The organism is Cupriavidus sp. 22TCCZM01-5 (genome assembly GCF_057798915.1).
Genome location: NZ_JBYOJR010000023.1, coordinates 1 through 55,964 on the forward strand (window position 1 = coordinate 1; position 55,964 = coordinate 55,964).

At 65.4% G+C, this 55,964-nt stretch carries 53 protein-coding genes and 1 tRNA gene (1 of these 54 running past the window's edge); 16 read left to right on the top strand and 38 right to left on the bottom strand.

The features are described from left to right. Positions 1-359: 359 nt before the first annotated feature. Both AC3FNH_RS20450 and AC3FNH_RS20455 read left to right on the top strand, forming a co-directional pair. Positions 360-866: a winged helix-turn-helix transcriptional regulator gene (locus AC3FNH_RS20450; RefSeq protein ID WP_276098706.1), complete on the top strand. Its 507-nt coding sequence runs from the start codon at positions 360-362 to the stop codon at positions 864-866. Beyond that, complete coding sequence (locus AC3FNH_RS20455; RefSeq protein ID WP_488721389.1) at positions 859-2,232, top strand: MATE family efflux transporter; 1,374 nt, start codon at positions 859-861, stop codon at positions 2,230-2,232. The genes AC3FNH_RS20450 and AC3FNH_RS20455 overlap by 8 nt, the downstream gene beginning before the upstream one ends. Here the strand turns inward: AC3FNH_RS20455 and AC3FNH_RS20460 are convergent. The 4 genes from AC3FNH_RS20460 to AC3FNH_RS20475 all read right to left on the bottom strand — a co-directional run bounded on the left by AC3FNH_RS20460 (position 2,221) and on the right by AC3FNH_RS20475 (position 10,636). Beyond that, entirely contained in the window at positions 2,221-3,669 is a 1,449-nt protein-coding gene (locus AC3FNH_RS20460; protein ID WP_488721390.1) for an efflux transporter outer membrane subunit, read from the bottom strand. The two genes, AC3FNH_RS20455 and AC3FNH_RS20460, sit on opposite strands and share 12 nt — an antisense overlap. Beyond that, on the bottom strand, positions 3,666-6,839 hold the full coding sequence (locus AC3FNH_RS20465; RefSeq protein ID WP_276098709.1) for an efflux RND transporter permease subunit: 3,174 nt from the start codon (positions 6,837-6,839) through the stop codon (positions 3,666-3,668). The genes AC3FNH_RS20460 and AC3FNH_RS20465 overlap by 4 nt, the downstream gene beginning before the upstream one ends. Next, positions 6,836-8,044 carry an efflux RND transporter periplasmic adaptor subunit gene (locus tag AC3FNH_RS20470; RefSeq protein ID WP_488721436.1) on the bottom strand — a complete coding sequence of 403 codons (1,209 nt, stop codon included), beginning with the start codon at positions 8,042-8,044 and terminating at the stop codon, positions 6,836-6,838. Before AC3FNH_RS20470 ends, AC3FNH_RS20465 begins: the two co-directional genes overlap by 4 nt. A 210-nt stretch (positions 8,045-8,254) precedes the next feature. After that, positions 8,255-10,636 (bottom strand): carbohydrate-binding family V/XII, encoded by a 2,382-nt coding sequence (locus AC3FNH_RS20475; protein WP_488721391.1) that lies wholly within the window; start codon positions 10,634-10,636, stop codon positions 8,255-8,257. 347 nt (positions 10,637-10,983) lie between these two features. Here AC3FNH_RS20475 and AC3FNH_RS20480 point away from each other — a divergent pair, with 347 nt between their 5' ends. Further along, entirely contained in the window at positions 10,984-12,120 is a 1,137-nt protein-coding gene (locus tag AC3FNH_RS20480) for a metallophosphoesterase (RefSeq protein WP_488721392.1), read from the top strand. A gap of 85 nt (positions 12,121-12,205) precedes the next feature. Here AC3FNH_RS20480 and ettA read toward each other — a convergent pair whose 3' ends face one another. Continuing rightward, positions 12,206-13,873 carry an energy-dependent translational throttle protein EttA gene (ettA, locus tag AC3FNH_RS20485; RefSeq protein ID WP_488721393.1) on the bottom strand — a complete coding sequence of 556 codons (1,668 nt, stop codon included), beginning with the start codon at positions 13,871-13,873 and terminating at the stop codon, positions 12,206-12,208. A 142-nt stretch (positions 13,874-14,015) separates the two neighbouring features. Here ettA and AC3FNH_RS20490 point away from each other — a divergent pair, with 142 nt between their 5' ends. Together AC3FNH_RS20490 and AC3FNH_RS20495 are read left to right on the top strand one after the other, a co-directional pair. After that, positions 14,016-14,237 carry a hypothetical protein gene (locus AC3FNH_RS20490; RefSeq protein WP_483730526.1) on the top strand — a complete coding sequence of 74 codons (222 nt, stop codon included), beginning with the start codon at positions 14,016-14,018 and terminating at the stop codon, positions 14,235-14,237. Positions 14,238-14,286: 49 nt separating this feature from the next. Continuing rightward, positions 14,287-14,802: a M48 metallopeptidase family protein gene (locus AC3FNH_RS20495; protein WP_488721437.1), complete on the top strand. Its 516-nt coding sequence runs from the start codon at positions 14,287-14,289 to the stop codon at positions 14,800-14,802. Positions 14,803-14,823: 21 nt separating this feature from the next. Here the strand turns inward: AC3FNH_RS20495 and AC3FNH_RS20500 are convergent, their stop codons facing one another. The 3 genes from AC3FNH_RS20500 to AC3FNH_RS20510 are packed head-to-tail and all read right to left on the bottom strand — an operon-like array spanning position 14,824 to position 19,237. Continuing rightward, positions 14,824-16,692, bottom strand: coding sequence for a TRAP transporter large permease (locus tag AC3FNH_RS20500; RefSeq protein ID WP_488721394.1), 1,869 nt, complete (start codon positions 16,690-16,692; stop codon positions 14,824-14,826). Positions 16,693-16,731: 39 nt separating this feature from the next. Then, positions 16,732-17,751, bottom strand: a complete 1,020-nt coding sequence (locus AC3FNH_RS20505) for a TRAP transporter substrate-binding protein (RefSeq protein WP_488721395.1) — start codon at positions 17,749-17,751, stop codon at positions 16,732-16,734. Positions 17,752-17,785: 34 nt separating this feature from the next. Further along, positions 17,786-19,237 (bottom strand): mannitol dehydrogenase family protein, encoded by a 1,452-nt coding sequence (locus AC3FNH_RS20510; RefSeq protein ID WP_276100830.1) that lies wholly within the window; start codon positions 19,235-19,237, stop codon positions 17,786-17,788. A gap of 243 nt (positions 19,238-19,480) precedes the next feature. Here AC3FNH_RS20510 and manD point away from each other — a divergent pair, with 243 nt between their 5' ends. The 3 genes from manD (at position 19,481) to AC3FNH_RS20525 (ending at position 22,271) form a co-directional block, all read left to right on the top strand. Beyond that, the gene (gene manD, locus AC3FNH_RS20515) at positions 19,481-20,689 is read left to right on the top strand and encodes a D-mannonate dehydratase ManD (RefSeq protein WP_488721396.1); all 1,209 of its coding nucleotides are present in this window, start codon (positions 19,481-19,483) and stop codon (positions 20,687-20,689) included. 32 nt (positions 20,690-20,721) lie between these two features. After that, the gene (locus AC3FNH_RS20520; RefSeq protein ID WP_488721397.1) at positions 20,722-21,756 is read left to right on the top strand and encodes a Zn-dependent oxidoreductase; all 1,035 of its coding nucleotides are present in this window, start codon (positions 20,722-20,724) and stop codon (positions 21,754-21,756) included. A gap of 323 nt (positions 21,757-22,079) precedes the next feature. After that, on the top strand, positions 22,080-22,271 hold the full coding sequence (locus AC3FNH_RS20525) for a DUF1484 family protein (protein WP_276098719.1): 192 nt from the start codon (positions 22,080-22,082) through the stop codon (positions 22,269-22,271). 213 nt (positions 22,272-22,484) lie between these two features. Here AC3FNH_RS20525 and sorB read toward each other — a convergent pair whose 3' ends face one another. Continuing rightward, positions 22,485-23,105, bottom strand: coding sequence for a SorB family sulfite dehydrogenase c-type cytochrome subunit (sorB, locus tag AC3FNH_RS20530; protein ID WP_488721398.1), 621 nt, complete (start codon positions 23,103-23,105; stop codon positions 22,485-22,487). Positions 23,106-23,119: 14 nt separating this feature from the next. Beyond that, on the bottom strand, positions 23,120-24,376 hold the full coding sequence (gene sorA / locus AC3FNH_RS20535; RefSeq protein WP_488721399.1) for a SorA family sulfite dehydrogenase catalytic subunit: 1,257 nt from the start codon (positions 24,374-24,376) through the stop codon (positions 23,120-23,122). 191 nt (positions 24,377-24,567) lie between these two features. On the opposite strand from sorA, the gene AC3FNH_RS20540 reads away from it, so the two are divergent. Further along, positions 24,568-25,620 (top strand): phytoene/squalene synthase family protein, encoded by a 1,053-nt coding sequence (locus AC3FNH_RS20540; protein WP_488721400.1) that lies wholly within the window; start codon positions 24,568-24,570, stop codon positions 25,618-25,620. A 31-nt stretch (positions 25,621-25,651) separates the two neighbouring features. Here the strand turns inward: AC3FNH_RS20540 and AC3FNH_RS20545 are convergent, their stop codons facing one another. Continuing rightward, positions 25,652-26,620, bottom strand: coding sequence for a LysR family transcriptional regulator (locus AC3FNH_RS20545; protein ID WP_488721401.1), 969 nt, complete (start codon positions 26,618-26,620; stop codon positions 25,652-25,654). A gap of 149 nt (positions 26,621-26,769) precedes the next feature. Between AC3FNH_RS20545 and AC3FNH_RS20550 the strand changes: the two genes are divergently transcribed. The 5 genes from AC3FNH_RS20550 to AC3FNH_RS20570 all read left to right on the top strand — a co-directional run bounded on the left by AC3FNH_RS20550 (position 26,770) and on the right by AC3FNH_RS20570 (position 33,327). Then, entirely contained in the window at positions 26,770-27,744 is a 975-nt protein-coding gene (locus AC3FNH_RS20550) for a Bug family tripartite tricarboxylate transporter substrate binding protein (RefSeq protein WP_276098723.1), read from the top strand. Between the two features lie 66 nt (positions 27,745-27,810). Continuing rightward, the gene (locus tag AC3FNH_RS20555; RefSeq protein WP_488721402.1) at positions 27,811-29,049 is read left to right on the top strand and encodes a CaiB/BaiF CoA transferase family protein; all 1,239 of its coding nucleotides are present in this window, start codon (positions 27,811-27,813) and stop codon (positions 29,047-29,049) included. Between the two features lie 14 nt (positions 29,050-29,063). Beyond that, entirely contained in the window at positions 29,064-29,834 is a 771-nt protein-coding gene (locus AC3FNH_RS20560; protein WP_488721403.1) for an enoyl-CoA hydratase/isomerase family protein, read from the top strand. Between the two features lie 79 nt (positions 29,835-29,913). Beyond that, positions 29,914-32,283 carry an acyl-CoA dehydrogenase family protein gene (locus AC3FNH_RS20565; RefSeq protein ID WP_488721404.1) on the top strand — a complete coding sequence of 790 codons (2,370 nt, stop codon included), beginning with the start codon at positions 29,914-29,916 and terminating at the stop codon, positions 32,281-32,283. A gap of 51 nt (positions 32,284-32,334) precedes the next feature. Continuing rightward, positions 32,335-33,327: a Bug family tripartite tricarboxylate transporter substrate binding protein gene (locus AC3FNH_RS20570; RefSeq protein ID WP_276098727.1), complete on the top strand. Its 993-nt coding sequence runs from the start codon at positions 32,335-32,337 to the stop codon at positions 33,325-33,327. Positions 33,328-33,442: 115 nt separating this feature from the next. Here the strand turns inward: AC3FNH_RS20570 and AC3FNH_RS20575 are convergent. From AC3FNH_RS20575 to petA, 6 genes are all read right to left on the bottom strand, one after another. Next, positions 33,443-33,518 (bottom strand) — tRNA-Thr (locus AC3FNH_RS20575). A gap of 61 nt (positions 33,519-33,579) precedes the next feature. Continuing rightward, positions 33,580-34,068, bottom strand: coding sequence for a ClpXP protease specificity-enhancing factor (locus AC3FNH_RS20580; protein WP_488721405.1), 489 nt, complete (start codon positions 34,066-34,068; stop codon positions 33,580-33,582). Between the two features lie 56 nt (positions 34,069-34,124). Further along, entirely contained in the window at positions 34,125-34,736 is a 612-nt protein-coding gene (locus AC3FNH_RS20585) for a glutathione S-transferase N-terminal domain-containing protein (RefSeq protein ID WP_008643086.1), read from the bottom strand. A gap of 208 nt (positions 34,737-34,944) precedes the next feature. Further along, positions 34,945-35,688, bottom strand: a complete 744-nt coding sequence (locus AC3FNH_RS20590) for a cytochrome c1 (RefSeq protein ID WP_276098729.1) — start codon at positions 35,686-35,688, stop codon at positions 34,945-34,947. Between the two features lie 38 nt (positions 35,689-35,726). Further along, a complete protein-coding gene (locus tag AC3FNH_RS20595) occupies positions 35,727-37,130 on the bottom strand; it encodes a cytochrome b (RefSeq protein ID WP_488721406.1) in 1,404 nt (467 codons plus the stop codon). Positions 37,131-37,132: 2 nt separating this feature from the next. Beyond that, entirely contained in the window at positions 37,133-37,750 is a 618-nt protein-coding gene (petA, locus tag AC3FNH_RS20600; protein ID WP_276098731.1) for a ubiquinol-cytochrome c reductase iron-sulfur subunit, read from the bottom strand. A gap of 215 nt (positions 37,751-37,965) precedes the next feature. Here petA and mscL point away from each other — a divergent pair, with 215 nt between their 5' ends. After that, a complete protein-coding gene (gene mscL / locus AC3FNH_RS20605) occupies positions 37,966-38,403 on the top strand; it encodes a large conductance mechanosensitive channel protein MscL (RefSeq protein WP_276100832.1) in 438 nt (145 codons plus the stop codon). A 64-nt stretch (positions 38,404-38,467) separates the two neighbouring features. Here the strand turns inward: mscL and AC3FNH_RS20610 are convergent, their stop codons facing one another. Continuing rightward, positions 38,468-39,214 (bottom strand): Nif3-like dinuclear metal center hexameric protein, encoded by a 747-nt coding sequence (locus AC3FNH_RS20610; protein ID WP_488721407.1) that lies wholly within the window; start codon positions 39,212-39,214, stop codon positions 38,468-38,470. A gap of 19 nt (positions 39,215-39,233) precedes the next feature. Here AC3FNH_RS20610 and AC3FNH_RS20615 point away from each other — a divergent pair, with 19 nt between their 5' ends. After that, a complete protein-coding gene (locus AC3FNH_RS20615; RefSeq protein WP_276098732.1) occupies positions 39,234-40,427 on the top strand; it encodes a Do family serine endopeptidase in 1,194 nt (397 codons plus the stop codon). A gap of 408 nt (positions 40,428-40,835) precedes the next feature. Here the strand turns inward: AC3FNH_RS20615 and AC3FNH_RS20620 are convergent, their stop codons facing one another. The 20 genes from AC3FNH_RS20620 to AC3FNH_RS20715 all read right to left on the bottom strand — a co-directional run. Then, positions 40,836-41,978, bottom strand: a complete 1,143-nt coding sequence (locus AC3FNH_RS20620) for a porin (protein WP_488721408.1) — start codon at positions 41,976-41,978, stop codon at positions 40,836-40,838. Positions 41,979-42,207: 229 nt separating this feature from the next. After that, entirely contained in the window at positions 42,208-42,996 is a 789-nt protein-coding gene (gene tatC / locus AC3FNH_RS20625) for a twin-arginine translocase subunit TatC (RefSeq protein ID WP_276098734.1), read from the bottom strand. Between the two features lie 110 nt (positions 42,997-43,106). Further along, a complete protein-coding gene (gene tatB, locus AC3FNH_RS20630; protein ID WP_276098735.1) occupies positions 43,107-43,613 on the bottom strand; it encodes a Sec-independent protein translocase protein TatB in 507 nt (168 codons plus the stop codon). A 99-nt stretch (positions 43,614-43,712) separates the two neighbouring features. After that, positions 43,713-43,937 carry a Sec-independent protein translocase subunit TatA gene (gene tatA, locus AC3FNH_RS20635; protein WP_483709574.1) on the bottom strand — a complete coding sequence of 75 codons (225 nt, stop codon included), beginning with the start codon at positions 43,935-43,937 and terminating at the stop codon, positions 43,713-43,715. A 145-nt stretch (positions 43,938-44,082) separates the two neighbouring features. Continuing rightward, positions 44,083-44,439, bottom strand: a complete 357-nt coding sequence (locus tag AC3FNH_RS20640) for a histidine triad nucleotide-binding protein (RefSeq protein WP_488721409.1) — start codon at positions 44,437-44,439, stop codon at positions 44,083-44,085. A 53-nt stretch (positions 44,440-44,492) separates the two neighbouring features. After that, a complete protein-coding gene (locus AC3FNH_RS20645) occupies positions 44,493-44,882 on the bottom strand; it encodes a DUF4870 family protein (RefSeq protein ID WP_276098737.1) in 390 nt (129 codons plus the stop codon). A gap of 44 nt (positions 44,883-44,926) precedes the next feature. Next, positions 44,927-45,304, bottom strand: coding sequence for a phosphoribosyl-ATP diphosphatase (locus AC3FNH_RS20650; RefSeq protein WP_276098738.1), 378 nt, complete (start codon positions 45,302-45,304; stop codon positions 44,927-44,929). Then, positions 45,301-45,708 (bottom strand): phosphoribosyl-AMP cyclohydrolase, encoded by a 408-nt coding sequence (hisI, locus tag AC3FNH_RS20655; protein WP_276098739.1) that lies wholly within the window; start codon positions 45,706-45,708, stop codon positions 45,301-45,303. Before hisI ends, AC3FNH_RS20650 begins: the two co-directional genes overlap by 4 nt. Before the next feature lie 2 nt (positions 45,709-45,710). Next, positions 45,711-46,481: an imidazole glycerol phosphate synthase subunit HisF gene (hisF, locus tag AC3FNH_RS20660; protein WP_488721410.1), complete on the bottom strand. Its 771-nt coding sequence runs from the start codon at positions 46,479-46,481 to the stop codon at positions 45,711-45,713. Between the two features lie 68 nt (positions 46,482-46,549). After that, entirely contained in the window at positions 46,550-47,296 is a 747-nt protein-coding gene (gene hisA / locus AC3FNH_RS20665) for a 1-(5-phosphoribosyl)-5-[(5-phosphoribosylamino)methylideneamino]imidazole-4-carboxamide isomerase (protein ID WP_276098741.1), read from the bottom strand. 115 nt (positions 47,297-47,411) lie between these two features. Then, complete coding sequence (hisH, locus tag AC3FNH_RS20670) at positions 47,412-48,065, bottom strand: imidazole glycerol phosphate synthase subunit HisH (RefSeq protein ID WP_276098742.1); 654 nt, start codon at positions 48,063-48,065, stop codon at positions 47,412-47,414. Further along, positions 48,062-48,685 (bottom strand): YchE family NAAT transporter, encoded by a 624-nt coding sequence (locus AC3FNH_RS20675; RefSeq protein ID WP_276098743.1) that lies wholly within the window; start codon positions 48,683-48,685, stop codon positions 48,062-48,064. Before AC3FNH_RS20675 ends, hisH begins: the two co-directional genes overlap by 4 nt. Before the next feature lie 102 nt (positions 48,686-48,787). Further along, positions 48,788-49,375, bottom strand: coding sequence for an imidazoleglycerol-phosphate dehydratase HisB (gene hisB / locus AC3FNH_RS20680; protein ID WP_276098744.1), 588 nt, complete (start codon positions 49,373-49,375; stop codon positions 48,788-48,790). Positions 49,376-49,379: 4 nt separating this feature from the next. Continuing rightward, entirely contained in the window at positions 49,380-50,480 is a 1,101-nt protein-coding gene (hisC, locus tag AC3FNH_RS20685; protein ID WP_276098745.1) for a histidinol-phosphate transaminase, read from the bottom strand. A 47-nt stretch (positions 50,481-50,527) separates the two neighbouring features. Continuing rightward, positions 50,528-51,865 (bottom strand): histidinol dehydrogenase, encoded by a 1,338-nt coding sequence (gene hisD, locus AC3FNH_RS20690; protein ID WP_276098746.1) that lies wholly within the window; start codon positions 51,863-51,865, stop codon positions 50,528-50,530. Positions 51,866-51,893: 28 nt separating this feature from the next. Continuing rightward, positions 51,894-52,568 carry an ATP phosphoribosyltransferase gene (gene hisG / locus AC3FNH_RS20695; RefSeq protein WP_488721411.1) on the bottom strand — a complete coding sequence of 225 codons (675 nt, stop codon included), beginning with the start codon at positions 52,566-52,568 and terminating at the stop codon, positions 51,894-51,896. Positions 52,569-52,576: 8 nt separating this feature from the next. Further along, positions 52,577-53,827, bottom strand: a complete 1,251-nt coding sequence (murA, locus tag AC3FNH_RS20700; RefSeq protein ID WP_488721412.1) for a UDP-N-acetylglucosamine 1-carboxyvinyltransferase — start codon at positions 53,825-53,827, stop codon at positions 52,577-52,579. A gap of 108 nt (positions 53,828-53,935) precedes the next feature. Further along, a complete protein-coding gene (locus AC3FNH_RS20705) occupies positions 53,936-54,184 on the bottom strand; it encodes a BolA family protein (protein ID WP_211955740.1) in 249 nt (82 codons plus the stop codon). A 33-nt stretch (positions 54,185-54,217) separates the two neighbouring features. After that, positions 54,218-55,039, bottom strand: coding sequence for an ABC transporter permease (locus AC3FNH_RS20710; RefSeq protein WP_276098749.1), 822 nt, complete (start codon positions 55,037-55,039; stop codon positions 54,218-54,220). Further along, on the bottom strand, positions 55,036-55,964 hold the 3' portion of the coding sequence (locus AC3FNH_RS20715) for an ABC transporter ATP-binding protein (RefSeq protein ID WP_488721413.1). It continues 22 nt past the right edge of the window; only the last 929 of its 951 coding nucleotides appear in the window; its start codon lies beyond the right edge, outside the window; it ends in the stop codon at positions 55,036-55,038. The genes AC3FNH_RS20710 and AC3FNH_RS20715 overlap by 4 nt, the downstream gene beginning before the upstream one ends.

The window sequence follows — 55,964 nt, forward strand, 5'->3', positions numbered from 1 at the left end:
GCCGAAGGCGATTACACGATGTCGGTAGCAGCAGGGACCACGGACAGTTTCGGGGCTCGTTCAATCATTGCCTGAAAGCCTACCGGCGGACGCGCACCACGCGGCAGGCAGCCAGGCACTCTCTGAAGCCCATCCCCGTACAACACCCGCAGCACACTACGATCAATATTCGCCCGCTAGGGCAAGTAAACGCGCTTTTTGGTTACTTTTTGTCGCTCGGACAAAAAGTGACTCGCCGGCTACGCCGGCGAAACAGCAGCACCCGCCACTCCCCCTCCCCGTGCAAACTTTCAATTTGCAAGCTATGATCTCATAAACTTGCAAATCAAAAGTAAAGCCCGCCGCAGGCACGGAGACCTATGCCCCCCACAGATTTCACCACCATGCCCTGCCCGGTGGCCCGCTCGATGGCGGTGCTCGGAGAGCGCTGGGCCATCCTGGTGCTGCGCGAAGCGTTCTACGGCAGCACGCGCTTCGATGAGTTCGAGAAAAACCTGGGCATCGCGCCCAACATTCTGAGCGCGCGGCTGAAGACGCTGGTCACGCATGGACTGCTGGCCCGCGTCACGCCTGAAGGCGGCGGGCGCCACGTCTACCAGCTTACGGAAAAGGGGCGGGACTTCTTCCCGGCCTATGTCGCGCTCAAGGCCTGGGCCGATCGCTGGATGACCGATGACAAGGGTCCGTTGACGGTGCTGCAGGACAAACGCAGCGGCACCGAAATCTCGCCGCCCTCGCTCACGCGCGCCGACGGCAGCGCCATCACGCTGGACGACCTCAGTGTCATGCCCGGCCCTGGCGCCGGCCACTTGCTGCGGCGCCGCTTCGGCGAAGCCGCCGCCGAGCCGGAGGACAACCATGCCTGAAACGCCAGCCATGACCGTATCCAGTACCGTCGCCAAATCCGGCAGCGCCGACCCCGTACCGGCAACCGAGCTGGCGCGGCGCATCGGCAGCCTGGCCGGCCCCACTGCCGTGATTGCGCTGCTGCAGGCCGGCGCGCAACTGGTGGAGACCTGGCTCGCCGCACGCCAGGGCACCGCGGCCCTGGCCGGCTGGGCCGTGGTGCTGCCGTTCGCGCTGCTGCTGCAGCAGATGTCCGCAGGCGCCATGGGCGGCGGCGTGGTGTCCGCCATCGCCCGCGCGCTGGGCGCCAACAAGCGCGAAGAAGCCTCGTCACTGGTGCTGCACGCGCTCATCATCGCAGTCACGGCCGGACTGGCGTTCGCCGTCGTGCTGGCGGGCTTCCCGCGCGGCGTGCTGGGCGCGGTGGCCGGGGTCACGGCAGCGGAGGCAGCGGCCACCTATGCCATCTGGCTGTTTGGCGCGGGCGCGGTGCCGGCCTGGCTCGCCAATACGCTCGCTTCGGTGCTGCGCGGCGGCGGACGCCACGCGCTGGCCGCGCGCGTGCTGGCGCTGATGTGGCTGGCGTTCCCGCTGCTGTCGTGGCTGCTGGCCGAGCCGCTGGGCATGGGCCTGGCCGGCATTGGCGCGGCGCTGGCCGCGGTGTCGTGGGCCGCGGCGCTGGCGATGGCCGTGGTGGTGGCGCGCGGCGGCGCAGGCTTCGTGCCGGTGCTGCGCATGCGCCCGTCGCGGGCACTGTTCGCGCGCATCCTGTCGGTCGGGCTGGTGGCGTGCGCGCTGGCCTCGGTGGCCAACCTGACCACCATCCTCGTCACCGCGCAGCTGCGACATCACGGCACGGCGGCCGTGGCTGCCTACGGCATCTCGGCACGGCTGGAATTCCTGATGATCCCGCTGGCGTTCGGCGTCGGCTCGGCGCTGACCGCGCTGGTCGGCCGCGCGGTCGGCGCGGGCGACTGGCATACCGCACGCCGCACGGCGTGGGTCGGCGCGCTGCTGGCGCTGCTCATCGCCGGGCTGGCCGGCGCGCTGGTCGGCATGATGCCGCACCGGTTCGCCATACTGTTCACGCGGGACCAGCAGGTAGCGGCCATTGCAGCGCGCGCGCTGTCCTGGGTCGGGCCGGCCTTCGGCGGCTTCGGGCTTGGCATGGCGCTGTACTTTGCGTCGATGGGCGCGGGCCGCATGCGCTGGCCGATGGCGGCCGGCCTGTGCCGGATCGGCCTGGCTGCCGGCGGCGGCTGGCTGCTGGCCAATGTCGCCGGCATGGGGCTGGACGGGCATTTCCTGGGCGTGGCGATGGGCATTACCGCCTACGGCCTGGTGACGGCGCTGGGCGTGCGCGAAGGGGAATGGTCAGCGCGCTAGGACGGGCGCATTGCCCTGCATGCCTGCGCCCCTGACCGCATCGGGCACCGCCGGCCAGCCGCCGCCCAGCGACTTGTACAGCGCCGCGGTGCCGTTGAGCACGTCGACCTGCCCCTGGATCGCCGCCAGCTGCGCGTCGAACAGCTTCTCGCGCGCGTTGGTCACTTCCAGGTAGCTCGAATAGCCGCCCTCATATCTTGCATAGGCCTGGTCGGCATAAACGGTCAGGCTTTTTTCCTGCTGGCGCAGGCTTCCCAGCCGATTACGCGTCTCGACGCCGTTGGCCAGGGCGGTGTTCACGTCGGCAAGCGCGGCCAGCACGGTGCCCTGATAGGCCAGCATGGCCTCGGTGCGCTGCGCTGACGCCGTCTGCACCTGGCCACGGATCGCTCCGCCCTGGAAGATGGGCTGGGTCAGCCCTGCACCAAACCCCCACACCCGCGACGCACTGTCCCACAAACCCGCAGGTGACGAGGCGATCGCGCCGAACAAGCCGCTCAGGTTGACGGACGGCAGATAGAGCGCCTGCGCCGCGCCCAGTTGCGCGTTGGCCGCCACCGCAGCCTGCTCGGCCTGCAGCACGTCGGGCCGGCGCGACAGCAGCAGCGCGGGCAGGTCGGCGCCCACCGGCGGCGCCTGCAGCGCATAGATGTCCTTGCCCCGCTCTATCGCCCCCGGCTGGCGCCCGAGCAGCACTGACAGCGCGTTCTCCGTCTGAGCAATGCCGGTGCGGATCTGCGGAATGGAAGCCTCGGCGACATAGAAGTCATTCTGGGCCTGGGCCAGCTCCATCTCGGAGATGACGCCGCCTTCATAGCGCTGCTTGAAGATATCGAGCCCGCTGGCGCGCGAATCCAGCGTCTGCTTGGCGACTTCGAGCTGGGCGTCGAGCCCGCGCAGCGTGGCATAGCCCTGCACCACCGACGCGGCCAGCGACAGCACCACGCCGCGACGCGCGTACTCGGCATTCCACAGGCTGGCCTCGGCGGCCTCGGCCTGGCGCCGGATGCGACCCCACAGGTCCAGCTCCCAGCTTGCGTTGGCCAGCAACTGGTACGAATTGCGCGGCGCGTCGAACGATGCGAACTGCGTGCCGTTGAACGTGCCCGCGCGCTGGCGCGTGGCCGCCGCGTTCAAGTTCACGTGCGGAAAGAAGCCCGAGCGCGCGACCATCAGCTGGCCGCGGAATTCGTCGATGCGCGCGGCGGCGATGCGCACGTCGTAGTTGTTCGCCAGCGCCTCGTCGATCAGCGCATTGAGCACCGGATCGTCGAACTGGTTCCACCAGTCGCCGTCCGCCGCGATGGCGAGCTGGCCGGTGTCCATGCGGTACTGCGCGACATCGGGCGTTTCCGGCCGCTGGTAGTTGGGCCCGATCGCGCAACCGCCCAGCGCCGCTGCTGCGCAGGCGCCCAGCATCCAGGCACGCGGTCTCATGATGGTTCTCCCGCCGCAGGCGTGGCAGGCGGCTGCGCCGCGCCGCCGGACTTGGGTTCGCCCTTCGCCTTGCCTTCGGACATGCGCTCCAGCCCCCAGAAGAACATCGGGATGAAGAACAGGGCGATCGCGGTGGCGCCCAGCATGCCGCCGATCACGCCTGTCCCGAGCGATTGCCGGCTGGCCGCCGATGCCCCGCTGGCGATGGCCAGCGGCACGCAGCCCAGGATGAAGGCCAGCGAGGTCATGATGATCGGACGCAGGCGCATCTTGGAGGCATGGATGGCCGCGTCGTAGGCGCTGAGCCCTTCCTTCTCGCGCATTTCCACCGCGAACTCGAAGATCAGGATGGCGTTCTTCGCGGCCAGCGCGATCAGCACGGTGAGGCCGATCTGGAAGTAGACGTCGTTCTCCATGCCGCGCATCAGGATGCCAAGCAGCGCACCGAACAGCGCGAACGGCACCGCCAGCAGCACGCCGAGTGGCAGCGACCACTTCTCGTATTGGGCGGCGAGGATCAGGAACACCATCAGCATGGCGAAAGCAAAGACGTAGGCCGCGGTGGAACCGGCGGACTTTTCTTCATAGGCCTGACCGCTCCAGGCGTAGGCATAGCCCTGTCCGAGCACCTCTTGCGCGGTCTCCTCCATCGCAGCGATCGCCTGCCCCGAGCTGTAGCCGGGAGCGGCATCGCCAACGATCTTGGCGGCCGGGAAGTTGTTGAAGCGCGTGACGATGTCGGGGCCGGGCACGTACTTGGTCGTGGTCACCGCCTTGATCGGAACCATATCGCCCTTGCTGTTGCGGACGTACACCTTGTCCAGGTCTTCCGGACGCGAGCGGAATTGCGGCTCGGCCTGCAGGATCACCTGGAACAGGCGGCTGTTCTTCGGGAACTGGCTCACATACAGGGAGCCGAACATCGTCTGCAGCGCAGAGTACACATTCTCGACAGGCACGCCCTGCGTTTCCGAGCGTTCGCGGTCCACCTCCACCAGGTACTGGCGCGAGCGGGAGTTGATGGTCGAATTCACGCCCGTCAGCTCGGGCCGCTGGCGCGCCTTCGCCATGAACTCGCGCACTTTCTCCTCGAGTTGCTGATACGTGCTGTCCCCGGTGCTCTGCAGCCAGAACTCGAACCCGCCGGTCGTGCCCAGGCCCGGGATCGACGGCGGATTGATCGGCAGGGCAAGCCCGTCCTGGTACTTGGAGAACTCCTGCTTGCCCTTGATGATCAGGTCATTGGCGCTTTCGCCCTTGCCGCGCTCGCCGAAGCCCTTGAGCGTGATGAACAGCGTGCCGGAATTGGCCTTGTTCTGAGAGTCGATGAGGCTGTAGCCATCCACGGTCGCCACCGACGACACACCGGGCTGCTTGGCCAGCCAGGTTTCAGCGCGCCTGGTGAGATCCCCGGTGCGGTCGAGGCTGGCAGCATCGGGCATGACCACGGCGCCGAACAGGTAGCCCTGGTCTTCCACCGGCAGGAACGAGGTCGGGATACGGATGAACATCAGGACGGTGACCGCGATCATGACCAGGATCAGGGCAATCGAGATCACGGTCCGGCGGATGACGACCTGCAGCGACTTGTCGTAGCCGCCAATCAGCTGGTCGAACTTGTTGTTGAACCAGGTGAAGAAGCGGTTCTTCTTGTGCTCTCCCGGCTTGAGCAGGATGGCCGCCAGCGCCGGCGACAGCGTCAGCGCCACCACGCCGGACAACGTCACGGACACTGCCAGCGTGATCGCGAACTGCTTGTAGAGCTGACCGGTAATGCCTGACAGGAAGGCTACGGGAATGAACACCGCCAGCAGCACCAGCACGATGGCGACCACCGGCCCGCTCACCTCGTCCATCGCCCGCTTGGCGGCCTCCTTGGGAGGCAGGTTGAACTCCGTCATGTTGCGCTCGACGTTCTCGATCACCACGATCGCGTCGTCCACCACGATACCGATTGCCAGCACCATGCCGAAAAGAGTCAGCATGTTGACCGAGAAGCCGAAGGCGCTCATCCCGACAAAGGCTCCGATGATCGACACGGGCACCGCCAGGATCGGCACCAGCGTGGCGCGGAAGCTTTGCAGGAACAGGTACACCACCAGGATCACGAGGATCACGGCATCGCGCAGCGTGTGCACCACCTCATTGATTGACTCATGCACGAACTCCGTCGTGTCCAGCGCGATTTCATACTCCAGCCCGGGCGGGAAACTCTTCTTCAGCTCGGCCAGCGTGGCGCGCACCTGCTTGGCCACGTCCAGCGCGTTCGCGCCCGGCTGCTGGTAGACCGCCAGCAGCGTGGCGGTCTTGCCCTTGTAACGGCTGCGCAGCGAATAGTCTTTGGACCCCAGCTCGGCGCGGCCGATATCCTTGAGCCGCACGATCGCGGCTTCGCCGGACTGCGCGCGCAGGATCATGTTCTCGAACTCGGCGGGCTCGGTCATGCGGCCCTTGGTGGCGATCGGGAACGTCTGCTGCACCGGCCCGGCCGTGGGCGACTGCCCGATCCGCCCCGCGGAGAACTGCTGGTTCTGGTTGGCCACAGCGTTCTTCACGTCCTCGGTGGTGATCCCGAGCGACGCCATGCGGTCCGGCCTGAGCCAGATGCGCATCGCATAGTCCGGGACGCCGAAGATGGAGGACTGGTTGGCGCCCGGGATGCGCTTGATCGCGTCCAGCACATAGATGTTGGCGTAATTGCCGACAAAGACCTGGTCGTAGCTGTTATCCGGCGAATAGATGGCGATCACCATCATGAATGCCGACGAACGCTTCTGCACCGACACGCCCTGCGACGTGACCTCGTTCGGCAGCGTGGGCAGCGCCAGGTTGACGCGGTTCTGCACGTCGACCTGCGCGAGTTCCGGGTCCGTGCCGATCTCGAAGTACGTGGTCAGCGTCAGGTCACCGGTCGAGGAACTCGTCGAGTTCATGTACATCATCCGGTCCGCGCCGTTGACCTGCTGCTCGATCGGCGCGGCCACGTTCTGGGCGACCACTTCCGCGCTGGCGCCCGGGTAACGGGTCGTGACGGTAATCGTCGGTGGTGTGATATCCGGAAACTGGGCAATCGGCAGCTTGGTCAGGGCTACCAGGCCGCCCACCGTGATGACGATGGAAATGACCGACGCAAAGATGGGCCGGTCGATACAAAAGTGGGCAAGTTTCATGACTTGCCCCCTGTCGTCGCTGCGGCACCCGACGCCGGAGCCGGAGCCGCAGGCGCTGCGCCGCTGGCTGCGGCAGGCGCGGCGCCTGGCTTGGCCTCCACGGCCTTGACGGGCGCGCCTGGCACCAACCGCAGCGTGCCGCTGACCGCCACGCGCTCCCCCGCCTTCAGCCCCGAACGTACCACCCAGTTGGCGCCGGTCCACTCACCCACGTCCACCACCCGCTGCTGGGCCTTGTTGTCAGGCCCGATCACCCAGACTGTCTGGCCTCGCGGGGTCTGCACGACAGCTTCCTGCGGTACGGCGATGGCATTCGTGCGCATGGCGCCATGCACCTTGACCCGCACGAACTGGCCCGGGCGCAGCACGCCCTCCGGATTGGCCACCTCCGCGCGAATCAGGTAAGTACCCGTTTCCGCGTTGAACGACGCATCGGCAAAGGCAATCCGCCCGTGATTCGGGAACTCCGTGCCGTCCGCCAGCACAATGACGACATCGAACTTGTCCTGGTCAGGGTACTTGACCGCGCCGGACTCGCGATCCGTGCGCGTGCGCAGCACTTCATTCTCGGACAGGCTGAAGTTGACCCGCATCGGATCCAGCTTGGCCACGTAGGTCAGCAGGCTGTTGGCGGCATCGATATAGGAGCCGGGCTGGCGCTTGGCGAAGCTCGACAGCCCATTCACCGGGGAGGTGATGGTGGTATAGCCCAGGTTCAGCCTGGCGCTGATCACATTGGCCCGCGCCCCTTCGACGGCGGCCGCGGCCGCCTGCTCCTTGCCGATGGCATCATCGAGGTCACGCTGGCTCAGGGCATTGCGCTCGGCCAGCGGCCGCACGCGCTTCAGGTCGGCCCGTGCCGTGGTCAGGCGCGCCTGCTGCTGGGCCAGCTCCGCCTCGGCCGCCTGCAGGGTTGCCTCGAAGGGCTTGCGGTCCATCACGAACATGGTCTGGCCAGCCTTGACCACGGCGCCTTCGGTATAGACCCGCTTGTCCAGGAAGCCATTCACGCGCGAGCGGATCTCGACCTGCTGCGAACTCTCGGTCTGGCCGACGAAATCGTAGACCAGTGGCACATCTCGCAACGCCACGGTCACGACGCCGACCTCGGCGGGCGGAGGTGCCACCGCTGCCGGCTTTTCCTTGCTGCATCCCGCCACCAGCAGAACCGCGAGCAGCCCCGCTGCACTGCGCCAGTTGAGCATTGTCCTCACGTGACCTCCTGTGCCAGCAACCATGGCCGCCCCCCGTTCCGGACACGGCGGCCCCACGCCGCCCGATCCGGTGCCTGTTCAGGCAGGTTACGGCGCGCCAAAGGGCGCGCCTATTCAAACTTTTTGTGTCCGTGTTTACTCATTTCGTCGCGCCGGCCGGCGGTCATGCGCGGGCGCCGGTTGGCGCCGCTGCCGCTGGCTTCAGCGCCGGAATCCGCCGTGGAACCGGCCGCCGCCATGGAAGCCGGCGCCGCCGAAGCGGCCGCCCCCCTGCCACTGCTGCGCCGCGCCCTGGAAGCGCTGCTGCCCGACCTCGCGGGCCTGGCGTTGCTGTTCCAGCCGGCCCGTGACCTCGTTGCTGGTTTGCACGGGTTCCCAGCCGCCCGGCGTGTGCTTTTGCCAGCCGTTGTCGGTGTGCTGGTACACGGAGCCGTCGTGGCCGGCATAGACATTGCCGTTGTTCCAGACCACGGCATTGCCCTTGTCCGGATTGGCGACAAAGCCACGGCTGCCCGCCGTGTACTGGCCGGTCTGGGCATTGCCGGCGATGCCGGCCCCGGCCGCGCCGACGCGGCCGGTCTGGGCGTTATAGCCGGCCACCTGGCGCCCGGCCGCGTAGTTGCCCGTGTACGCATTGCCGACGACGCCGCCACGCCCGGCGCCTTCACGGCCGGTAGACGGATTGGCGAACGACCCCTGCCGCCCCGCCGCGAAATTGCCGGAATACGGATTGAACGCCGCGCCACGGCTGCCCTGGAAATGCGCGCCCGTGGCGGGGTTGAACCCGGAAGCCGCGGTGCCGCGCCATTCGGTGCCGGTCCAGGCGTTCCAGCCCTGGGCGTGGGTGACCGTGCCCTGCCCCCAGCGGCCGTAGAAGTTGGCCTGGTTCACGTTCACGTAGTTCCAGTTATAGGGGCCGCCCCACCAGTACGGCCCCCAGTACGGCGATGCCGCGCCCCAGAACGCGCCGGCCGCGAAGCCGAACGCAAACCCCTCGGCCAGGCCGATGCCGAAGCCGGCGCCATAGCCGTAGGTGACCGGATAGCCGTAGTAGACCGCGCCCACGTACGCCGGATAGACGTAGCCGGTGCCGTACACCACGGTGCCGTCGGCGCTGACCACCACGCCCATGTAGCCCGGGGTGTAGCCCACCACGACCGTGTCCGGCGTGACAGAGTAGATGCGCACGTAGGTCACGTAGTAGACCGGGGAACTCGGCGGAATGGTGTAGATGGCCGATGGCACCTCGGTCGCCACGCGCCAGGTGCCAGCCGGCGAGGGCGCCGTGAACCAGATGCCATTGGCCACGGCGTAGTAATGGCTGCTGTCCACCTCGATCACCGGCGTGCCGGTATTGACGGCGTAGCTGAGCGACGTGCCGGTGATCGGCACGAAGCGCGGCGCGCCGTCATAGGCCACGGTTAGCGCCGCCTTGGCGCGCGATACGGTTGCCGTCTGCGGAATGGTGGCGGCGATCGCGGCTTCCTTGGCCTGCGGCGTGCCCGGTACCGAGACCAGCACATTGGCCTTGGGATCGTTGGGCGAGATCTTTGCAAAATCGGCCGGCAACTCGCTGCCTGGCACGTATTCCCACGGACCGGGCAGCATCGTCGCGCGGAACCAGCGGCCCGACACCAGCACGTAGTAGTTGTTGGAGGCCGGATCCACGAACACCGCGTGGTCGGCATTGGACATGGCCAGCAGGCCGCCACCGCCCACCGGCGTCATCTGCGGCGCGCCGGTGGTCACCACGAGCTCGGTCGGCCGCGTTGCCAGCAGGATGTCAGGCCCGCGCGCGGGGCGCTTGCCTTCCGCCGGCAGCATCGCATCAGGCTTGGAGGACGCGGCGGCCTTGGCTGCAGCGGCCTGCAAGGCCTTCGGCACGGTCGACATCACCTCCCAGGAGCCGCCAGCGGACTCGGACCGGTACCAATAGCCTGCCGCCTGCAGGTACAGCTCGCCGCCGGACTCGCGCAGCAGCATGGCCCGGCTGTTGAGCGCGCGTTCGTAGCTGGTGCCCGGCACGGCGCGCCAGGCCGGCTCGCCATCGACCAGCACCAGCAGGGTCGGCGTGGTGGCAAAGATGATTTGCGGCGCATCGTTCTTCACTGTTACCCGCGCGGCGCTGGCCAGCTGGCGCGAGACGGCGTAGCTGGCCTGGAGTTCGTCCAGTGGCACGGTCAGCCCCTGGGGCGGCAACCGGGCAAGCAGCGCGTTGCGCACCTGGTCGGCGGCATCGGGGCGCGTCGGCACCTCGACGCTTTCAATGGTGATATGGGTCAGCTGGACCAACGCCGAGGGCTTGTCGATATCGGCGATCGCGGAGAAGTGGACCACGCCATAGGTCGGGGTCCCGTCTTTCGCGCCGACCGCCACCGCAGCGCGGCCTGCGATGCGGTTGCCCTCCCACTTTTCGATCTCGGGCTGGTACAGCTCCACATGCTCGCTGGCGGCATCGAAGTTGCGCGGCCAGGTCAGCGGCGTGACTGGCTTGGGCGGCGTGGCCGCCTGCGGCGCTACAGGCGCCAGCGCGATGCAGACGGCAGTCATCAGCGCGCTGGCGCGCTTCAGGCGAAAAGACATGGCTATCTCCGGCTGGGGTGACCCCGTGCAGGCAGACTATGCGTACGTTGGGCACGATGCTGCACAACCGGGCGCCCCTGTGTGCGAATCTAGATGAGCCCGCAAAGGCGGACAATCCGTTTCAAAAACATTCAGCACGCGAACGCAAAGGGCTCAGATCACCGAGGGCGGGGGCTATAGCGCGCCGGCCGCGTCACATGCCGATGCCGGTTGGATCACCGGAGATCGGTGGTAAATCCCTGTCACCGCCGTCAATGGCACATTGCGGCCACTCCGTCTGCGTGCCCCTCTTGAACGCCCCGCGCGCCGGCCCCATTTTTTCGGGACCGTCCCCCGAGCGCGCCCCCATGCCCCCACGGACCACTATCCTGACTGCCGGTGCCATGACGGCACTGCTGCATGCCTATATCGCCCTGCGCCTCCTGCCCGGCCTGCCAGTGCCGCTGGTGGTCAAGGCGCTGTGCGGCGCCTGGCTGGCGCTGTCATGCGCGCTGCTGCCCGCGGGCCTGCTGGCGCGCCGCGTGAGCCAGCCGTGGTCGGACGCCGTGTCGTGGGTCGGCATGCTGGCCATGGGGTTCTTCTCCACGCTGCTGGTGCTCACGGTTGGACGTGACATCGTGCTGGCCGGCGCCTGGCTGGCGAACTGGCACCCCCCCGGGCTGTACGCGTACAGCGCCGCCGCAGTGCCGTTGCTCGCCCTGCTGGTAACCCTGGCCGGCTATGTGAATGCGAGGCGACTCGCCCGCGTGGTTAAAGTCGATGTGCCGGTCAGCGGCCTGCCCGAGGCGCTGCACGGTTTCACGATCGCCCAGATCAGCGACATCCACGTCGGCCCGACGATCAAGCGGCCTTACCTGGACCGCATCGTCGACCGCGTCAACAGCCTGCAGGCCGACGCGGTGGCCATCACCGGCGACCTGGTCGACGGCACGGTGCGCGAGCTGTCCCCCCACACCGCGCCGCTGGCGCGGCTGCAGGCGCGCCACGGCGTGTACTTCGTCACTGGCAACCATGAGTATTACTCGGGCGCCGAATCGTGGATCGCCGAACTGCGGCGGCTCGGACTGCGCGTGCTGATGAACGAGCACGTGGCGCTCGATCATGGCGGCGCTGTGCTGGTGCTGGCCGGCGTCACCGATTATTCGGCTGGCCGCTTCTTTGAACACCACCGCAGCGACCCGCAGCGTGCCTTGCACGGCGCACCGCCCGCCGGCGCGCGCGTGCTGCTGGCCCACCAGCCGCGCACGGCGCCGGCGGCAGTCGAGGCGGGCTTTGACCTCCAGTTGTCAGGCCACACCCATGGCGGGCAGTTCTGGCCGTGGAACCTGTTCGTACCGATGCAGCAGCCGTACACGGCGGGGCTCAACCGGCATGAATCGCTGTGGGTCTATGTGAGTCGCGGAACGGGTTACTGGGGGCCGCCCAAGCGGTTCGGGGCGCCTTCGGAGATTACGCGGGTGAGGTTGGTGCGGGCGCAGGATTGATGCCGGACACGCCCTCGCTATCTGGCCACTCAAGAAAAAAAAAGCCAGGCGCAAGGGCCTGGCTTTTTTGCTGCGATCAAACCAATCAGCGCGAAATCGGCTTGTAGCGGATTCGCTTCGGCTTGGCGCCTTCCTCGCCGAGTCGGCGCTTCTTGTCCGCCTCGTACTCCTGGTAGTTGCCCGGGAAGAATTCCACGTGCGAATCGCCTTCGAAGGCCAGGATGTGCGTGGCGATACGGTCCAGGAACCAGCGGTCGTGCGAGATCACCATCACGCAGCCGGCGAATTCCAGCAGCGCGTCTTCGAGCGCACGCAGCGTTTCCACGTCCAAGTCGTTCGACGGCTCATCGAGCAGCAGCACGTTGCCGCCAGCGATCAGCGTCTTGGCCATGTGCAGGCGGCCGCGTTCACCGCCCGACAGTGTGCCGACCTGCTTCTGCTGGTCGCCGCCCTTGAAGTTGAAGCGGCCGATGTAGGCGCGCGACGGCGTTTCGTAACGGCCCACCGTCAGGATGTCGGCGCCGCCCGAGATTTCCTCGAACACGGTCTTGGTGCCGTCCAGCGCGTCGCGGCTCTGGTCGACGAAGGCCATCTTCACGGTCGGCCCGATGTTGATCTCGCCGCTGTCCGGCTGCTCCTTGCCCGTGAGCATCTTGAAGAAGGTCGACTTGCCGGCGCCGTTCGGGCCGATGATGCCGACGATGGCGCCAGGCGGCACCTTGAAGCTCAGGTTCTCGATCAGCATGCGGTCGCCAAACCCCTTGCTGACGTTGTCGAACTCGATCACTTCGTTGCCCAGGCGTTCACCCACCGGGATGAAGATTTCCTGGGTTTCGTTGCGCTTCTGGTATTCCTGGCTGTTCAGCTCGTCGAAGCGGGCCAGACGCGCCTTGGACTTGGCCTGGCGGCCCTTCGGGTTCTGGCGCACCCACTCCAGTTCCTTGTGCAGCGCCTTCTGGCGGGCCGATTCGCTGGCCTCTTCCTGCTTGAGGCGGGCTTCCTTCTGGTCCAGCCACGAGCTGTAGTTGCCCTTCCAGGGAATGCCCTGGCCGCGGTCCAGTTCCAGGATCCACTCGGCGGCGTTGTCGAGGAAGTAGCGATCGTGGGTCACGGCCACCACGGTGCCCGGGAAGCGCGTCAGGAACTGCTCCAGCCAGTCCACCGACTCGGCGTCCAGGTGGTTGGTCGGTTCGTCCAGCAGCAGCATGTCGGGGCGCGACAGCAGCAGGCGGCACAGCGCCACGCGGCGCTTCTCGCCACCGGACAGGTGGCCGACCTTGGCATCCCACGGCGGCAGGCGCAGCGCGTCGGCGGCGATTTCGAGCTGCAGCTCGGCATTGTTGCCGTCGCTGGCGGCCAGGATGGCTTCGTACTTGGCCTGGTCGGCAGCAAGTGCGTCGAAGTCCGCATCCGGCTCGGCATAGGCAGCGTAGATCTCATCGAGCTTCTTGCGCGCCTCGAACACGCCACCGAGTGCTTCTTCCACCGATTCCCGCACGGTCTGCTCGGGGTCGAGCTGCGGTTCCTGCGGCAGGTAGCCGATGTTCAGGTTCGGCATCGGCGTGGCTTCGCCCTCGATCTCCTTGTCCAGGCCGGCCATGATCTTCAGCAGCGTGGACTTGCCCGAGCCGTTCAGGCCCAGCACGCCGATCTTGGCGCCGGGGAAAAAGGACAGCGAGATGTCCTTCAGGATGTGACGCTTGGGCGGAACGATCTTGCCCACGCGGTTCATGGTGAAAACGTACTGAGCCATGGAGTGCGGTGTCCGTGCTTTTCGGGAATTTTGGGAATGGGCGGAGTTTAACAAAGCAGGTGCCCGACGGTCTGCGGAATGCCCGCGCGCCCGGTACAATCAAAAGTTCGCCGTAGCGCTAACGCATTGATTTCATTCGCCCATGAGCAAACCCGCCCTGACCCTGAAGTTCAAGTGCAAGAAGTGCACGAAGCCCGTCACGCTGTACCTGCAGAAGACCTCGGCCTGCTCGCATATCACGCCTTACCAGGGCTTCTGCAAGTGCGGCGAGCTGATGCGCCACGCCACCGGCGACAAGGACGCCGTGGAGTCCTTCGTCAATTCGATGGACAACAGCTGGATGCACCACCATCACCACCACTGATCGGCGCGCAGTGAACGCGAACACCTGGCAGCCGTCCGCGAAGGACCCGATGCGCTTCCTGGGCGGCTATCCGCCCGGCGTGCTGGACCAGGTGCGCGACCTTGTGGCGACCGGCAAGCTGGGTGAGCACCTCGCCCGCCGCTACCCGCAGCGTCACGGCGTCCAGACCGACCGTGCGCTGTACGACTACACCAATGAACTGAAGCAGGAATACCTGCGCAGCGCACCGCCGCTGCACAAGGTTGGCTACGACGCCCGCCTCGACACGGCCCACAAGGCGCTGGGCCTGCATACCGCCATCTCGCGCGTGCAGGGCGGCAAGCTCAAGGCCAAGAAGGAAATACGCGTGGCCTCGCTGTTCAAGGAGGCACCGCCGGAATTCCTGCGCATGATCGTCGTGCACGAACTCGCTCACCTCAAGGAGAGCGACCACAACAAGGCGTTCTATCGCCTGTGCGAGCACATGGAGCCGCACTACCACCAGCTGGAATTCGACACGCGCTTGTTCCTGGCGTGGCGCGAGTTGGGGAAGGCGGCCGGCAATGCATCGGCCGTCGAAGCCTGATCCCGGAGCCGCACGTCCCGCTCAGAGAAAGCCGATGGAAAACCACGGCACCAGCGCCAGCAGCAACAGCGCGATGAACAGCGCCGCCATGTGCGGCCAGACCCTCGGCATCGCCACGTCTGGCGAAACCCGCCCGATCGCGCAGGCGGCATAGAAGCCCACGCCAAACGGCGGCGCGAACAAGCCCAGGCCCATCGCGAAGATCACCACCATGGCGTAGTGCACCTCGTGCACGCCGACCAGCTTGGCGATCGGGAACAGCAATGGCCCGAACAGCACGATGGCTGGAATGCCCTCGAGCAGGCTGCCCAGCAGGACAAAGGCCAGCGCCGATACCAGCAGGAAACCAGTCTTGCCGCCGGGCACGGCAGACATGATCGTCACCAGGTCCTGTGCAAAGCCTGACTGGGTCAGCGCCCAGGCCATGGTGGTGGCGCAGCCGACGATCAGCAGGATGGCCCCCGACAGCGCCGCCGTGTCGACCAGCATCGGGTAGATCCGGCGCCAGTTGAACTGCCGATAGACCAGTACGCCTGCCAGCACGGTGTAGAAGATGCCGATGGTCGAGACTTCCGTCGCCGTGGCCACGCCCTCCACGACCGCGGTACGGATGATGACCGGCAGCGCCAGTGCCGGCAGCGCAACCAGCAGCGACCTGAGGATTTCCCGCCGCGACGGCCGCACCGCGCCGCTCATGTCTTCGTTGCGCGTCTGGTACCAGACTACAAGCGCCATCATCACCAGCCCGACCACGGCAGGCACCAGGCCACCGATGAACAGCGACGTGATCGATACTCCCGTCACCGACCCGACCGTGATCAGCACAATGCTGGGCGGGATGGTTTCCGACATCGCCCCCGACGCCGACAGCAGCCCGATCAGGTCGCCATCCCGGGCGCCGCGCTGCTTCATCTCGGGAAACAGCGCCGGCGCCACTGCCGCCATGTCGGCGGCCTTGGAGCCGGAAATCCCTGAAACGATGTACATCGCGCCGAGCAGCACGTACTGCAGCCCCCCGCGCACGTGCCCAATCAGTGCTACCAGGAAATGGATCATGGCGCGCGCCAGCCCCGTCATCTCGATCAGTGCGCCCAGGAAGACGAATAGCGGCACCGCCAGCAGGATCAGGTGGGACATGCCCTCCTGCATGCGGTTCGGAATGATGGACAGCGGCGTATCGGTGGACAGCGCGAGGTAGCAAAGCGTGGCAAGCCCGAAGGCGAAGGCAATGGGCATGCCGACGGCGACGCAGCCGACCAGCATCAGCAGGAAAAAGATCACCAGGTTGGCATTCCCCAGGTCCATCAGCACGGGCGACAGCAGCCACAGCACGCCGGCGCCGGCCACCACCAGCGCGCCGCTCGCTGCAAGCTGCTTCAGGCTCGCAAGCGCCAGCAGGCGGACGACGGCAGTCACGAGCATCAGTACGGCCCCGGCAAGCACCGCACCGGCGCGCCAGGCTTCGCTGATCTCCAGCGTCGGCGTCAGCACGTCGACGTGTTCTGCCAGGTGTTCCCATGCAGGCCGCAACAGCAGCAACAGGAACGCCACCACCATCCACATGCCGAAGGCATCCAGCCACGCGCGCCGGCGCGGCGGCGCGTTCTTGATGAAGGTGGTGAGCTGCATATGCGCGCTGCGCTGTAGCGCGATGACGGCGCCGAACATCGCCAGCCAGAGGAACAGAATGCCGGCAAGTTCATCGGTCCACGGCACCGGCGCATGCAAGGCATAGCGCGCAAACGCGCCGCCGCCGAGGATCAGGATTTCGGCAACGACGATCAGCGCTGTCGGCACCTCGACCAGCCAGGCCAGGATGCGCCCCCAGCGCGCGCTGATGGTCACGGGTGCATGTGCGGGCAGGACCAGGGTCCCGGAGGTGGGCTCCATCACTGTCTCCTCTTTCGCGGTGGCGGGATCGCGCCGGCCTCAGGCCAGGGGACCGGTGTATTGCTCCAGCTTCCCCCATGCCTCGTCGCCAAACTTCTTCCTCCATGCCGTATAGAAACCCTCGCGTTGCAGCAGCTGGCGGAACGGCGCCGGATCGGGCCGGTTGAAGGTGATACCGAGCCGGGCCATTTCCGCCTGCGCGTCGACATCGGCGCGCGCAATGTCTTCGCGCTGTTTCAGCGCCGCGGCCGTGAAGCGCGTGGTGAGCGATGCCTGCACCTCGCGCGGGAGGGCCTGGAATTTCTTCGCGTTGCCGAAGATGAAGTGTCCGTCCCAGGTATGCCCTGTGAGCGAGCAGTACTTCTGGACTTCATAGAGCTTGCCGCTGCGGATCAGCGAGAGCGGCGTCTCCTGCCCGTCCACCACCCGGGTCTGCAGCGCCGAATAGAGGTCGGCGAAGGGTATGACCGTCGGCGACGCGCCCAGGGTCTTGAACATTGCAACCCAGAGCGGGATCGCGGGCACGCGGATCTTGAATCCCTTCAGGTCCGCAGGCGTGTTCACCGGCCGGACAGAGGATGTGATGTGGCGATAGCCGTTATCGAGGCACTTTTCGAAGACGTGCAGGTTCACCCTGGCAAGCGCGGCCCGGACATAGGCGCCGAGCGCCCCGTCCATCGCGGCCCATACCGTGGCGTAGTCCTTGAAGGCATAGGCAACACCGTTGATGCTGGCGGCCGGCACCCGCGTCTGCAGGTTGGTGCCGGCCGTCGACATGAAATCGATGGCGCCGGCCAGCGTCTGCGAGATCATGTCGGGCTCGCTGCCCAGCTGGCTGTTGGGATAGACCTGCAGGTCGACCTTGCCACCGGTGTCCCGACGAATGGCTTCGGCGGCCTCCTTGATACGCACCGTGCCCGGATGGTCCGCAGGGAAAGCGGTACCGTACTTGAGCCTGATGGCGGCGCTCTGAGCGAACGCCCTTCGCACGGGCAATGCCAGTGCCATGCCACCGGCGGCGAGTGCGCCGAACTGGCGGCGGGTAAACAGCTTGGCCATGAAGTCGTTGTCTCCCTTTGTTCATGGGTGTGGCTTAGCAGGACAGCAGTGCAACCGTGCCGCGCTCGCCCAGTACCTTCAGATGTCCGGCAAGGCGGTGGGTAAGCGGCTCTGGCCACGGCTCGTCGCCAAAGACGGCGGCATGGGCCAGGGCCTGCCGAATGGCTGCCGCGTCGCAGCCCGCCGCGCGCAGCCGTGCGGCCAGCGCCGGGGCACCGGGATCGCGGATGACGAGCGCCTCGCCGTGGTCGCTGCTTTCGCTGCGCAGGTAGTGCAGCCACACCGCCAGCGCGCGCTCCAGGTATGGCCGCTCGATGCCTGCGGCAGCGCTCTCGCGCAAAGCCGGCAGCCAGCGCACCGGGATCTTCTGCGTGCCGTCTGTCGCGATCTGCGCGGTGTGGTGCTCGAGCGCGGCATTGCGGAAGCGGCACAGCAGTTCCTTGCCGTAGCGGCTCACGTCGAATCCCGGCGGCGCTGCCACGGTGGCGCGCAGGTCGTCCATCGCGCCCCGCGCGAAGGCCTCGAGGACCGGATCGGCCATCGCCGCGGCAACGGTCTCGATGCCGCACAGCTGCGCGGCATAGGCGATCGCCGAGTGCGTGCCGTTCAGCAGCCGCAGCTTCATGGCCTGGAAGGGCCGGACATCGCCGGTCAGCAGCGCTCCACCCGCTTCCCATGCGGGCCGCGGCCCGGCGAAGCGGTCCTCGATCACCCATTGCGAGAACGTCTCGCAGACAATGGCCGCCTCGTCACGCAAGCCGAGGCGCTGCTGCGCCCAGTTCAGCGATGCTGGCGTGGCAGCCGGCACGATGCGGTCCACCATGGCGTTCGGCAGCGCCACATCGTCCCGGATGCGCCGCGCGAGCACCGGATCGATCAGCATTGCGTACTGCACCAGCAGCCTGCGCAGCGCATCGCCGTTGCCGGCCATGTTGTCACAGCACACGATGCTGAGCGGCGCATCCGGTGGCCGCCGGCGCAGGCCGGCCGCCAGCACGCCGAGCGTGCTTCTTGGTGCGTCGGGACAGGACAAGTCGTGCTGGATATCCGTATCGGCGGTGTCGAGGTCCGAGGTGGACGGGTGCTGGCTGTATCCCTTCTCCGTGACGGTGCAGGTCACCACGGACACGGCCGGGTCCGCGAGCGCCCCAAGGACCTGCTCCAGCGCATGCGGCGCGTAAAGGGCCTGCACCACCGCGCCCACGATGCGCGTGGTCGCCTCCGCGCCTTGCCGCTCGGTGACCGAATACAAGCCATCCTGCGCAGACAGCGCACGCGCCATGCGTGGTCCCCGCAGGCTGACGCCGACGATGCCCCAGCGCGTGTCGCCGCTGCGGATCGCCGCTTCGGTGTACAGCGCCTGGTGCGCGCGATGGAAGGCGCCCAACCCGATGTGCACCACGCCGCGCGACAGGCGGCTGCGGTCGTAGCCGGGCTGACGCACGCCTGCATTGGCGCTGCAGAGGGTACGCTGCGCCAGCCTCATGGCCGGTACCTCGATCGTTTGCAATGCTGCATCGTGCCTCGAATGCCTGCTGTCTGGACCGAGGCTCAACGTACCACGGGGTACCCGCACAAACGTGCGGCCGTTTCGCCAGACCTATGCAGAAGGTGCGCTTTACCGCTGCAGAAGCTGCCTCCACTCCCCGTGACGCCCCCGCTATAACCTGCGTGGCATGCCTTCCCCTCGTCGGGATTTCCCCCTTGCACGCAGCGCCAGGAGCACGCCTTGAAGATCGAACGGATCCAGACCATCGTCACCTGCCCGGGCCGCAACTTTGTGACCGTCAAGGTCGTGACGGACGCAGGCGTGCATGGTTTGGGGGATGCCACGCTCAATGGCCGGGAAATGGCCGTCAGGGCCTACCTCGAGGAACACGTCATTCCCTGTCTGATTAGGCGGGACCCGCGCGATATCGAGGACATCTGGCAATACCTTTACCGCGGCGCCTACTGGCGGCGCGGGCCCGTCACGATGACCGCCATCGCGGCCATCGACATGGCGCTGTGGGACATCAAGGGCAAGCTGGCGGGCATGCCGGTGTACCAGCTGCTGGGCGGCCGCAGCCGCCACGGGCTGATGGTGTACAGCCATGCCAATGGCCGCGACCACAGCGAAGCCATCGATGCCGTACACAAGCATATCGAGCAAGGCTACAAGGCAATCCGCGTGCAATCCGGCGTGCCGGGCTTGGCGAAGGTGTACGGCGTGGGCAAGCAACAAGGCCACTACGAACCCGCGGAGAAAGGCCTGCCCCCGGAGGAGCCGTGGGACACCTCGCTCTACCTGCGCCACGCGCCGGAGCTCTTTCGCAAGGTGCGCGAGGCGGTCGGCTTCGAACCCCATCTGCTGCATGATGCGCACCACCGGCTGACACCCATCGAAGCGGCCCGCCTCGGCAAGGCACTCGAACCCTACAGCCTGTTCTGGCTGGAGGATGCCACGCCCGCCGAGAACCAGGACGCATTCCGCCTCATTCGCCAGCACACCACTACGCCGCTGGCGGTCGGCGAGATCTTCAATTCCATCTGGGACTGCAAGGACCTGATCAGCAACCAGCTGGTCGACTACATCCGCGCCACCATCGTGCACGCCGGCGGCATCACGCACGTGCGGCGCATCGCGGACTTCGCCGCCATGTACCAGGTGCGCACCGGCTTTCATGGCGCCACCGACCTGTCTCCGGTGTGCATGGCGGCCGCGGTCAACTTCGGGTTGTGGGCGCCAAACTTCGGCATTCAGGAACTGATGCCGCACAGCGCCCTGACCGACGAGGTCTTTCCGCACAACTACCGCTTCGAAGATGGCTACCTCGTCATGGATGAAGTGCCGGGCCTTGGCGTCGACATCGACGAGACCCTGGCCGCCAGGTATCCGTACGAACGCGCCTACCTGCCGGTGGCACGCCTGCGTGATGGCTCGATGTGGCACTGGTAATCCGGCCCAGGCCTTCAGAACAAGGACTCAGGATGTTGAGCGTTGTCGTCGATCAACCGAACAGCATGGCCGTGTGCGAACGGCCAACCCCCGCGCCCGCTCCCGGTGAAGTCCGCGTGCGCGTGCGCTATGCCGGCATCTGCGGCTCGGACCTGCATATCTTCCACGGCAAGAACCCCTTCGTGGCCTATCCGCGCATCATTGGCCATGAGTTCGTGGGTCGCGTCGACGCGGTCGGCGCCGGCGTCGACACGTCGCGCATCGGAGAGCGAGTGGTGGTGGATCCGGTGATCAGCTGCGGACAGTGCCATGCCTGCCGGATCGGCCGGCAGAACGTCTGCACCCACCTGCAGGTCATCGGCGTGCACCGCGACGGCGGCTTCAGCGAGTACGCGTGCGTACCGGCGCGCAATGCCTACGCGGTTCCCGATGGCTTGGCGACAACCAGCGCCTCGGTGATCGAACCGTTCGCCGTGGCGGCCAACGTCACCTACCGCACCGGCGTGCTGTGCGAAGACATTGCACTGGTCTATGGCGCCGGGCCGGTCGGTCTCAACCTGCTGCAGGTGCTCAAGCGCGTGTACGGTGTGCGCACTTTCATCACCGATCACGTTGACGAGCGCCTGGCGCTGGCGCGTGGTTGCGGTGCCGAAGAGGACGAAATCATCAACACCGCGCGTGAACCGCTGGAGCTGGCCCTTGCGCGGCGCGGGGTGGATGGCGGCCCGACGCTGATCTATGACGCGGTCTGCCACCCGTCGATCCTGGAAGAGGCGGTGCGTCTTGCCGCGCCGGCAGGCCGGATCGGCGTATTGGGCTTTTCCGCGACGCCGTCTGCGATTCCGCAGCAGGAGCTGACAAAAAAGGAGCTGAGCGTCTACGCGTCGCGCCTGAACTGCGCGATGTTCCCTACCGTGATCGACTGGATCTCGCGCGGACTGGTGGATCCGGGCCACATCGTCACGCACCAGTTCGACTTCCGCGAAGTCGCAAGCGCCTTCGACCTGGCTGAGCGCAATCCGCGCGAGAGCTGCAAGGTGTTGCTCGATTTTGGCGAGCCCGCATGATATGGCGATGCGGCGTATGCCGCTGTACGGAAATGCGAAGTGTCCTATCGATTCGTCATCGGCGCCGAGGAACACTTGAGGCCGTCATCGCGTTGCGGTGACCGGGTGTGGAAGCCTGAATGCATCGACCGACCAAAGGAGCGCTTCGGCGCCCTTCTCATTCGCGTACGCGCTTGTCGTCGTTTCCATGGCGGGCCGGACACGAGGCAGCCGCAAGGCTGACCGGTTTTGGTCGATACACCGGTTTTCCACCCTCGTCGTCAAGGTCCGCCGCCCTCCCCTCAATAGTTCGCGGTCGACCTTCTACACACCATGGAGGTCAAATGTCCACAATCGATGTTTCCGCAGCGAACTCCAGCCTGCAGCAAGTCAGCGCAGGTCTTGAAGGGGTTCTCGACTTGCTTGAGCAGCAAAGCGAGCGATCGGAGAAGTGCTTCAGCGCGTTCTGCCTGCTCGGATTGCTGAAGGCGCAGTTGGAATGGGTGCTCGCTTGTCAGATGTCGGGGCAAGAATAGACGGCGCGGGCTCGCCGGCTTGTGGCCATGCATGGGTCGGCGTGCTTGACGTGCGCCAAGAACGACAGCTCGTCGACCATCCTGCCCCTGACCTGACCATCATTACGGTCATGGAAGTCACTCGGGTGGGCATTGAAGCTCGAGTCACAGGGCCAGGACGAAAGCGTGGCGGCATAAAGAGAAGGGGCTACGCATTCACGTAGCCCGATTCCGTTATCGCGACAACACCCACGTCGCCAGCGTCTTCAAATCCGCCTCATCCAACTGCGGGAAGCCTGGCATCGGCACCTGCCCCCACCTGCCACTGCCGCCGTTGCGAATGCTCTGCATCACCTTGCCCGTAGCATCGGCATTGCCTGCGTACTTGGCCGCCACGTCATGAAAAGCAGGGCCGACCACCTTCTTGTCGACCGCATGGCAGGCGCTGCACTGGTTGGCGCCGAGCAGCGCATCCGCCGTGCGCGGTCCGCCATTGGCTGCTGCCGCGGCGGGCACGGGAACGGCCGCTACGGGCGTTGCGCTGCCGCGCTCCGCGCCATAGGTCTTGACGAGGTAGTCAACGATGGCCGGCATGTCTTCGTCGCGCAGCGGCGCGCCAAAGGGCTTCTTCATCTTCTTGACGGTCGCGTCCCAGTAGGCGCGGTTGGAGGTCTGCGGCTGCGTCTCCACGTACTGCGCCGAATGGCAGGTCATGCAGTTCTGCTGCACCAGCCGGTAACCGGGCAGATCGCTCGGACGATAGGCGGCTGTTTCCGCGGGCAGGGTCACTTCCAGCGCCATGGCTGGCACGGCGATGGCGGCGAGCGCGGCGGCGATCAGGGTCTTCATTTTCATGATGTCCGCCTCCCTCAAACCGCCGTGACGCGCGTGGTCTCGACCACGTTGCGCATATAGCCGGGCGGGTTCCACAGCGCCTCGAGCGGCTGGCTCTGGCCAATGCGGTTCACAGCGCGCACGCGCAGGTCCAGGTTGCCGCGGCGCGGCGGGCGCAGCGCCGCCGTCCATTCGCGGAACGAGTAGCGGCCAAGGTCCTGGCCGAGTTTTGCCGATTGCCACGACCGTCCGCCATCCGCGGAGAAGGCGACTTCGGCGATACCGTAGCCACCATCGAACGCAATACCGCGTACCACCGTCTCGCGGCCTGCCGGCACCTTGGCGCCGTCTTCCAGGCTGGTGATGAACGAGCGCACCGTGAAGCGGCCGATCGGCGTGGTCGCCGACGGCGCAGTGCCGGGCGCCACGCAAGCGCACGGGTTCGCCGGGATGCGATAGGCCGATGCCATCCAGAAGCCATCAAACACCTTGTCCACGACCTGGATGTCCGACAGATGCTTGACCCAGTATGTGCCATAGTGCCCCGGCACCACGAGCCGCAGCGGATAGCCATTGAGCATCGGCAGATCCGCGCCGTTCATCGCCCAGGCCAGCATCACCTCGCCGTCGAGCGCGTGATCGATATTCAGCGCCTTGACGAAGTCCGGTCCGGTTTCGAGCGGCGGCTTGTCGAGACCATTGAAGGTAACCTGGACTGCACCCGGCTGCACGCCAGCCTTTTCCAGGACCTTCTTGAGCGGCACGCCGGTCCAGCGCGCATTGCCCATCGCCCCGTTGCCAAGCTGGCCGCCGTTCACGCGCGGGTCGAAGAAGCCACGGCTATTGCCCGAGCACTGGTTCACGGCCACGATCTCGACCGGATCGGCCAGGGTCTTCAGGTCAGCCAGCGACAGCTCCAGCGGCGCCTTCACGTGGCCGCCAATGCGCAGCCGATAGGCTTGCGGATCGATCGAAGTCGGGATGCCGCTCCAGTGATAGCGCACGAAGAACGCGTCATTGGGCGTGAGGACGCCCTCGTTGAACACGCTGAACGGCGTCTCGAGCTGCGGCGGGCGGCTGGTCAGGAGGATCAGCGGGCGCTTCTGCGGGAAGGCAACCAGTTCGCGCTCGCCGTTGGCAAAGGGCATCGTGACCTTGCCCGGCATGCCGGCAGCCAGCGCATCGAACGCCGTGGCGCCCAGCGCGGCCTGGGCCATCAGGGCGCCGGCCCCTTGCAGGAAACGGCGCCGCTCGCGTGTGGGGCGGCGGTGGGAATCGTCGGGGGCAGTCATGGTCTTCTCCCTATTTGTTCTGAATATAGTGTCCACGGTGAGGACTTTGGGGAATTGTCGCCAGCAGGCATGGGCGGCGTATAACGCGTTATTTTGGTAAGGGTTATCGGTGGAATCGAATGTGCCGCTACTAACTTAGGTCGGGAAGTGACGGCTACAATGCGCCCTACCCTCGCGCAACCACCGCACCCATGCCAAACCCGACCCGGGCCTACCTGCTCGGCCCGCTGCTGAAGGGAGTTTCCCGCTCGTTCTACCTGACGCTGCGCATCCTGCCGGCGGGTATGCGCGACCCCGTCGGCCTGGCTTACCTGCTCGCGCGTGCGGCCGACACGATTGCGGACACCGCGCTGATTCCGGCCGCGGAGCGCCTTGATCTGCTGCTTGCGCTTCGCGAATGTGTCAATGGCCGCAGCGACCCGATGCCGTTCGCCGACCGGTTGTCCCGCGAAGTCGCCAACCATCAGACGGAATCCAAGGAGAAAGCGCTGCTGGAGTCGATCCGGCCTGCGTTCGACGTGCTGGCGCAGCTCGATGACGCCGACCGGGCCGCCGTGCGCGGCATCGTCACCACGCTGACCGAGGGCATGGAATTCGACCTGCGCACGTTCCCGGACGAGCGCTCCGGCGAACTTGGCGCGTTGCAGCAACTGGCCGAGCTTGATCGCTACACGTACCTCGTCGCCGGCTGCGTCGGAGAGTTCTGGACAGCAATGACTTACGCCCACCTGCCCGGCGTACTCAGGGAAGAGCCAGCCATCATGCAGCGTCGGGGCATCCGCTTCGGCAAGGCCCTGCAGATGGTCAACGTGCTGCGCGACTGCGGCAGCGACCTGCGTATCGGGCGCTGCTATCTGCCGAAGGAACTCCTCCACCGCTACGGATGCGAGCCGCGCGACCTGCTGGAGCCGGCAAATTCGCGCCGCATGCGGCCGGTGCTGTTCGAGCTCGTGCGCCTGGCGCTCGACCACTTCCGCGAAGCCATGGCCTACACGCTCGCGATTCCGCGTACTGCCGTGCGGCTGCGGCTCGCCTGCCTGTGGCCGATCCTGATCGGGCTCGAGACCCTGTTGCTGCTTGTGGAGAACGAGGCGTGGCTCGACCCGGACAAGGTCTCGAAGACCGACCGCAGGAAGGTCTACCGCATCCTCGGCGGCAGCACGCTGCTGGTCATGTCGGACAGCTTGTTGCGTCGCTGGATGGAAGGCGAGATCGCGCGCATCGAGGCAGTGTTGTCGCGATAAGGACGACAAGGCACGTATCGCCCGCGCGGCATTACCGCCGCGCCGGGCCGACGCGCGCCGGCCAGCTCCCGTCGGCAATCTGCGCGCTGACGATCTCCCCAAGCAACTCATGCACCGCCGACGCCGCCACCGACAGCGGCATGGTGGCCGAGCGGCACAGGAACACCGGTCGCGACATGGCGGGTTCGGCAATGCGCGCGGCCGACAGCAGCCCCTTGCGCAGTTCCGCGCAGACCGATGCATACGAGAGCACCGTGCAGCCGACGCCGGCCGCGGCCAGCGCGATCAGCTCGGGGATGGCATTCACCTCCGCCAGTACGCTCAGTCCGATCTCATGGGCACGCAAATGGCTGTCGATCAGCGCCCGCAGGCCATGCTCGCCGGCGGGCAGGATCATCGGATAGCGGCTCAGATCGCCCAGGCGAACGTATTTTGCAGGCAGGGCATCGCGTCGCTTCGCGCCACCAAACCTGCCGGGCGCGGCCACGAGCACAAGGTCTTCGTCGACCAGATGATCGAACAGGAGCCCGGGGTCGGCGTTCGCCTGGAAGGTCATGCCGATATCGATATGGCCGGTCAGCAGATGGTTCGGGATGTACCCGGTGCTCAGTTCGATCACCTGCAGCCGCACCCTGGGCCAGCGTCGGATGGTCTCCCGTACCAGCGGCACGGTCAGGATCTTGGCCATGGACTGCGGCAGGCCGATCGCGACGCGCCCCTCCGGATCCGTGACAAGATCGCGCACGTCTTCACAGGCAAGGTCGAGCCGCTTCAGGATGTCCCTGGCATGCTGCTCGAAACGCTGGCCCGCCGCCGTGACCGACACGCCCTTGTGGCTGCGCGTGAACAGGGCCACGCCGAGCGTCTCTTCGAGCTGCCGGATCTGCAGGCTCACGGCAGGCTGGGCGATATGCAACGTTTCCGCCGCGCGCGAGATTGACCCCGCCGCTGCCACGGCGAGGAAGCTGCGCAACCCGCGCACGTCCACTGGTATTCCCATTGCTGTCTCCCTGGCCCCCGCCGGCTATAACGGATCATGATACCCGGCATCCAGAAGATGTCTTGGACATATAGCCAAGCGGCCTTGATAGTGACACCTGCCCCGCGCAACGCACGCGGACTCCGGCACAGACCATCACTGGAGACGATATGGGAATCGGTCGCCGCAACTTTCTTGCAGGCGCAGGCGCCGCGCTGTTCGCGCGGCCACTGCTGGCAAACCAATGGCCCACGCGGCCGCTCAGGCTGGTGGTGCCGTTTGCCGCCGGCGGCCCCGGCGACTTCGTCGCGCGGCAGATTGCCGTGCCGTTGTCGCAGAAGCTCGGCCAGACCGTCGTCGTGGAGAACAAGCCCGGCGCTGGCGGCAACCTCGGCACGCAGAGCGTGCTCGATGCCAGCCCCGATGGCTACACCATCCTGCTGAACACGGTCGGCATGCACGCCGTCAACCCGCTGATGTTCCCGGACCTGCGCTTCCAGCCGCAGCGCGACCTGCTGGCGCTGGGCGTGGTCGCGACTGTGCCGAACGTGCTGGTGGTGCACCCGACCAAGCTCGGTGTGAGCAGCCTGGCCGACCTGGTCCGGCTGGGCAGGCAGAAGCCCGACAACCTCAGCTACGCGACCTATGGCGCGGGCAGCTCGCCGCATATCTATGGCGCGCTGCTGCTCAAGGCCGCGAAGTTCTCCGCAGTCACCATCCCGTACAAGGGCAGCGCGCCCGCCAGCAGCGACGTGATGGCCGGCAATGTCGACTTCCTGTTCGACAGCATGACCACCTGCATTGGCCAGGTTCAGGGCGGCAAGCTCAAGGCACTGGCCATCACCTCGGCCGCGCGTTCGCCGCTGCTGCCCGATGTGCCGACGCTGGCCGAAGCGGGATATCCAGCGGTAAGCCTCAAGTTCTGGCTCGCGCTGCAGGTCTCGGCGCGCACGCCGCCCGCGATTGTCGGATTGCTGCGCGATGCGGTGGCCGAATCCGCGCGCAATGCGGCGTACGGCAGTGCGCTGGTCGCACGCGGGGCCGAGCCGTTCCATCTTGCGCCCGGCGAAGTGCAGGACTTCGTCAACCGCGACGCGGCGCGCTGGACGGCCCTGGCGCGGTCGATCGACATCAAGCCTGAATAGGACGCGTGGATCCGGCCCTGGTACAGGGGCCAGGGGCCGCATATGGATTTCAATCGGGATAGACACATGATTGCATTGCAGGGAATTCGGGTCCTCGACCTGAGCAAGGTGCTGGCTGGCCCGCTGTGCGGCCAGTACCTGGGCGAGCTTGGCGCCGAAGTCATCAAGGTCGAGCCCGTCGGGCACGGCGACGACACGCGCGCGTGGCTGCCGCAGGACCGCGGCCAGTCCGCCACGTTCCTGGCGGTCAACCACAACAAGCGCAGCCTCGCTGTCGACCTGAAGACGGCGCAGGGCCGTGAGATCGTGCAGACGCTGGCGGCCAAGGCCGACATCGTGCTGCAAGGATTCGGCAGCGGCGCCGCCGCGCGGCTTGGCGTCGACTACGAAACCCTGTCGGCGCTGAACCCCGAGCTGATCTACTGCGAGATTTCCGGCTACGGACGGACCGGCCCGCTCGGTCAGGAGCCCGGCTACGACGTCATGCTGCAGGCCTTCAGCGGCATGATCAGCACGATGGGAGAAGCGGGCGGCAGGCTGGCCCGCGCAAGTTTCTCGCCGGTCGATCTCGGCACCGGCATGCATGCGTTCAGCGGCATCCTGGCCGCGCTGATCGAGCGGCAGAAAACCGGCCGCGGCATGCAGCTGGAGGTCTCGCTGCTGGACACCGCGATGGGTTTCATGGGCTACCTCGCGCAGAACTACTGGTGCAGCGGCAAGCCGCCGCGCCCGATGGGGACCGCGCATCCGGCCATGGCACCGTACCAGGTATTCGAGGCCGCGGACGGCCCGGTCATGATCGGCATCGGCAATGATGCGCAATGGCGGCGCTTCTGCCCCGTTGCCGGGCTACAGGCCTATGTCGACGATCCGCGCTTCGCGACCAATGCCGATCGCGTGGCGCACTTCGACGAAACCGTAGCGCTGGTAAGAGCGCGTATTAGGACCGAACCCGTTGCGTTCTGGCTGGAAGCGCTGCGCAACGCGGGCGTTGCCTGCGCCCCGATTCATACGCTCGACCAGGCCCTGGCCCATCCGCAGCTTGCGGCACGCGGGCTGGTCGTCGAGTCGGAGCACCCGGTGCTGGGAACGGTCCGCAACATGGGCCTGCCCGTGCGCTTCCGGGGCGAGGACCGCGCCGCGCACCGGGCTCCGCCACTGCTCGGCGAGCATACCGAGGAGGTACTGCGCCAGGCCGGCTACGACGCCGACACCATCGCCGCGCTCAAGGCGAGCGGCGTCGTGGCAACTGCCGGCAGCGCTGAATCCAACACCCCGCCGGCGCGCCAGCGCGCCGCGGCATGACACCTGGAGCCGACATGTCCGCCGTTACCTATGAAGTCCGCGACCGCGTCGCGGAGATCCTGCTGGACAGCCCGCCGGTCAATGCCCTGAGCGAAGGCATGATCGACGCGCTGCTGGACGCCTTGCGCCGTGCGGCGCAGGACGATTCCGTACGTGCCGTCATTCTCGGCAGCGCCGTGCCGCGGCGCTTCTGCGCTGGGCTTCAGCTCGATGCGCTGCACGGTGCAACGCCGTCGCGCGCGTACCAGCTTGTCGACAAGCTCTACAACGGGCTGCACGAAGCACAGTTCAACCTCGGCAAGCCGTCCATTGCCGCGGTGAGCGGGACTGCGCGCGGCGGCGGCATGACGCTGGCGATTCACTGCGACATGATCGTGGCCGCCGATTCCGCGACCTTCGGCTATCCGGAGATCGATGTCGGCGTTACGCCGGCCATCCATTTCACGCACCTGCCGCGCATCATCGGCCGCCATCGCGCGTTCGACCTGCTGTTCACGGGCCGCTCGTTCGGCGCGGCCGAAGCCATGTCGCTCGGACTGGTCAGCCGTGTCGTTCCGGAGCAAGACGTCATGCGCGAAGCGCGTGCGCTGGCGCAGACGCTATGCGAGAAGTCCCCGGTCGTGATGCGGATGGGACGCACGGCATTCCTGCGCGCCAATGATGGCGACTACCGGCGCGGGATCGCCACGGCCGTGGAATCGTTTGGCAATGTCTTTGCGACGGAAGACTCCAGGGAGGGGATCGCCGCCTTCGTGGAAAAGCGCAAGCCGTACTGGCAAGGCTGACGACAGAACGGTACGGGGGGCGCGGCAAACCATGCACAGCCGGCCATTTGATGCCACGTAACCAGAAAGAAAAAGGGCCATGCCACATCCATCAGACGCCAGTTCCGTTGTGTCCGAAGAGACGTTCCGCGATGAGGTCCACGCATTCCTCGCGGAGGCGGTGCCAGCCGACATCCGTGCGGCAACGCAGGCCAACTGTCTTGTCACCCGGGAACAGGCCGCACGCTGGCACCGCATCCTTCATGCTCGCGGCTGGGCTGCCCCGGGTTGGCCACGCGAGCACGGCGGCCCGGGGTGGTCGCTGGTGCAGCAGGCCATCTTCCGCGAGGAACTCGCCGCCAGCGACGCGCCGCATATCGAGAATCTCGGCATCGATACCATCGGTCCCACGCTGATCCGGCACGGCACGCCGGAACAGTGCCGGAAGTTCCTCCCTGGCATGCTGTCTTTCGACGACTTCTGGGCACAGGGATACTCCGAGCCGGACGCCGGATCGGACCTCGCGGCACTGCGCACCACGGCGCGGCTGGACGATGGCATGTGGTGCGTCAATGGCACAAAGATCTGGCAAAGCCTCGGGCATTGGGCCAACTGGGCCCTCGTTCTGGTTCGCACGGATCCGCGCGCGACACGCAAGCAGGATGGGATCTCGGTACTGCTCGTCGACCTGCGCTCACCCGGGGTAACCGTACGGCCGATCCGCTATATCAACGGCTCGCACTTCCACGTCCAGATCTTCTTTGACGATGTGCGGGTGCCAGCCGAGAACCTGGTCGGCCCGGTCGACAACGGGTGGGCGATCGCCAAGGGACTGCTGGTCATCGAACGCCTGTTCGTGGCACGCATGGCCGAATGCAAGGCAGAACTCGCCAGTGCCGCAAGACTGGTCAGGGCACGCCAGATCGATCACTCTCCCGCGCTGCGCGTTGAACATGCACTGCTTGCGCGCCGCCACGCTGAGCTGGACATCCGCACGCGCACCCTGGAAGCCGCCTGGTGGCCTGCCGTTCGGATGGCTGCAGAGGGTGGCAGCCCCGACCTGGAAGCTTCACTGCTGAAGCTTGAGGGCATCCAGCTGCTGCAGGACCTTCACTTGTTCCAGACCGATGCGCATGGCACCGAGTCGCTGCGGTTCCATCCCGAAGCGCTCGACGGGCAGCCAGGCAGTTTGTCCGGCACCGCGGAGCATGCGGCAAATCTGGCCTTGCATATGTGGCGCTATCGGGGCAGTTCCCTGGCGGGCGGTTCCTCGGAGATTCAGAAGCAGATCATCGCCAAGGCAATCTTCGCCGGGCAGACCGAGATCGATCGTCCACGCAACGACCATCTGAGCGAACAGCAGGCCATGATGGTCGACACGGTCCGGCGCTGGCTGGGCAAGCATTACACCTTCGACCGCCGCCAGCGGATCGTCGGTGCGCAAGGCGGCTTCGACCAGGAGGCATGGACGGGGCTCTGCGAACTCGGCCTCGTCAACCTGGCCATCCCGGAAAGTGCCGGCGGCCTCGGTCAATCGATGGAAGACCTGCTGCCACTTGTCGAAACGCTGGGCGAAGCGCTGGTGCTGGAGCCCCTGCCGTGGAATGCAGTCCTGGTGGTGCAGGCACTGCTTGCCATGCCCGCCAGCGCGGCGCGCGACACGCTGCTGGCAGCAGTCGCAAGTGGCGATGCCTTGTGCGCGCTGGCCTGTGGCGATGATTCCGGTCCCGGCCGGAGCTGGCGTCCGAAAGTCGCCGCACATCAGGCGGGCGATGACTGGCGGCTTGGCGGCATCTATCCGCTGGTCATGGGTGGCGCCCAGGCCCATCGCTTCATCGTGGCCGCGCTGCGCGAAGATGGCAGCGCGGCCCTGTTCGATGTACCGGCCGATGTGGCTGGCGTCGCCACACAGGCATACCAGCTGCACGATGGACGCGGCGCCGCCAGCCTGCGGCTCGACGCGGTCACGCTGCCGCCCTCTGCCTTGCTCGCCGGCGGCGCAACGGTTGCCGTCGCTCTTGAGAGTGCCCTGTCATTTGCCACGCTGGCGCTTTGCGCGGAAAGCATCGGCGCCATGCGGCAAGCGCTCGGCATCACGGTCGAATACCTGCGTACCCGCAAGCAGTTCGGCCGCACGCTGGCAGAACAGCAAGTCTTGCAGCATCGCGTGGTCGACCATTACCGCGCCTGGCATGGCGCGCGACACCTGGTGAGGCGAACCCTCGCCGGCTGGCAGACGGCATCACCCGCCGAACGCAAGTGCCGCGTCAGCGCCGCGAAGTACACGGTGGGCATGGCCGGCCGCGCGATCGCGCTCGACGTTCTGCAACTGCATGGCGCGGTCGGCCTGCAGGACGAGACGCCGATCAGCCATTACAGCAAGCGGCTGATGGGCAACGATCTGTTGCTCGGCAACGCTGCCGCGCACCTGGGCCGCTTCGCGGCGGCCACGGAGGAAGCGCGCCCCTGACGCAGTCTGATCTTGCAGGTCCACGAAGCACACAAAGAGGAGGCAAGAGGTATGCAAGCGTTCTACCGGGCGAAACGTTCCGTCGTGATGGCAACCGCCCTTACCCTGATGGCACTGGCACTTCCCTCAATCACGCATGCACAGGTGGCCTGGCCCGCGCGGCCCATCACCATCGTCGTGCCAGGCGCAGCTGGCGGCACCATCGACATTCCGATCCGGCTGCTGGCACAGAAGCTGAGCGCGCGTGTCGGTCAGCCGGTCGTCGTAGACAATCGCCCGGGCAGCGGCGGCATCATCGGCACGCAGGCCGCCCTACGGGCCCCGGCTGACGGCTATACCCTCCTGGCGGGCAATGTCGGCCCGCAGGCAATCAACTACAGCGCCTACAAGCGACTCACGTACCAACCGTCCGATCTGACGGCTGTCACGGACATCATTGCCTTTCCCAATGTGCTGGTGGTCAATGCCCGCTCGCCGGTCAGGAGCGTGGCGGACCTGGTTGCGCAACTGAAGCAACAACCCGGCAAGCTGTCTTTTGGTTCGGCGGGCATCGGGCAGACCAGCCACCTGGTCGGTGAACTCTTCAAGCTTCGCACGGGGACCGATGCCATCCACGTGCCATACAAGGGGTCCACGCCTGCCACCACGGCATTGCTGGCCGAGGAGACTTCGTTCCAGTTTGACAACCTGACGCAGGCGCTGCCCTACATCCGCGCCGGCAAGCTGCGCGCGCTTGCCGTGACGGCCAGACAGCGCATGCCGAGCCTCCCCGAGGTTCCGACCATGGAGCAGGCGGGGTTCGACAATTTCCTGTCGACGGCCTGGATCGGCATCTTCGTCTCGGCGAAAACACCACAGGGTGTCGTCTCCGATCTGGAACGGCAGCTCGCGGCTGTCATGCGTGACCCCGACCTGCAGGAGCAGATCCGGCAGATGGGCGGCATTCCCGGCGGCCAGTCACCGGAAAAATTCGCCGCCTTCGTCGCCAGCGAGCGCGACCGCTGGGGAGAGGTCATTCGGGCCTCGCATATGACGCTGGATTGAAGTCGGCATACTCGAGCGGCCGGCACCGCGCGCGTCCGAGGCCCCCGGTATGACATGCGGCGCAAGAGAAACAAAAAAGGGGTTGCGCGATTTACGCGCAACCCCTTTTTTTAATTGGTGCCGGCTGCAGGACTCGAACCCGCCACCTGATGATTACAAATCAACTGCTCTACCTGATGAGCTAAGCCGGCATATCTGATGCAGACCGCGATTCTACTGCATTGCGGTCCGCTTTGGTGCATTGCGAATGACTTACTTCACTACCTTCAGCGACGGCTTCTTGCCACCGATGCGCGGCACGGGCGGCGGGGTTTCGTCGTCGTCCGGAGTGCCTTGCTCGGCGCTGACGGTGGTCTCGGACTCCACCGGAGCCAGCTTGGGCGGCGGGTTGTTTTCGCGTTCGGTCGCGGCCTGGGTTTCCGGCACGCTGCGCTCGACCGGGAATGCCATGCCCTGCCCGTTTTCACGTGCGTAGATGGCGAGCACGTTTTCCACGGGCACGTCGATCTTGCGCGAGATGCCGCCAAAGCGCGCGCTGAACGTGATCCACTCGTTGCCCATATCCAGGCCGCTGGTGGCGTCAAAGCTCACGTTGAGCACGATCTCGTTGTTCTTGACGAATTCGCGCGGCACGCTGGTATTCGCGTCGACAAAGACGGCGATATACGGCGTGAAGCCGTTGTCCGTGCACCATTCGTAGATGGCGCGGATCAGGTAAGGCTTGGTGGAGGTTTCAGGCATGGTGCTTCTTCATGGCGCCGGCAACAGGCCCGATGCAAGCATCGGGCCCGCCAGGCTTAGCGGCGCATGACCTTTTCCGACGGGGTCAGCGCTTCGATATAGGCCGGACGGCTGAAAATACGCTCGGCGTACTTGAGCAGCGGCGCGGCATTCTTCGACAGCTCGATGCCGTAATGGTCCAGGCGCCACAGCAGCGGAGCGATGGCCACGTCGAGCATCGAGAACTCTTCGCCGAGCATGTACTTGTTCTTGACGAAGATCGGCGCGAGCTGGGTCAGGCGGTCGCGGATCGCGGCACGGGCACGCTCGTGATTCTTTTCCGCGGCCTTGCCCTTTTCGTTCTCGAGCACGTAGACGTGGGTGAACAGTTCCTTTTCGAAGTTGAACAGGAACAGGCGCGCGCGCGCACGTTGGACCGGATCGGCCGGCATCAGCTGCGGGTGCGGGAAGCGCTCGTCGATGTACTCGTTGATGATGTTCGACTCGTACAGGATGAGGTCCCGCTCGACCAGGATGGGCACCTGGCCATAGGGATTCATGACCGAAATGTCTTCGGGCTTGTTGAACAGGTCAACGTCGCGGATCTCGAAGTCCATGCCTTTTTCGAACAGGACGAGGCGGCAACGTTGGGAAAACGGGCAAGTCGTACCCGAATACAACACCATCATGGTTGGATTCCTTGGGCTTAGCCGATGCTGGGTCGGACAGTAGGGTCAGACATTCTGCCAAAACCGGGCATCGAATTGCAAATAAGTTATAAATGCAGCACTTTTAGAGCACCATTTACGGCGGCTCCAATAGAAAAGGGGCCAGAGCGGTGCTGCGACTGCAACTTCCGCTCTGGCCCCTGCGCTCATGCCGGGCCGGCCTGAGACCTTACTTCACGTCCTTCCAGAAGGCGGCGTTCAGGCGCCAGGCGAAGACGGTGAACATGCCCAGGAACAGCAGCACCCAGACGCCCAGGCGCTTGCGGTGGTTCTGCGCGGGCTCGGCCATCCAGTCCAGGAAGCCGACCAGGTCCGCGGTGGCCTGGTCGTACTCGACCTTGCTCATCTTGCCCGGGCTCAGTTGCTCGAAACCGGCGAACTTGTGGACCTTCTCGCCATGCTCTTCCACTTCGGAGAACTTGGCGGCGCGCTGGCCCTGCAGCTCCCACAGCACGTGCGGCATGCCGACGCTCGGGAACACCAGGTTGTTCCAGCCGGTGGCGCGGCCGTCGTCGCGGTAGAAGGTGCGCAGGTAGGTGTAGAGCCAGTCGTCGCCGCGGGCGCGGGCGATGACCGACAGGTCCGGCGGTTGCGCGCCGAAGAAGGCCTTGGCTTCCTTCGGCTGCATGGCGATGGTCATGGTCTCGCCCACCTTGTCCGCCGTGAACAGCAGGTTGTCGCGGATCTGGTCATCGGTCAGGCCGATGTCCTTGAGCCGGTTGTAGCGCATCATCGATGCGCCGTGGCAGTTCAGGCAGTAGTTGACGAACAGCTTGGCGCCACGCTGCAGCGACGACAGGTCGGCGGTGTTCACCGGTGCCGGCTCCAGGGGATAGCCCCCTTCGCTGGCCATGACGGGCGCGGCGGCAAAGCAGGCGCCTGCCAGCGCAATGATGGAAAGCAGCTTTTTCATCGTGTGTCCTTGTCCTCTTGTCGGGTTCGCGCGTTCGCTCAGTGCGGATGGAACGTGACGCGCTCCGGCACCGGCTTGAACTCGCCGGCGCGGCTCCACAGCGGCATGGTCAGGAAGAAGGCGAAATACAGCAGCGTGCCGAGCTGCGACACCTTCTCGCCCACCGGCGACGGCGGTTGCACGCCGAGGTAGCCGAGGACCAGGAACACCACCACGAAGACGATCAGGATCGTCTTGTGGAAAGCGGGACGATAGCGGATGGACTTGACCGGCGAGCAGTCGAGCCACGGCATGAAGAACAGCACGATCACCGAGCCACCCATCACCAGCACGCCCCAGAACTTGGCGTCGATGAAGTAGAAGCCCACGGCCAGGATCACGGCGATGGCCACGGACGCGGCCTTGATGCCCGCGCTCTTGCTGCGCACGAACAGCATGCCCAGCACCAGTGCGAAGAACACCCACAGGATCGGCAGGAAGTTCGACGTGGTGGCACGCAGCATCGAGTAGAACGGCGTGAAGTACCACACCGGCGCGATGTGCGGCGGGGTCTTGAGCGGGTCAGCCTGGAAGAAGTTGTTGGCTTCCAGGAAATAGCCGCCCACTTCCGGGAAGAAGAAGATCACGGCCGAGAAGATCACCAGGAAGCCGGCAACACCCAGCGTGTCGTGCACCGAGTAGTAGGGGTGGAACGGGATGCCATCGAGGGGCACGCCGTTCGCGTCCTTCTTGGCCTTGATCTCGACGCCGTCCGGGTTGTTGGAGCCCACTTCGTGCAGCGCGATGATGTGCGCGACCACCAGCGCCAGCAGCACCAGCGGCACGGCAATGACGTGGAACGAGAAGAAGCGGTTCAGCGTGGCATCGCTCACCACGTAGTCGCCGCGGATGAACAGCGACAAGTCCTGGCCGATCACGGGGATGGCCGAGAACAGGTTCACGATCACCTGGGCGCCCCAGTACGACATCTGGCCCCAAGGCAGCAGGTAGCCCATGAAGGCTTCGGCCATCAGGCACAGGAAGATCAGGCAGCCAAAGATCCAGACCAGCTCGCGCGGCTTGCGGTACGAGCCGTACAGCAGCCCGCGGAACATATGCAGGTACACCACCACGAAGAACGCCGAAGCGCCGGTGGAGTGCATGTAGCGGATCAGCCAGCCCCACGGCACTTCGCGCATGATGTATTCCACGCTGGCGAAGGCGACGGGAATGCCGGCGGCGTTGAGTGTACCGTCCGGCTTGTAGTTCATCACCAGGAAGATGCCGGTGACGATCTGGATCACCAGCACCAGCAGCGCCAGCGAGCCGAAGAAATACCAGAAGTTGAAGTTCTTCGGCGCGTAGTACTTGGAGAGATGGTCTTCCCACAGTTGCGTGGCGGGGAAGCGGGCGTCGATCCAGCCCAGCAGACCGGTTGTCTTGACTTGCTTATCGGCCGCCATGATCAAGCTTCTCCTTTTTCATCCTTGCCGATCACGATCTTGGTGTCGGTCAGGAACTGGTATGGGGGAACATCGAGATTCTGTGGGGCCGGTTTGTTCTTGAAGACGCGGCCAGCCAGGTCGAAGGTGGAGCCGTGGCAGGGGCAGAGAAAACCGGGATCAGTGCCGAGCTGGGGATTGGAGCCGGCAACGAAGGGGCCCGAAGGCGAGCAGCCAAGGTGGGAGCAAATGCCCACGACGACCAGGAGGTCCTTGTGTTCCGCGCGGGAGCGGGTTTCGTTCTTGCAGTACTCCGGCGTCTTCATGGTGAAGGGAACGTCGGAGTTGGGGTCGGCGACTTCGCCGTCGGTCTTCTTGAGCGAGGCCAGCATCTCGTCGGTGCGGCGCAGGATCCAGACCGGCTTGCCGCGCCATTCGACCGTCATCATCTCGCCGGGCTTGAGGGCGCCGATATCGGCTTCCACTGGCGCGCCGGCCGCCTTGGCCTTCTCGGATGGTGCAAAGGTACTGACGAAAGGAACCGCTACTGCCACGCCTCCGACGCCGCCAGCGACGGATGTCGCGATCAACCAATTGCGGCGACCTTTATCCACGCTCTTCACGTCTTGCTGGTCACTCATTCCAAACCCCAGGGGAAGTCAATTTAGATTTTGCGTCAACCATAAATTGTACATGAGGCACCTCCGCGCGAGATAGGCGAAAAACCCGATGGGAATGTACGATTATCGGTCGAACGCGCTGATAGCCGTGTGCAAACTTGATTTCCGCGCATTGATGCGGCAGGCTTCTGGCCTTGAAGGCGTTCATTGCTAGCAAACAAGAAGGAGAAAGCCCCATGAGCATGATGTCGGAGTTCAAGACCTTCGCAATGCGCGGCAACGTGATCGACCTTGCGGTCGGTGTGATCATTGGTGCTGCATTCGGGAAAATCGTGGATTCGGTCGTCAATGACCTGATCATGCCGGTGATCGGGCGAATCGTTGGCAAGCTGGATTTTTCCAATATGTTCATTACGCTGGCGGAGCCACCGGCAGGCACGACGATGACGCTGGACGCATTGAAGAAAGCGGGCGTGCCGGTGTTTGCTTACGGCAATTTCCTGACCATTGTGGTCAACTTCGTGATTCTGGCCTTCATCATTTTCCTGATGGTGCGGGCATTCAATAAGATGCGCGCGGAAGCGCCGGCAGCCCCGGCGGAACCGCCGCCGACGCCCGAGGATATCGCCCTGCTGCGTGAAATCCGCGACAGCCTGAAAGCCCGCCAGCCTTGATTCGGCAAGTTCAGGATTCTGACAAGACAACGGCCCCAGTGGGGGCCGTTTTTATTGATACGCGTCAAACAGGATTGGGAATGTCGATGAAGGTGTGGTGCAGGCCGAAGCGCTGCGCCACATGCTCGCCGAGCGAGCGAATGCCGTAGCGCTCGGTGGCATGGTGCCCGGCCGCGAGATAGGCCACGCCGCTTTCGCGTGCGAGGTGCGTGGTCTGCTCGGAAACTTCGCCGCTCAGATAGGCATCGACGCCCGCTGCGACGGCAGCATCGAAATAGCCTTGCGCACCGCCGGTGCACCACCCTACCGTGCGGATCATCTGGTCGGGGTCGCCGATTGCGAGCGGCTCACGACCGAGCACGCCGCCCACGTGCGCGGCGAATGCCTGCAGCGGCATCGGCGCAGGCAGCGTGCCGGTCCAGCCGAGCTGATCGTCGCTGAAGCGGCCCGTCGGGGTGAAGCCTAGCTGCAGTGCAAGCTGGGCGTTGTTGCCGAATTCCGGATGGTTATCGAGCGGCAGGTGATAGGCGAACAGGTTGACGTCTGCCGCCAGCAGCCGTTTGAGGCGTGCATGCTTCTGGCCAACCACGCGCGCATCCTCGTTTTTCCAGAAGTAACCGTGGTGCACCAGGATGGCCTGCGCGCCGGCTTCGATGGCCGCCTCGACCAGAGCCAGGCTGGCCGTCACCCCCGTTACGATATGTGTGACTTCGGCGTTGCCTTGCACTTGCAGACCATTGGGACAATAGTCCTTGTAGCGGGAAACCTCCAACAGGTCGTTCAAGTACAATTCCAGCTCTTTAGTCTTCATTTTTTGCTCAAACTCCAATATGTTGCGGCGCTTTTGGCTGTTCTTTGCGCAGGCTGTCACCGTCGTGCTGGCAGTCTGGTTCGTCGTCGCCACGCTCAAGCCCGAGTGGCTTCAGAGGGGGCGTGTCGCGGTGCAGTCAGGGTCGCCTATCGTGGCGCTGAAGGAAGTCGTGCCCAATGTGACCGGCGCTGCCGCGGAAGGGTCTTATAGCGAAGCTGCGCGGCTGGCGATGCCTGCCGTGGTGAATATTTTTACCAGCAAGAACGGCACCCGGCGCTCGCCCCACCCGCAGGCCGAGGATCCGTGGTTCCGCTTCTTCTTCGGCGACCGCCTGCCGGAGCGCCAGGAGCCGGTGTCCAGCCTGGGATCGGGCGTCATTGTCAGTGCCGAGGGTTACATTCTAACCAACCACCACGTGGTCGACGGCGCCGATGAAATCGAGGTGGCGCTGACCGACGGCCGCAAAGCCAACGCCAAGGTGGTGGGCTCGGACCCCGAGACGGACCTGGCGGTACTGAAGATCTCGCTGAAGGAACTGCCGGCCATCACGCTGGGCCGGCTGGAGAACGTCAAGGTCGGCGACGTGGTGCTGGCGATCGGCAACCCGTTCGGCGTCGGCCAGACCGTGACGATGGGTATCGTCTCGGCGCTGGGCCGCAGCCACCTGGGGATCAATACGTTCGAGAACTTCATCCAGACGGATGCCGCCATCAACCCCGGCAATTCCGGCGGCGCGCTTGTCGACGCGCAGGGCAACCTGCTGGGCATCAACACGGCGATCTATTCGCGCTCGGGCGGGTCGCTCGGCATCGGCTTCGCGATTCCGGTATCGACGGCCAAGCAGGTGATGGAATCGATCATTTCGACCGGCAGCGTGACACGCGGCTGGATCGGCGTGGAGCCGCAGGACATGACACCGGAGATCGCTGAATCGTTCGGGCTGGAGGCCAAGGAAGGCGCACTGATCGCGGCCGTGGTGCAAGGCGGCCCGGCCGACAAGGCAGGCGTGAAGCCCGGCGACGTGCTGACGTCCGTCGATGGCCAGTCCATCACGGATACCACGGCGCTGCTTAACGCGATTGCCCAGCTTAAGCCCGGCGCGGACGCCAAAATGAAGGTGATTCGGCGCGGCAAGCCGACCGAGCTGACGGTGACCATCGGCAAGCGGCCTCCGCCTCCGCGGCGTGCGCTGCCGTTAGATGAAGAGGAATAGCAGCGTCACTGCATGCTGATTGCTCCCCCGGAACCCCGCCCCTTGAACGGCGGGGTTTTTTGTTGCCTGGCGCTTCGCCGGCGTTGCAGGATGATCCCCTCTTCGCCTCGGCCTTCCCCATCGCCCGCTTGGACAGGCAACCAGACGGCTGGCGCCGTATCTATGGAAACGCTCACACCTATTGTCCAGGCGCCCGATATACCGCAGCTTGCGCGAAGCATCCACCCCGCGCGACGTCTGGCACCGTCCCCCAGTACCCGCGTGCAAATCGGACGTGTCGTTCGCACCCTGGCCGTGCCACCCACGACTGCCGTCACTGGCGCGCGGACGACAAAACAAAACGCCGGCATCCTTTCAGATGCCGGCGTTTTTCAAGTCAATCTACAGCGGGCCTAGGCCCGCGTCAGATTAGAACTTGTGGCGGATACCGACGGTAGCGCCGAACTGGCTGTCACCCTTGCCGGTCGCGTCAACGTTGGTCTTGCCGAAGCCGCTAACACCCAGATTCGAGTTGTTGCGGTTGTAGGCGTAGGCCAGGCTCAGGTAAGCGTCGGTGCGCTTCGACAGAGCGTAGTCAGCCGTGGCAACGAACAGCCACGGATCAGCCTTGTTGCCGCGGAAGTCTTGGTAGTAAGCGGCGCCCGTCAGCGAGAATGCCGGCGTCACTTGGTAACCAGCACCCAGCCAGTACAGGTTCGACGAAGCCTTGGCACCAGTCAGAGCTTGTGCGCTCAGGCCCAGGAACGGGATCGTGCCCAGGTCAACACCCTTGGCCCAACGATAGCCGGCGAACAGCTTGGCCGGACCGAAGGCGTACGTACCAGCCAGCGAAGCGCGGCGAACCACGGCGTCCGGATTGGCGGTGAAGCCCAGGTTGGTTTCGTCATAGACGGCGCCCACGGAGAACGGACCACCAGCGTAGGTCAGGCCCAGGCTGTACTCGCGGCCAATTTTCCACGTGCCCGGAACTTCACCCTGGTTACCCTGGAAGACGCCAGCAGCGCCGCCGGTGTTCGAGCCGAAGCTGTACAGCGCGTTTGCGGTCAGGCCACCGAAGGTACCGATGTACTTGATCGAGTTGTCAGCACGGCTCGAGAAAGCGCCATCCTGAGCGGTGATCGAGTAGTTCGACGAAATGGCCATCGGGTCGAACTGCAGACCGAAGTCATAGAACGGGGTCTGGTGACGACCCAGAGTCAGCTGGCCGTACTGGCTGCCGACACCGACGTAGGCCTGACGACCGAACAGACGGCTGTCGTTGCCCATCTTGCCGTCGTCAACGGTGAAACCGCTTTCCAGCACGAACAGACCCTTCAGGCCGCCGCCCAGGTCTTCCACGCCACGCAGGCCCCAACGGCTGCCCGACTGGCCGCCCGAGATCAGACGGGTCACGCTGTGGCCGGAGCCCACGCCTTGGGACAGGTTAGCGGGCTGGTTGTTCTGATATTCGATACCAGCGTCAACAACACCGTACAGGGTTACGCTCGACTGGGCATACGCGCCACCAGCAGCCAGGGCGGCGACGGCAGCAGCAAACAGTTTCATCTTCATATCGACACTTTCCTTGTCAACTGATTGGGAAATCTTGGTTGCCCAAGTGCTTGGGCGACGCATTAACTTTCACGTCTGCTGCGTATTATGGGCCAGCGTCCCCGGCCGTCAGAAGGCTTTTTCGGCGTAAACCGCGTATACGGATGCTTTTTGTTGTGATCGAACAACAGAAATGGGGAAAGAATTCCCCATTTTGGTGCGAAATTGCCGCTTCCGCTGTCCTGCAGACTCAATCGGCCTGTGTTTCTCCCGCCGCATCAGTGTCCGCCTCGGGCCGTCCTACAAAGCGCGCCATCAGCAGCCCGAGTTCGTATAGCGCGATCAGGGGGACGGCAAGAAGCAGTTGTGAAAGCACATCCGGCGGCGTGACGACGGCCGCAATGATGAAGGCCCCCACGATCACATAGGGACGGACTTGCTTGAGCTTTTCAAGCTCCACGACGCCAAAGCGAACCAATACGATCACGACCACCGGTACCTCGAAGGTGATGCCGAACGCGAGGAACATGGTCATGGCAAAGCTCAGATACTTGTCGATATCCGTCGACATGTCCGCACCGAGCGGCGCGTTGTAGTGCGCCATGAAGTGGAAGACGGTCGGGAAGACCAGGAAGTACGCAAACGCCACGCCGCACAGGAACAGCACGTAGCTGCTGCTGACGAGCGGCAGGATCAGCCGCTTCTCGTGCTGGTACAGGCCCGGCGCGACAAATTGCCAGATCTGGTACAGCACCCACGGCAAGGCGATCAGGAAGGCGACCAGCAGCGTCACCTTCATCGGCACGAAGAAGGAGCCGGTGACATCGGTCACGATCATCTTGCCGCCCTTGGGCAGCGACTCCATCAGCGGGCGCGCGAACAGGTTGAAGATGACCGGAGCCCAGTACACCAGTCCCACGAAGACGAGGATGATGCCGGCCACCGCCTTGACCAGGCGTTCGCGCAGCTCGACCAGGTGGGAAATGAAGGTTTCCTGCTGCGATTCGTCTTGGGGATCGTTGGACCGGTTGTCGCTCATGGCGTGGACCGCTCAGCCGTGGCGGCTGGCATTTGGATTTCGGTGATACCGCTTGCGCGGCAGGCATTGCCGATGGCGCGGGCAGCAAGCGTGCTGCCGCGCGGCCAGGCTCATTCGAAGAAGGATCGGGCCCGCCCGGCAGCCGGGCGGTGTCGTTTGACGCGCGCAGCGCCGGACTGGACCCAGACGCGGACGTTGTGCTGTCGCTTGAACCAGAGCGGGCGCGCCCCCTGCTTGACCCTCCAGCTCTTGCGGCCGTTGTGCGACTTGTGAGCCGAGTCCCAGGTCGGCGAGAAGTTCGAAGCGTCACTGCCCGCTTGGGCAGACCCGTCGATACCGCCCAGCGCTTCGTTCAGCGCCTGCGTCTGCTCGCTGACCTCCTTGTGGATCGTGCGCTCGACGTCGCGCGCGGCATCCTCGAATTCCGTGCGCATCTTGCGCAGTTCCTCGAGCTCCACCTCGCGGCTGACTTCAGCCTTGACGTCATTGATATAGCGCTGCGCGCGCCCGACCAGCGCGCCCACGGTGCGCGCCACGCGTGGCAGGCGTTCGGGGCCGATCACGATCAGCGCCACGGCGCCGATCAGCGCCAGCTTCGAAATGCCAAGGTCGATCATGCGGGCGTCGGGCGGATTACTGCCAGGGCGAGGATCATCGGTCGTGCAACCACTCGGTGCGGAGACAGGGCGAAAAGTGAAAGAGCGGCAATGCCAGGCTTACTGCTGGCGGCTCTTTTCCTTGGCTTCCACATCGATCGTGGTGGAGTCGCGCAGTTCCTTGGCCTCTGCCGGCTTGTCGTCACCGCCTTCCTTCATGCCGTCCTTGAAGCCCTTGACCGCACCGCCCAGGTCCTGGCCGATATTGCGCAGCTTCTTGGTACCGAAAACGAGCATGACGATCACCAGAACGATCAGCCAATGCCAGATGCTAAACGAACCCATTTCTTGCTCCTGATGAAGCCGCGGGCGTTACCTGTTGCCGCCCGGACCCGTTGTTCCGTCCGAATTTGGCTGCGCCGGGCGACGGTTGCCGGCGCAGCGTCCGGCCCGCGCACGCGGTCCGGCTCCTCATGCTTCGTCTGCCCGCTCAGGGCAGCGGCACCTTCCACTGGTTGCGGGGCCCACCAAGCACATGTAAATGCAGGTGGTAGACCTCCTGGCCGCCATCCGGACCGGTGTTGATCACCGTCCGAAAGCCGTTGCCGCACCCTGCCGCGCGCGCCAGTTCGGGCACCTTCAGCATCATTCTAGCAAGCACCTCTCCTTCGGCCGGACCACACTCCGCCAGCGAGTCGATATGTGACTTGGGAATCAGCAGGAAGTGTACCGGGGCCTTGGGGTGGATATCGTGGAAGGCCATGATGTCATCGTCTTCATAAACTTTCCGCGACGGAATCTGGCCGGCCACAATCTTGCAGAAGATGCAATTATCCTGGGAATTCATGAAGTTTTCGTTGCGATGTCGGGCGCACGCCAGCGTCGCGGCATACCTGAGCGCTAAATGCCCTGCTCCGCATACATCGGCTTGCTGTCATTAAGGTAGAGCCAGCCCTTGACGATACGATACAGCATCCACAGGGACAGCACCGCCCACACCGCGAAGGCCAGCGGAATCAGCACCACGCTGACGAAAAACACCCCGCCGAGCACCGCCCAGGCCACTGACCACCAGAACGAGCGGATTTGCCACGCGAAGTGCGATGCATACAGCGTGCCGCGCGCATCGTCGCGCTTGACGTAGTCAACGATGATGGCAATCAGCGCCGTTACGCCGCCGGTCAGCCAGAAAATGGCATACAGCGCATAAAGAATGTGCATCAGCTTGCGCAGGCTGCCGAGCCGTTCGCTGTCGCTGATGGTGACCTGCCCCGTGTAGTCGTTCGCCATGCTCGCCCTCCCGATTCCAGTCGCCGGCGGATCGGCGCCAGCCGTCAGCCCTGTTCCTTGCGACTGGCTTTTTCCTCAAGGCCGGACAGCCCTTCCCGGCGCGCCAGCTCGTTGACGACATCCGCCGGCCCCAGGCCGAAGTTGGCCAGCAGCACCATGGTATGGAACCACAGGTCCGCCACTTCGTAGACGACTTTGTCCGCGTCGGCGCCGGACTTGCCGGCCGCGCGCGCGTCCTTGGCAGCCATCACGGTCTCGGTGGCTTCCTCGCCGATCTTCTTGAGGATGGCATCGTCGCCCTTGCGGAACAGCCGCGCGACGTACGATTTCTCGGGGTCACCGCCGTTTTCCGGCTTGCGCGATTCCAGCACCGCGGCGAGGCGTGCCAGTACATCGGCACCGGCGGAGTGGGATTCGGTCATGACTTTGCGTTGTAGATTTGGGAAGGATCCTTGAGCACCGGCTCAACGGTCTGCCAGTCGCCGGTCTCGGCATCGCCTTCGAACTTCTGGAAAAAGCAAGAATGCCGGCCGGTATGGCAGGCGATGTTGTCGACCTGCGTGACCTTCAGCAGCACCACGTCCTCGTCGCAGTCCAGGCGCATCTCGTGCACCTTCTGCACGTGGCCGGACTCCTCGCCCTTGTGCCACAAGCGCTTGCGCGAGCGCGACCAGAACACGGCCTCGCCGAGTTCGGCCGTCTTCTGCAGCGCATCGCGGTTCATGAACGCGAACATCAGCACGTCATTGGTGCCGACTTCCTGGACGATCACCGGCACCAGGCCGTTATCGTCCCACTTGACCTTGTTGAGCCATTTCTTTGCCATGATCAGATCCGCACGGGGATGCCCTCGCGGGCCATGAATGCCTTTGCCTCGCCAACCGTATGCTGGCCGTAGTGGAAGATGCTGGCGGCCAGCACCGCATCGGCGTGCCCGAGCCGGATGCCGTCGGCCAGGTCCTGCAGGCCGCCGACTCCGCCCGAGGCAATCACGGGAACCGGCACCGCGTCGCTCACGGCGCGCGTCAGCTCCAGGTCGAAGCCGCTCCTGGTGCCGTCGCGGTCCATGCTGGTCAGCAGGATCTCGCCGGCGCCGCGCGCGGCCATTTCCTTCGCCCACGCCACCGCATCCAGCCCCGTGGCCTTGCGCCCGCCGTGCGTGAAGACTTCCCAGCGCGGCGGCTCACCCGGCGCCGAGCTGCGCTTGGCGTCGATGGCCACCACAATGCACTGCGAGCCGTACTTGCCGGTCGCATCCGACACCAGTTGCGGATTGGCGATGGCCGACGAATTGACGCTGATCTTGTCGGCCCCGGCGTTGAGCAGGCGCCGCACGTCTTCCACGGCGCGCACGCCGCCGCCAACGGTAAGCGGGATAAAGACCTGCGAAGCCACCGCCTCGATGATATGGAGGATCAGGTCGCGCCCGTCGCTGGTCGCGGTGATGTCAAGGAAAGTGATTTCATCGGCGCCCTGCTCGTCATAGCGGCGCGCGATTTCCACGGGGTCGCCCGCATCGCGCAGCTCGACGAAGTTGACGCCCTTGACCACCCGCCCGTTCGTCACATCGAGGCAGGGGATGATACGTTTGGCTAGCATGAGATTCCTTGTCCGCCGCGGACCCGGTCATGGCCCGGCGGCGGCGGCGCCCCGCAGGGCGCATTGGCTTATTCCCCGGTGCTCAGCTTGTCCGCGCGCGCCTGCGCGTCGGCAAAATTGAGATCGCCGGAATAGATGGCACGGCCGCAGATGACGCCTTCCACGCCGTCGTTCTCCACGGCGCACAGGTTGTCGATATCGGTCAGGTTGGACAGCCCGCCGCTGGCGATCACCGGGATCGACATCGACTGCGCCAGCTTCACGGTAGCGTCGATATTGATTCCCTGCAGCATGCCGTCACGGCCGATGTCGGTATAGATAATGGCTTCCACGCCATAGTCTTCGTACTTGCGGGCAAGATCCGCCACTTCGTGGCCGGTCAGCTTGCTCCAGCCGTCAGTGGCGACCTTGCCGTCCTTGGCGTCGAGGCCGACGATGATGTGGCCGCCGAAGGCCGAGCAGGCGTCCTTCAGGAAGCCAGGGTTCTTCACCGCGGCGGTGCCGATGATGACGTACGACAGGCCATCGTCCAGCCATCGCTCGATGGTATTCAGATCGCGGATGCCACCGCCGAGCTGCACCGGGATCTCGTCGCCGACTTCGGCGATGATGGCCCTGATGGCGGCTTCATTGCGGGGCTTGCCGACAAATGCGCCGTTGAGATCGACCAGGTGCAGGCGGCGCGCACCCTGATTGACCCAGTGACGTGCCATGGCGGCGGGATCTTCGGAAAAGACGGTGGCCTGGTCCATGTCGCCTTGCTTGAGGCGTACACACTGACCGTCCTTCAGGTCGATGGCCGGAATGAGCAACATAATCGTGACGAGCGTGGTTGAGTGAGTGAGATAGAGCCAGACTGGCCAACAGCCGGAAAGTCCGGGTCAATAGGCAAGCATTCCTGGATAGCGTTGACTGGCTCGGATCGGATCTTCAGGGATTCCAGTGCACGAAGTTCCGGTAAAGCTGCAGCCCCATGGCGGCGCTTTTTTCAGGGTGGAACTGCGTGGCAAAAATATTATCGCGTGCTACCGCGCTGGTAAACACACTCCCATATTCCGTTTCGCCGGCAATATGGGCCGGGTCCTGCGCGCGCACGAAATAGCTGTGCACGAAGTAAAACCAGCTTTCGTCCGGGACGCCATCCCACAGCGGATGGGGTCGGCACTGCCTGACGCGGTTCCAGCCCATCTGCGGCACCTTGAAGCGGGAACCATCCGGCTGGGTCATCCCGTCCAGCTCGAAGCGGATAACCTCGCCGGGCATCAGCCCCAGGCAAGGCGTCTTGTCGGTGCCGGGCCTGGCTTCGCGGCTATGTTCAAACAGCATCTGTTCGCCAACGCACACACCGAACATCGGCTTGCTGGCCGCCGCCTCGATCACCGCTTCCTGCAGCCCCGAAGCGCCCAGCGCCGACATGCAGTCAGGCATGGCGCCCTGCCCCGGCAACACCACGCGGTCAGCGCTGCGGATGCCTTCAGGGACATCCACCACGCGCACGTCCGCTTCCGGCGCCGCGGCACGCAAGGCCTGCGCCACCGAGCGCAGGTTGCCCATGCCGTAATCCACAATTGCTATGGTAGTCATGATTTCAAAACAGGCAATAATGTCTTCAGCCCGTCCACAATGAATTCAACGGCCAGCGCCGACAGGATCAGCCCCATCAGCCGCGTGCCGATATTGATGCCGGTACGCCCCACCACCCGGGCGATCGGATCCGCCGCGCGGAACACCGCGTACACCACCGCACCCAGCACCACGCCAATGCCGACCAGGATCAGCAACTGGTACCAGTGCTGCGTCTTGCCCGCATAGACGATCACGGTGCTGATCGAACCCGGGCCGGTCAGCAGCGGCAGCGCCAGCGGCACCACCGCGATGCTGGACCTGGCCTCGGCCTCGTCCTCTTCTTCCGGCGTGGCCTTGGTCCGGCTGGTCTGGGCGTTCAGCATGTTCATGGCCATCATGATCATGATGAGCCCGCCACCCACCTGCAGTGACGCCACCGAGATATTGAAGAACTCGATGATCTGCTGGCCCAGCAGCGCCGATACCGCCACCACGATCGCCACCGAGACCGACGCGATCTTGATGGTACGCAGTTTTTCCCCTTCCGACTGCTGGCCGGTCAGGCTGATGAAGAACGGAATGGCGCCGATCGGGTTGATCAGCGCCAGCAGCGAGATGAACGACTTGAGCGTATCCATCGGTTGCGATCGGTTGCGGGTGGCCAGTGCCCCGGCCCAGTTTCGCGAAGTTCGGTCAGCGGGCGCCGCAACCAGCCGGCACGCCTTCGGTTCGGCAGCTGCTCAGAGCGTGCCCTTGGTCGATGGAATGGTGTTCGCCGAACGTGGGTCCAGCTCCACCGCCATGCGCAGCGCCCGGCCAAAGGCCTTGAACACGGTCTCGCACTGGTGGTGGGCATTGATGCCCCGCAGATTGTCGACATGCAGGGTCACGCCCGCATGGTTGACGAAGCCACGGAAGAACTCGATGGTGAGGTCGACGTCGAAGCTGCCCACGCGCGCACGGGTGAATGGCACATGGAATTCCAGGCCCGGGCGGCCGGAAAAATCGATCACGACGCGCGACAGGCACTCGTCCAGCGGCACATAGCTGTGGCCGTAGCGGGTAATGCCCTTCTTGTCACCGATAGCCTTGGCGACCGCCTGGCCGAGGGTGATGCCGACGTCCTCCACGGTGTGGTGGTCGTCGATATGCGTATCGCCGGTAGCCTCGACTTCCAGGTCGAACATGCCGTGGCGGGCAATCTGGTCGAGCATGTGGTCGAGGAACGGCACGCCGGACGCCAGTTTCTGGCGGCCGGTGCCGTCAAGGTTCAGGGAAACGCGGATTTGCGTTTCCGATGTATTGCGGGTGACCTCTGCAACACGCATGGTGTTAATCCTGCAGCGACGCTGCGAATGCCTCTAGGAACTGCGCGTTTTCTTCAGGAGTGCTGACCGTGACGCGCAAACAGTTGGCCAGCAATGGGTGCATTTTACTCACGTTCTTGATCAGCACCTTGCGGGCAAGGAGTCGATCGAACGTCTGTGCGGCATCCGGCACGCGTGCCAGCAGGAAATTGGCCGCACTGGGGAACACGGTCACGCCGGCGTGGGCAGCCATGCCCTGCGCCACGCGCGCGCGTTCGGCGCGCAGCTGCGCCGCCTGCTCATCGAGCACGGCGACGTGCTCGAGCGCGAACAGCGCCGTCGCCTCGGTCAGTACATTGACGTTGTACGGCGGGCGCACCTTGTCGAGCTGCTCCAGCCACTGTGGTGCGCCAGCCACATAGCCCAGGCGGATACCGGCCAGGCCCAGCTTGGACACCGTGCGCATGACCAGCAGGTTGCCGAACTCCGTCAGGCGCGGCATCCAGCTTTCCTGCGCGAACGGCTGGTAGGCCTCGTCCACGACCACCAGGCTGCGGCATACCGCCCCCTGCGCGGCACGGACGATGGCCTCCATGTCGGCGGCATCGAACAGGTTGCCGGTCGGATTGTTGGGATAGGCCAGGTAGATGATGGCGGGCTGGTGTTCGGCCATGGCGGCCAGCATGGCTTCGCGGTCCAGCGTGAAGTCCGCGCGCAGCGGCACGCCCACGAACTGCAGGCCGGCGAACTGGGCCGACATCGCGTACATCACGAAGCCGGGCACGGGCGCCATCACCTTCGCACCGGGCCGGGCCGCGGCCAGCGCCAGCATGCTGATGATTTCATCCGAACCGTTGCCGAGCAGCACATCCATGCCGGCCGGCACCTGCATGACGTCCTTCAGCTTCGCGCGCAGCGCCTCGCTGCTGGGCACCGGGTAGCGGTTCAGCGCCACCTCGCCGAGCCGCGCGGCCAGTTCGGCGCGCAGGTCGGGCGGCAGGCGATACGGGTTCTCCATGGCGTCGAGCTTCACCAGACCATGCGAATCCGGCACGTGGTAGGCGCCCATGGCGCGCACGTCGTCACGGATGATTCGCTCGATCAGGGAAGGGTCTACGACTGACATGGATGCTCCTTGTTTGCGCAGCCGCACCAACGCGGCTGCAATGGGATTCAACTACGCTTGAAACGATACTCGGCGCTGCGGGCGTGGGCCTGCAGGCCTTCGCCATACGCCAGCTCGGCGGCAATCTGGCCCAGCATCTGCGCCCCGCCCTCGCTCACTTCGATCAGGCTCGAGCGCTTCTGGAAGTCGTACACGCCCAGCGGCGACGAGAAGCGCGCCGTGCGCGAGGTCGGCAGCACGTGGTTGGGGCCGGCGCAGTAGTCGCCAAGCGATTCGCTGGTATAGCGGCCCAGGAAGATGGCGCCAGCGTGGCGGATCTTCTCGCTCCACTGGCGCGGATTCTCGGCCGAGATTTCCAGGTGCTCCGGCGCAATCGCGTTGGCGATCTCGCAGGCCTCATCCATGTCGCGCACCTTGACCAGCGCGCCACGGCCCGAGATCGACGCCGCAATCACTTCGCGGCGCGGCATGCTGTCGAGCTGGCGCTGGATGCTGGCTTCCACCTGCGCGATGTAGTCCGCGTCCGGGCACAGCAGGATCGATTGCGCGAGTTCGTCGTGCTCGGCCTGCGAGAACAGGTCCATCGCCACCCAGTCCGGGTCGGTCGTGCCGTCGCAGATCACCAGGATTTCCGAGGGGCCCGCGATCATGTCGATGCCGACCGTGCCGAAGACGCGGCGCTTGGCGGCGGCCACATACGCATTGCCCGGTCCGACGATCTTGTCGACCTGCGGCAGCGTCGCCGTGCCGTAGGCCAGCGCGCCGACCGCCTGCGCGCCGCCGATGGTGAACACCCGGTCCACACCCGCGATCTGCGCGGCGGCCAGCACCAGCTCATTGCGCACGCCGCCCGGCGTGGGCACGACCATGATGATTTCCTTGACGCCGGCCACGCGCGCCGGAATCGCGTTCATCAGCACGGACGACGGATACGCGGCCTTGCCGCCCGGCACGTAGATGCCCACGCGGTCCAGCGGCGTCACCTTCTGGCCCAGCATGGTGCCGTCGGCCTCGGTGTACTCCCAGCTGTGGCTGCCGCACTCGATCTTCTGCTTCTCGTGATAGGCGCGCACGCGCGCGGCGGCCGCTTCCAGCGCGGCGCGGCGCTTGGGCTCCAGGTCTTCGAGCGCAGCTTCGAGTTCGCTTTGCGAGACTTCCAGCGCGCCCATCGACGCGGCCTCGACGCGGTCGAACCGCTGCGTGTACTCGAGCACCGCGACGTCGCCGCGATCCTTCACGTCGGCCAGGATCTGCGCCACGGCGCGGTCGATGGCCTCATCCTCGGCGGCCTCGAAGGCCAGCACCTCGCGCAGCGCCTGGGCAAAGCCCGGCTCGGCGGAGTCGAGCTGGCGGATCGACACGTTTTCCATTTCGGTTGCGTTCATGACTCCATTCCTTTCTGGGGCGCCGGCCTCAGGCCAGCGCCGCCGATGCCTTCTCGAACGCGTCGAGAATCGGCGTCAGGCGTTCGCGCTTGAGCTTCAGCGCAGCCTGGTTCACGAGCAGGCGCGACGAAATCTGCACGATCTCCTCGACTTCCACCAGGTTGTTGGCGCGCAGCGTGCCGCCGGTGCTGACCAGGTCGACGATGGCGTCCGACAAGCCGACCAGCGGTCCCAGTTCCATCGAACCGTACAGCTTGATCAGGTCGACGTGAACGCCCTTCTTCGCAAAATGCTCGCGCGCGGTCTGCACATACTTGGTGGCCACCGCGAGACGCGCGCCCTGGCGCACGGCGTTGGCGTAGTCAAACCCGGCCGGCACCGCCACCGACATGCGGCAGCGTGCGATGTTCAGGTCGATCGGCGCGTACAGGCCCGTCATGCCGTGCTCCATCAGCACGTCCTTGCCGGCTACGCCAAAGTCGGCCGCGCCGTATTGCACGTAGGTCGGCACATCGGACGCGCGCACGATGATCACGCGCACGGCCGGATCGGAGGTCGGCAGGATCAGCTTGCGCGAAGTCTCCGGATCCTCGGTGACACGGATGCCGGCGGCCTCGAGCAGCGGCAGTGTTTCCTTGAAGATACGGCCCTTGGAAAGCGCCAGGGTGAGCTGGCTGGGCGAAGCGTTGAAAGCGGGGCTCATCGGGTTCCTCAGGCAATGCGGCGGATCTTGGCGCCAACTGCCGACAGCTTGTCTTCCATGCGGTCGTAGCCGCGGTCCAGGTGATAGATGCGGTCGATCACGGTGTCGCCGTCGGCCACCAGGCCGGCAATCACCAGGCTCGCCGAGGCGCGCAGGTCGGTCGCCATCACGTTGGCGCCGGACAGGCGCGGCACGCCCGTCACCACGGCCGTGTTGCCTTCCGCCGTGATGTTGGCACCCAGGCGGTTCAGCTCCTGCACGTGCATGAAGCGGTTTTCGAAGATCGTCTCGGTAATGCGCGCGGTGCCCTCGGCCACGGCGTTCAGCGCCATGAACTGCGCTTGCATGTCGGTCGGGAAAGCCGGGTACTCCGAGGTGCGGAAGCTCACGGCCTGGGCACGGCGCGGCATCGACAGGCGGATCCAGTCATCGCCGGTTTCCACGTTGGCGCCGGCCTCGCGCAGCTTGATCAGCACGGCGTCCAGGATCAGCGGCGGAATGTCGCGCAGGACCAGGTCGCCCAGCGTGGCCGCGGCCGCGCACAGGAAGGTGCCGGCCTCGATGCGGTCGGCGACGACCGAGTGCTGCGCGCCATGCAGCTTGTCGACGCCCTGCACGACCAGCCGGTCGGTGCCGATGCCGTCGATCTTCGCGCCCATCTTGACGAGCAGGTTGGCGAGATCGGTCACCTCGGGCTCGCGCGCGGCGTTTTCCAGCACCGTCTCGCCTTCGGCGAGGGTCGCGGCCATCAGCAGGTTTTCCGTGCCGGTCACGGTGATCATGTCCGTCACCACGCGCGCGCCCTTCAGGCGGCTGGCGCGGGCATGGATGAAGCCGTGCTCGATCGCGATCTCGGCCCCCATGGCCTGCAGGCCCTTGATGTGCTGGTCCACCGGACGCGCGCCGATGCCGCATCCGCCGGGCAGCGAGACGCGCGCCTCGCCGAAGCGCGCGACCAGCGGGCCGAGCACCAGGATCGACGCGCGCATGGTCTTCACCAGCTCATACGGCGCCTCGGGCGAATTGATGTCGGTGCCCTTCAGCGTGGCGGTGGCGCCCGTCATCTCGGCATGCATGCCCATCTGCCGCAGCAGCTTGAGCATGGTGCGCGTGTCCTGCAGGTTCGGCACGTTGTCGATGGTGACGGTGTCTGCCGTCAGCAAGCCGGCGCAGAGGATCGGCAGCGCGGCGTTCTTGGCGCCGGAAACACGGATCTCGCCTTTGAGCGGGCCATTGCCCTGGATCTGGAATTTGTCCATGTTCTGTCAGTTGCAGCCGGACGGAGTCAGCACGCCCGGCGTCGTTATCGCGGGAGCCACGCGCGCCAGCGCGCAGCTCGAATCGGTGAAACTGCCGGCCCCGGCCCCTTATTTGCCGGCGCCCGCCTGCCACTCGGCCGGCGTCAGCGTCTTCATCGACAGCGCATGGATCTCGGCACGCATGCGGTCGCCGAGCGCGGCGTACACGCGCTGGTGACGCTGGATCAGCCGCTTGCCGTCGAACTCGGCGCTGACGATGGTGGCAAAGAAGTGCTGGCCGTCACCCTCGACTTCCAGGTGTTCGCAGGGCAAACCTTGGGCAATGTAATCCCTGACTTGTTCCGGAGTAGGCAGCATGATTTCTTCTCTTCTGTGTGGATGGCCGCGTGTTCAGTGACGCAGCTTGTAACCCGACTTCAGCAGGCGCAGCGCCAGCGTCGCGAGCAGCACGAAGGCCGCGCCGACCACCGCCAGGCTGAACATCGGCGACACGTCCGAGACGCCGAAGAAGCCATAGCGGAAGCCGTCGATCATGTAGAAGAACGGGTTGGCATGGGACACCGCCTGCCAGAAGGCGGGCAGCGAATGGATGGAATAGAACACCCCCGACAGGAATGTCGCGGGCATGATCAGGAAGTTCTGGAAGGCGGCCAGCTGGTCGAATTTCTCGGCCCAGATACCGGCGATCAGCCCGAGCGTCCCCAGGATGCCGGCACCGAGCAGCGCGAACACCAGGATCCAGCCCACGCTGGAGAAGTGCAGGTTAGCGAACCACGCGGTCACCAGCAGCACCCCGAGGCCAACCGTCAGGCCGCGGATCACCGAAGCCACCACGTAGGCGCCGAACATCTCCCAGTGCGACAGCGGGGGCAGCAGCACGAATACCAGGTTGCCGGTGATCTTGGACTGGATCAGCGACGACGAACTGTTGGCGAAGGCGTTCTGCAGCACGCTCATCATCACCAGGCCCGGTACCAGGAATGCGGTATAGCTGATCTGGTCATAGACCTTGACGCGGTCTTCCAGCACGTGGCCGAAGATCAGCAGGTACAGCACGGCCGTCAGCACCGGCGCGGCCACGGTCTGGAAACTGACCTTCCAGAAGCGCAGCACTTCCTTGTAAAGCAGGGTCCGGAAACCGACCAGCCCGCCCACGGCCATCGGCGCAAGCCGCGTGGTGTCCAGCACTTCGATATCGCCAGGCTGCTTCATGCCGCGGCCTCCATGTCCTGGTCGGGCAAGGCGCCGGGCATGTGGCCCTCGCGGCGCATGATCTGGACGAACACGTCTTCGAGATCGGCCTTGTTGATTTCCATGTCTTCGATGTCACAGCCCGCCTCGCGGCAGGCAGCCAGGATGGGCTCCACGGCCGGGTAGCCCGACAGGCGCAGGCGCACCGCGCGCTCGCCCGGATTGGCGGGCATGCGCAGCGGCTCCAGCGCCACGGGCAGCGTGCCGCGCGCGAACGTCAGCACCAGTTGCAGGCCTGCGAACTGCGTCAGCAGGTTGCTGGTGCGGTCCAGCGCCACAACCTCGCCAAATTTCAGCATGGCGATGCGGTCGCACAGCGCTTCGGCTTCTTCCAGGTAGTGCGTGGTCAGGATGATGGTGTGCCCTTCCCGGTTCAGCCGCGAAATGAACTTCCACAGGGTCTGGCGCAACTCCACGTCCACGCCGGCGGTGGGTTCGTCCAAGACGATCACCGGCGGACGGTGCACCAACGCCTGCGCCACCAGCACGCGCCGCTTCATGCCGCCGGACAGCTGGCGCATGTTGGCATCGGCCTTGTTGGTGAGATCCAGGTTGGCCATGATCTCGTCGATCCAGTCGTCATTGCGCGTCAGGCCGAAGTAGCCCGACTGCAGTCGCAGCGTCTCGCGCACGGTGAAGAAGGGATCGAACACGAGTTCCTGCGGCACCACGCCGAGCATACGCCGCGCCATCCGGTAGTCGGACACGACATCGTGCCCGAGCACACTGACGCGGCCGGAATCCGCGCGGTTCAGGCCCGCCAGGATGGAGATCAGCGTGGTCTTGCCGGCACCGTTGGGACCGAGCAGACCGAAGAATTCGCCGCGCTCGACGGTGAAGCTGACGCCCTTGAGCGCCTGCAGGTTGCTGTAGCGCTTGCGAACGT

Excerpts from the sequence above, each read along its gene's own strand:
- AC3FNH_RS20450 (WP_276098706.1), top strand. The coding sequence starts at position 360 with ATGCCCCCCACAGATTTCACCACCATGCCCTGCCCGGTGGCCCGCTCG.
- AC3FNH_RS20455 (WP_488721389.1), top strand. The coding sequence starts at position 859 with ATGCCTGAAACGCCAGCCATGACCGTATCCAGTACCGTCGCCAAATCC.
- AC3FNH_RS20460 (WP_488721390.1), bottom strand. The coding sequence starts at position 3,669 with ATGAGACCGCGTGCCTGGATGCTGGGCGCCTGCGCAGCAGCGGCGCTG.
- AC3FNH_RS20465 (WP_276098709.1), bottom strand. The coding sequence starts at position 6,839 with ATGAAACTTGCCCACTTTTGTATCGACCGGCCCATCTTTGCGTCGGTC.
- AC3FNH_RS20470 (WP_488721436.1), bottom strand. The coding sequence starts at position 8,044 with ATGCTCAACTGGCGCAGTGCAGCGGGGCTGCTCGCGGTTCTGCTGGTG.
- AC3FNH_RS20475 (WP_488721391.1), bottom strand. The coding sequence starts at position 10,636 with ATGTCTTTTCGCCTGAAGCGCGCCAGCGCGCTGATGACTGCCGTCTGC.
- AC3FNH_RS20480 (WP_488721392.1), top strand. The coding sequence starts at position 10,984 with ATGCCCCCACGGACCACTATCCTGACTGCCGGTGCCATGACGGCACTG.
- ettA (WP_488721393.1), bottom strand. The coding sequence starts at position 13,873 with ATGGCTCAGTACGTTTTCACCATGAACCGCGTGGGCAAGATCGTTCCG.
- AC3FNH_RS20490 (WP_483730526.1), top strand. The coding sequence starts at position 14,016 with ATGAGCAAACCCGCCCTGACCCTGAAGTTCAAGTGCAAGAAGTGCACG.
- AC3FNH_RS20495 (WP_488721437.1), top strand. The coding sequence starts at position 14,287 with ATGCGCTTCCTGGGCGGCTATCCGCCCGGCGTGCTGGACCAGGTGCGC.
- AC3FNH_RS20500 (WP_488721394.1), bottom strand. The coding sequence starts at position 16,692 with ATGGAGCCCACCTCCGGGACCCTGGTCCTGCCCGCACATGCACCCGTG.
- AC3FNH_RS20505 (WP_488721395.1), bottom strand. The coding sequence starts at position 17,751 with ATGGCCAAGCTGTTTACCCGCCGCCAGTTCGGCGCACTCGCCGCCGGT.
- AC3FNH_RS20510 (WP_276100830.1), bottom strand. The coding sequence starts at position 19,237 with ATGAGGCTGGCGCAGCGTACCCTCTGCAGCGCCAATGCAGGCGTGCGT.
- AC3FNH_RS20520 (WP_488721397.1), top strand. The coding sequence starts at position 20,722 with ATGTTGAGCGTTGTCGTCGATCAACCGAACAGCATGGCCGTGTGCGAA.
- AC3FNH_RS20525 (WP_276098719.1), top strand. The coding sequence starts at position 22,080 with ATGTCCACAATCGATGTTTCCGCAGCGAACTCCAGCCTGCAGCAAGTC.
- sorB (WP_488721398.1), bottom strand. The coding sequence starts at position 23,105 with ATGAAAATGAAGACCCTGATCGCCGCCGCGCTCGCCGCCATCGCCGTG.
- sorA (WP_488721399.1), bottom strand. The coding sequence starts at position 24,376 with ATGACTGCCCCCGACGATTCCCACCGCCGCCCCACACGCGAGCGGCGC.
- AC3FNH_RS20540 (WP_488721400.1), top strand. The coding sequence starts at position 24,568 with ATGCCAAACCCGACCCGGGCCTACCTGCTCGGCCCGCTGCTGAAGGGA.
- AC3FNH_RS20545 (WP_488721401.1), bottom strand. The coding sequence starts at position 26,620 with ATGGGAATACCAGTGGACGTGCGCGGGTTGCGCAGCTTCCTCGCCGTG.
- AC3FNH_RS20550 (WP_276098723.1), top strand. The coding sequence starts at position 26,770 with ATGGGAATCGGTCGCCGCAACTTTCTTGCAGGCGCAGGCGCCGCGCTG.
- AC3FNH_RS20555 (WP_488721402.1), top strand. The coding sequence starts at position 27,811 with ATGATTGCATTGCAGGGAATTCGGGTCCTCGACCTGAGCAAGGTGCTG.
- AC3FNH_RS20560 (WP_488721403.1), top strand. The coding sequence starts at position 29,064 with ATGTCCGCCGTTACCTATGAAGTCCGCGACCGCGTCGCGGAGATCCTG.
- AC3FNH_RS20565 (WP_488721404.1), top strand. The coding sequence starts at position 29,914 with ATGCCACATCCATCAGACGCCAGTTCCGTTGTGTCCGAAGAGACGTTC.
- AC3FNH_RS20570 (WP_276098727.1), top strand. The coding sequence starts at position 32,335 with ATGCAAGCGTTCTACCGGGCGAAACGTTCCGTCGTGATGGCAACCGCC.
- AC3FNH_RS20580 (WP_488721405.1), bottom strand. The coding sequence starts at position 34,068 with ATGCCTGAAACCTCCACCAAGCCTTACCTGATCCGCGCCATCTACGAA.
- AC3FNH_RS20585 (WP_008643086.1), bottom strand. The coding sequence starts at position 34,736 with ATGATGGTGTTGTATTCGGGTACGACTTGCCCGTTTTCCCAACGTTGC.
- AC3FNH_RS20590 (WP_276098729.1), bottom strand. The coding sequence starts at position 35,688 with ATGAAAAAGCTGCTTTCCATCATTGCGCTGGCAGGCGCCTGCTTTGCC.
- AC3FNH_RS20595 (WP_488721406.1), bottom strand. The coding sequence starts at position 37,130 with ATGGCGGCCGATAAGCAAGTCAAGACAACCGGTCTGCTGGGCTGGATC.
- petA (WP_276098731.1), bottom strand. The coding sequence starts at position 37,750 with ATGAGTGACCAGCAAGACGTGAAGAGCGTGGATAAAGGTCGCCGCAAT.
- mscL (WP_276100832.1), top strand. The coding sequence starts at position 37,966 with ATGAGCATGATGTCGGAGTTCAAGACCTTCGCAATGCGCGGCAACGTG.
- AC3FNH_RS20610 (WP_488721407.1), bottom strand. The coding sequence starts at position 39,214 with ATGAAGACTAAAGAGCTGGAATTGTACTTGAACGACCTGTTGGAGGTT.
- AC3FNH_RS20615 (WP_276098732.1), top strand. The coding sequence starts at position 39,234 with ATGTTGCGGCGCTTTTGGCTGTTCTTTGCGCAGGCTGTCACCGTCGTG.
- AC3FNH_RS20620 (WP_488721408.1), bottom strand. The coding sequence starts at position 41,978 with ATGAAGATGAAACTGTTTGCTGCTGCCGTCGCCGCCCTGGCTGCTGGT.
- tatC (WP_276098734.1), bottom strand. The coding sequence starts at position 42,996 with ATGAGCGACAACCGGTCCAACGATCCCCAAGACGAATCGCAGCAGGAA.
- tatB (WP_276098735.1), bottom strand. The coding sequence starts at position 43,613 with ATGATCGACCTTGGCATTTCGAAGCTGGCGCTGATCGGCGCCGTGGCG.
- tatA (WP_483709574.1), bottom strand. The coding sequence starts at position 43,937 with ATGGGTTCGTTTAGCATCTGGCATTGGCTGATCGTTCTGGTGATCGTC.
- AC3FNH_RS20640 (WP_488721409.1), bottom strand. The coding sequence starts at position 44,439 with ATGAATTCCCAGGATAATTGCATCTTCTGCAAGATTGTGGCCGGCCAG.
- AC3FNH_RS20645 (WP_276098737.1), bottom strand. The coding sequence starts at position 44,882 with ATGGCGAACGACTACACGGGGCAGGTCACCATCAGCGACAGCGAACGG.
- AC3FNH_RS20650 (WP_276098738.1), bottom strand. The coding sequence starts at position 45,304 with ATGACCGAATCCCACTCCGCCGGTGCCGATGTACTGGCACGCCTCGCC.
- hisI (WP_276098739.1), bottom strand. The coding sequence starts at position 45,708 with ATGGCAAAGAAATGGCTCAACAAGGTCAAGTGGGACGATAACGGCCTG.
- hisF (WP_488721410.1), bottom strand. The coding sequence starts at position 46,481 with ATGCTAGCCAAACGTATCATCCCCTGCCTCGATGTGACGAACGGGCGG.
- hisA (WP_276098741.1), bottom strand. The coding sequence starts at position 47,296 with ATGTTGCTCATTCCGGCCATCGACCTGAAGGACGGTCAGTGTGTACGC.
- hisH (WP_276098742.1), bottom strand. The coding sequence starts at position 48,065 with ATGACTACCATAGCAATTGTGGATTACGGCATGGGCAACCTGCGCTCG.
- AC3FNH_RS20675 (WP_276098743.1), bottom strand. The coding sequence starts at position 48,685 with ATGGATACGCTCAAGTCGTTCATCTCGCTGCTGGCGCTGATCAACCCG.
- hisB (WP_276098744.1), bottom strand. The coding sequence starts at position 49,375 with ATGCGTGTTGCAGAGGTCACCCGCAATACATCGGAAACGCAAATCCGC.
- hisC (WP_276098745.1), bottom strand. The coding sequence starts at position 50,480 with ATGTCAGTCGTAGACCCTTCCCTGATCGAGCGAATCATCCGTGACGAC.
- hisD (WP_276098746.1), bottom strand. The coding sequence starts at position 51,865 with ATGAACGCAACCGAAATGGAAAACGTGTCGATCCGCCAGCTCGACTCC.
- hisG (WP_488721411.1), bottom strand. The coding sequence starts at position 52,568 with ATGAGCCCCGCTTTCAACGCTTCGCCCAGCCAGCTCACCCTGGCGCTT.
- murA (WP_488721412.1), bottom strand. The coding sequence starts at position 53,827 with ATGGACAAATTCCAGATCCAGGGCAATGGCCCGCTCAAAGGCGAGATC.
- AC3FNH_RS20705 (WP_211955740.1), bottom strand. The coding sequence starts at position 54,184 with ATGCTGCCTACTCCGGAACAAGTCAGGGATTACATTGCCCAAGGTTTG.
- AC3FNH_RS20710 (WP_276098749.1), bottom strand. The coding sequence starts at position 55,039 with ATGAAGCAGCCTGGCGATATCGAAGTGCTGGACACCACGCGGCTTGCG.